Source organism: Cytobacillus sp. Bac17 (assembly GCF_024519925.1).
Classification (GTDB): domain Bacteria; phylum Bacillota; class Bacilli; order Bacillales; family Cytobacillaceae; genus Cytobacillus; species Cytobacillus pseudoceanisediminis.
On record NZ_JALJRC010000022.1, the window covers coordinates 1 to 56852 of the forward strand.

A 56852-nucleotide genomic window follows, 5' to 3' on the forward strand; every position below is an offset into this window, starting at 1 on the left:
AACCCGTGTTACCGCCGTGAAAGGGCGGTGTCTTAACCGCTTGACCAACGGGCCATTGTGAGAATTTTCTGGCGGAGAAGGAGGGATTTGAACCCTCGCGCCGCTTACGCGACCTACACCCTTAGCAGGGGCGCCTCTTCAGCCACTTGAGTACTTCCCCAAATATGGCTCCGCAGGCAGGATTCGAACCTGCGACCGTCCGGTTAACAGCCGAATGCTCTACCACTGAGCTACTGCGGAATAATAATGAACTTTATCGATAAAACAGTTAACATCTTATCGACTCTTCATATTATAAGGACGGAGGCTATAAAAGTCAAGCTTGTTTTTAGAAGAATTTATTAGCCGTTTATCCTATTTTGTCCTGCGACAATTATTAAATATAAAGTGTACTTAATCTAATGTCAATTCTTTTTTAAAACTAATTTCCCCTTGCATTTACCGCAAACATATTTCCTCGTATCAACCATTCTTTTTCTTTGATAAGTTTGACCGCATTCCTTACACATATAAACAAGAATCTTAGCAGATCTATTTGTTTTTGGATGATCAGGCAAGGCCGAACAAAATCGAGGTGCTCCCACTTTTTTCATTAGCATTCTGAAATCCTGATCACGATGTTTATATCCTTTTCCTTCTAAATGCAAATGATAATGACAAAGCTCGTGCTTAATAATTCCTTCTAATTCTCCGACCCCAAGCTGCTCATAATACTTTTTGTTTATTTCAACATGATGTGAACTCAGCATATATCTTCCGCCAGTCGACCTGAGGCGTGAATTAAAATAAGCCTGATGGCGAAAGGGCTTGCCGAAACTTTCTAAGGATATCTTTTCAACAAGTGTCTGAAGCTCCTGGTCATTCATAACAATGTTTTTCCTCTCTTATCGTAAACATGACAACCTATTATAGCATACATTATATATACCTATTATAGCTCTGAACTCGCTTTGCTGCCCTAGGGAGCGATTATCAGATTCCAATACACGGGAGGTAAATCAGATGCCTGTATGGTTTCAAAACCAAATCCAGCGTGCTTTTTATGAAAAGGACCGGTATCAGATCAAGCTGCTGAATCAGTGCTGGTTTTTCTATAGAAAGAAACACTGCTCATAAAATATGGCGAGCCTGAGATATACCAGCTAAAAGCAGCTACAGCCCTTTGAAAACCTCACAAGCATAGGCCAAATCACGCTAGAAATATTGATTTCCGGCGTGATTTGGCTTATGTCTCGAAGAACAAGCCATTTAAGCCAGCAAAACAAAGGAATGTTAATTAGTTTGGTCAAGCATAGTTAAGGCGACTCTTCCCTTGTGCTTATCAACAGAGTCAACCCAGACTGTTACTACATCCCCAACGGACACGACATCCAGCGGATGTTTGACAAATTGGCGGCTAAGTTTGGATATATGAACAAGGCCATCCTGTTTGACTCCGATATCAACGAATGCACCAAAGTCGACAACATTTCTCACTGTCCCTTGAAGCTCCATCCCTTCCTGCAGATCCTCAAGTTTCAGGACTTCTTTCTTTAGGAGTGGCTTTGGCAGCTCATCACGCGGATCCCTTTCAGGTCTCATTAAGGCATCAATAATATCTCTCAGTGTAAGTTCACCAATTTCAAGCTCCCGGGCTGTCTGGCTGATATTTATGCCTTTTAGTGCTTCCCTTAATGATTGTGTTCCAAGGTCACTGGATTTAAAGCCGAGATTAGCAAGCAATTTATTTACTACTGCATACGTTTCAGGGTGTATACCAGTCCGGTCCAGAGGTTCTTTCCCATCGATAATCCGCAGGAAGCCTATTGCCTGTTCATAGGTTTTGGCGCCAAGGCGCGGAATCTTTTTCAACTGCTTGCGGTCTGTAAATTTCCCTTCTTCTTCTCGTTTCTTGATTATATTCACAGCAACTGTTTTTGAAAGGCCAGCTACATGCTGCAGCAGCGAAGATGAAGCTGTATTTACATTGACACCCACTTGGTTTACCGCTGTCTCTACAACAAAAGAGAGTGATTCTGACAGCTTTTTCTGAGATACGTCATGCTGATATTGGCCAACCCCCACGGACTTGGGATCAATCTTAACCAATTCTGCAAGAGGATCCTGGAGGCGGCGGGCGATGGATACAGCACTCCTTTCTTCCACCTGAAAATCAGGAAACTCTTCTCTGGCAAGGTCTGAGGCAGAATATACGCTCGCCCCTGCTTCATTGACAATTAGGTAGAATATCTCCTCTTTCATGTCCTTTAAAATGTCAGCGATGAACTGCTCGGTTTCCCTTGAGGCGGTTCCATTGCCGATGGCAACCATTTCTACTTTGTAGGTGTTTAGAATATGAACTACTTTCTGTCGTGCTTGTTTCGTTTTGGAAACAGGAGGATGCGGATATATGACACCGATATCAAGTACTTTTCCAGTTTCATCTACAACTGCAAGCTTGCAGCCAGTTCTGTAGGCAGGGTCTACACCAAGTACTATCTTGCCTTTTAATGGGGGCTGAAGCAGCAGTTTTCTGAGATTTTCAGAAAAAATCATGATCGCCTGTTCTTCTGCTTTTTCAGTTAGTTCATTGCGGATTTCACGTTCAATCGAAGGCATAATCAGACGCTTGTATCCATCCTCAATAGCTTCCTTTACAATTGCCCCTGCAGGGGAGCGTTCATCCTTCACCCACTTTTTATACAAGTACTTTAAGATAAATTCGGTATTTGGCTTAATGTTAATCCTTAAAACTTCTTCTTTTTCACCCCGGTTTAATGCAAGTGTGCGGTGTGGAACAATCTTGCTCACTGGTTCCTCATACTCGTAGTACATTTCATAAACGCCTTTTTCGTCAATCTCTTTATTCTTCACAGAAGACTCAATTGTTCCCTTTTTGGCTGTTTCCATACGGATCCATTTTCTGCTTTCTGCTTCATCTGATACCCATTCTGCGATAATATCTTTCGCTCCGGCAATTGCCTCTTCCGTTGTGGTTACTTCCTTTTCATCTGATAAGAATTCTTTTGCCTTTGCAGCAGGGGGTTCATTAAGGGGAAAGGTGAGAAGCCATTCAGCAAACGGTTCAAGCCCTTTTTCCTTTGCCGCAGTTGCTTTTGTGCGGCGCTTTTGCTTATATGGCCGGTATAAGTCTTCTACCTCCTGCAGCTTCACCGCTTTTTCAATGTTGGATTTTAACTCTTCTGTCAGCTTGCCCTGCTCTTCAATTAAGCGGACTACCTCTTCTTTACGCTGATTGAGATTTTGTATGTATTGCCAGCGCTCCATGATATCCCGAATTTGAACTTCATCCAGTGCACCTGTCTGTTCCTTTCTGTAACGGGCAATGAACGGGACTGTGTTCCCTTCTTCCAATAAGCTGATTGTGTTTTTTACTTGTTTAATGGCTATTGATAATTCTCCAGCGATTAGGTTTAGTACTTGATTTTGTCTATCCAAAGTTTTTTCCAAGATCATTCCTCCATCATAGAGTCTCACTTTTCATTTTATCAAAAAGAAAAACAAAAAGCTTACCCTGTTCTAGAGTAAGCTTCCAAGTATGAAAGTAGCATCATCTGAGGTAGATGGATACTGCTTTTTTATATCTTCCGAGATAAGATCAATAGGGAGAAATGCTTTCAGCAAAGTTTTAACCCCTTGAATATTCAAGCCATCTGAGTATATCAAAAACTTAGATTCCGCTTCATACGTAAACCGCTGGGTATGAAACACCTGCGGCCTTCCTGACAGATATCCAGTTACTGGCAGAGGATATGTGAGTTTCCCAGTAGACGAATAAAGGAAAAACCGAATATTCCCTACACAGCTGTATACAAATTCCCTGGAGGCAAAATGGACTTTAAACAGTGCTACTGCTGCTCCTCTTTTCTGTAAAAGAACATCGTTGCAAAGCTTCATGAGCGTATCTACATCTTTCTCATGATGCTGCTCTACGACAGAAACAACAGCAGAAGAAGCTTCATACGCGAATTCCCCGCTTCCAAGGCCATCTGCCAGCACACATACAAAGTATTCATCAGTTGCGGTGAAGTAATATCCATCACCGCAAAAAGCTTTGCCATCTTTAGCTGTCTGGTGAGCAATCACTTCGATGTTATCTCCAACCAATTTGGTCATGAAAGGCACTCCGAGTTATTTGTTTCAGAGTGGATCGCTTCCTGAAGCTTTTTGATTGCACGGCGCTGAAGTCTCGAGACATGCATCTGGGAAATCCCCAGTTTATCTCCAGCTTCTTTTTGGCTCATATTCTCAAGATATGTGTATTGTATAATTAATTTCTCTCTCTCAGACAGGACATGCAGGACTTTATCAAGAACTAGCATTTGATTTACTTTTTCATAGCCCTCGTCTTCATTTCCGACGATATCCAGCAATGTAACTGTTCCGCCATCAGAATCAGCCTCGATTGAATGGTCAACAGAAAGCGCCTGATAGCTTTTTCCCATTTCCATTGCCTCGAGCACTTCTTCTTCTGATACACCCAGCACATCGGCTATTTCGTCCACTCTTGGAGACCTATGAAGTTCTGTTGTGAGCTCTTCAACGGTCGCTTTAATTTTTGGTCCCAATTCCTTTATGCGGCGCGGAACATGAACACTCCATGTTTTATCCCTTAAGAAGCGCTTAATTTCGCCGATAATCGTAGGAACTGCAAAGGCCTCAAACGTTTTGCCAAAAGACTCATCATAGCGGCGGATAGCCCCTAATAAGCCGATAATGCCCACCTGGACAATATCCTCATGATAAGATCTTCCCTTTGAGTACTTGCGGGCAATGGCTTCAACTAAATTCTGATATTGGAGTACCAGGGTGTTTTGAGCATCTTCATCCTGGTGAAGCTGGTAGGCTTTGATTAAAGCATTTGTTTCTTCTTTGGATTTTTGGTTAGGTTGAGATTGTTTTTGCATCCCTCTCCACCTGCTCTCCCTCTAGGTATTTGGTCATAAAGACCGTAACACCCTCTTTGTGATGAATTCTTACTTCATCCATCAATGTTTCAATCAGGTATAGACCCAAGCCTCCTTCACGCAGGAATTCCACAGAATCAGTCTGGTCGTATGGTCCAATGCCTTGTCTTGCAGATTGGAAGTCAAAACTTTTTCCGCTGTCTGCGACCATTACCTCAAGACGGTCAGTGTATAAACCGAACCCGATGACTACTTCTCCTTGCTCATTCTGCTTGTATGCGTGTTGGACTGCATTGGTGCAAGCTTCACTTGTAGCGATTTTAAGATCTTCAATTTCTTCATATGCAAATCCCATTCTGCTGGCAATCCCCGATAGCGTCAGGCGGATTACCCCAACAAATTCCGGCTTGGCCGGAATTTTCACCTCAATATAATCAAATGGCTCGTTCATTGTACTCCACCTTCAATCCCGCTGTTAATATCGATAATATCGGCTAGGCCTGTAATTTCGAAAAGTCTCTTTAAACGGTCTGATAAGCCAACAATCTGGAATTTGCCGTTATTGGCTCGGACATTTTTAAATACACCAACAAATACACCTAAGCCGGTACTATCCATATAAGAGACTTCAGATAGGTTGACCACCATTTCCACGCCTTCTTTTTCTGTTAAAGGAAAAAGCTCTTCGCGGAGTTTAGGTGCTGTATACGCATCAATTTCTCCGCTTACCATTGCTTCAATCAGCATATCATTTTCTTTTACATCTATTGTAATATTCATAACTGACCCACCTCTTTACATGTCAACTGCTTTTTACTAGTTACCCGTTTTTAAAACCCGTTAAACATTTCTTTTTAAAATAATTAAGGTAAAATCGTCCCGCAATTGAAAATGCTGAAGTTTTTCAAGTTCTTTATATACGCTATTAACAATTTCCTGTGCACTTAAATGAATGTATTTCTTGATTAATTCCAGCAATGATTCCTTTTCTATAAACCCTTCTTCTGTACGGCATTCAGTAACCCCATCTGACATTAATATAATCATATCTCCTGGATTTACTCCTTTTTCGTACTGGCGGTATTTAGTTTTTTTATCAATGCCGAGAAGCAGGCCTTTCGCTGTCAGTTCGGTAAATTCACCTGTCTCAGCCACAAAGAAAAGTCCTGGTTCATGTCCGGCAGAACCATAAGAGAACATATGGCTGTTCGTATCATATATTCCATAAAACATAGTAATGAACATTGTTAAATCTACGTTCTGTTCTACGACCCGGTTTAGATTTTCCAGGACCGTTTTAGGGTCATTGCGGTTTTCAGGCAAACTGTCCATGGCATATTTAATCATGGACATACACAAGGCTGCCGGAAGACCTTTACCAATGACATCAGCTATTGCAATGCTGATTGTGCTGTTTTCATCCTGAACAAAGTGGAAATAATCACCGTTCATATGTTTAGCAGGAACACTTATGGCACCGATATCTAAACCTTCAACAGAAGGTACCTGCGTCCCCAGCAGGGTTTGCTGGACGTTCGCAGCTATTTCCATTTCTGTCCTGAGTTCCTGCTGAATATGCTTTAAGTTCTGATGCTCCCGATAAGCAAAACCATAGCCTATCATGACTTCCAGAAGGATATCAAAAGAATGGTGAACATACTCAGGCAAGTCCGGATAAAGTTCACCCATCAGACTTTTATGAACGCTGATAATCTCTTCAGGAGAGATTTTGTGCTCGATCGACTTCCTGCTGAACTTCTGGCCTTGATACAAAGCCTGTTCAGATTGTTCTTTAATATAATTCTCAAGAATATCCCGATACTTTGATTCCATCATTTCTCGGAAATCCATACCGCTTCCCCCTAACGAAGCCACTTAGTTGCTCTTATATCTGTTCCGGTTCCAGGATTGGAGTCAATTAAGAACTCATCCATTAACCGCTTCACACCCGGCAGGCCGGCTCCTAATCCCCCTGATGTCGAGAATCCGTCTTCCATTACTTGGCGTAAATCATTGATTCCAGGGCCGCTGTCTACAGCAACTATACGCAATCCCGCTTTTCCGCCGTCGTATATTTTTTCAATACAGACTTGCCCCTGTCCGGCGTATAAATATATATTCCGGGCAAGTTCACTAATGGCTGTGGTGATTCTAGCCTGGTCAACTGTACCAAAACCAAGCTCTTTAGCAACATTCCGCCCAAGCTGGCGGGCTGCAACGATGTCCCATTCGTTTATGATTTTAACGCAGGATTGGTTTTCCATACAGTTACTCCCCCAATTCCTGTTGTAATTTCTCCAAACCTTTTTCTAAATCTAATGCAGTAAGGACATCATCTAACCCAATACCTAACTCAATAAGCGTAATTGCTACGGCAGGCTGTATCCCGGTTATGACTACTTTTGCACCCATCAGTTTGGACATATTTATTACGTCGCCGAGAACTTTTGCGATGAATGAATCAATAAAGTCAATGGATGTTAAATCAATCACGACTCCATTTGCGCTGGTCTCATGGATTTTATGGAGCAGATCCTCCTGAAACTGCAAAGCAGTCTGGTCATCCAATTCCCACTGGATGGAGACTAATAGGCAATCGTTCAGTTTTAAAATTGGGATTCTCACTCTCATTCCACTCCCTCCACATTCACAATTTTGCGGCTGGTTAACTCAAGCGCCGCTTCTACACCCTTTTTCAAGGTATTCTTTGTAGTAAACTGATTTAAATCTATTCCCAGATTTACAATGGTCTGGGCAATTTCCGGACGGATGCCTACAAGCATGCATTTCGCTCCGACAAGCCTTACAGCATCAGCAGCCTGTATGATATGATGGGCTACCATCGTATCAACAACCGGCACACCTGTTATATCAATAAGCACCACTTCTGAACGGTGTTTTACTACTCCATTTAAAAGGTTCTCCATAATCTGCTTCGCCCGCTCCGTATCAATTGTACCGACAAGAGGCATGACTGTAATTCCTTCGAATACAGGAATCAGCGGCGCAGATAGTTCCTGAAGCGCAATTTTTTGGAGGGACACAGTTCGTTCCCAAGTGGTTGAATACATATTTACCACTTCATTGACCATGGGAGTCATCCAGCTGTCAAACTCGTAAATGAATTTCATTTGATTTTCCTGGGTGACAATCCCCGTTTCCTGCATGTCCTCAAACACAATCTTTCCGAAGGTTTGGAGACCTTTTGTCACAAAACTGAGCGGCCAGCCCAACCGTACGATTTTCTCTGAGAAATCACTCAATTTTGAAGTGAATTCCTCATTTGAACTTTTTATATTTGAAATAATCAGGTCAATGAATTCCCGGCTTGTCCCGATAAATACCTGATCAGATACAACCTTCGTAACTCTTTCATCCGCATTTTCCTTTGTGGCCTCCAGCCACTCATTGAATATGGAATCTTTGTTGTTTTGTATATAATTCAATATTGTGGAATTCATTTGTTCCTCCCTATTTTAGCATATATCTATTATTAGCCTTCCAATTCCCCTTTATTGTACAGAAGATAAAAAAACCTTCCTGTTCCGTATATATCAATTAAATGATAACAGTGAATGCCAGTCAAATGATACCTATATGATGCCGAATCAATAAACTCCAATCTTTGGTTAATTCGACAATTTATTATTAAATCCCTTTTTTCCCTTCACAACTTGGCAAATTTCCATTGAATATCGAAGTGTATGCTTCATAAGAAACGGGTATATTTACAAAACCAGTCAATTTTATATAATAAACGACTTTCTGTTTTACCCTCTTTATAAGAAACTAAACCTTTTTGCTGTATAAAAAACAAAAAACGCCCTTCAAAAGAGCGTTTGTTAAAATTCGATGAGGCCTAAGCTGATTTGCACGGCTTCATCCACTTTTTCCATCATTTCGTCATCGAGATGGGTTATTTTATCGGTTAAGCGTTGTTTATCAATTGTACGAATCTGTTCTAATAAGATGACCGAATCCCTTTCAAAACCATAACGCTTCGCATCAATTTCAACGTGAGTAGGCAGCTTCGCTTTTTGAATCTGAGCTGTGATTGCTGCAACAATTACTGTGGGACTAAACCGATTCCCGATGTCGTTTTGGATGACAAGCACTGGACGGACGCCGCCTTGTTCTGAACCAACAACTGGGGATAGGTCTGCAAAATAAACGTCACCACGTTTGACAATCAAGGGATTATCCTCCGCTTACTAGACGTTCAACTGTGTGTTCTGCCTCGTATTCCGCTTGAAATGCTTCAGATGCAATCGTCAAATTTATTTTCGCCATCTCCATGTAGCCTCGTCTCATGGACTCGCGAATTTGTCTCTTTTTGCGTTCGCGCAAATACATTTTGGTTGCCTGATAAATGAATTCGCTCCGGTTAACGTTTTCCTGTTTTGCAAATCCGTCTAACTCGGTTAAAAGATGCTGCGGTAACTTTACCATTATCTCTGTTGTTGTGCTGGAATCAGACACAAACATACACCTCCACCATCACTACACACCATTTTTATATCTACCATTTTCAATATTACCATTTATAAAGCCCAATGCAAAGGGGATTCTTTAATTCTTCTGTATTATCGTCCAAAAAAATAGTATTTTATGCATGATTTCAGAAAAGCGGAAGCGCCTTGCTCACCCCCGACAAGTACAAGACGGGCCTCCCGGAAAGGCGTTCTTTGCCTTTTTGGGAGGAATGGCTTGTGACCTCGAGGGGGTAGGCGCTGAAGCTAGACAGTTAACTAACTTCAGAGTTCATCATTCTAATCTTTTCAGAAAGCCGCCGCGCTTATTCCATACCTTTTTCCGGGCGATAGCTTAGCTGGGCAGCAAATAAAGTTTTTTACGATTATAGCAGATAATTAATTCCCCCGATAATTTTACCATCTCTTTTATATATGCGCGGAACCCGGGAAGATACCATGCAGGTTACTTCATAGTTGATGGTTTCAAGTTTTTCGGCGATTTCGTCAACCGGAATCTTTTCTTCCCCCTGCTCGCCGATCAGGGTTACTTTTGTACCGACAGGCATTTCATGCGGAAGCTTAATCATGCATTGATCCATACAAACTCTTCCAACAATTGGAACCCTCAATCCCTCAGCAAGAACCTCCTGCCCCTGAAGTTTTCGTATCCAGCCATCCGCATAGCCGATCGGCAAAGTTGCAATCCATTCATCTTCTTGTGCCTCATAAGTCGCCCCATAGCTGACCTTCTCGCCTTTATGAAGCTTTTTCACATGAACAATAGAGGTATGGAGAGAAAAAGCTTCTTTCAGAGGGAAAGGAAGATCAGACTTAATTTCCATGGAAGGAGCCAGGCCGTACATACTGATCCCCATTCTGACAGCATTGAAGTGGGCTTTGGGAAATCTAAGGCCCGCCGCGCTGTTGCTGGTATGGATATACTTTGGCAAAATCTCCAGCCAGCTGGTCATTTCCTCAAATCTGCTCAGCTGCTTTTCAAAATAAGCATTCTCCAATGAATCCGCTGTGGCAAAATGCGTAAACACCCCTTCAAGCATAAAACGCTTGTCCTTTTTGATAACGCTCTCAATTCCCGCAAGCTCATCACGGCTTCGAATACCCAGGCGCCCCATGCCTGTATCAAACTTTAAATGGATATTCAGGACTTCTCCGTCTTCCACATATTCGTATGCTTGTGATAGCCACTCCTTTTGAAAAACGGTCAGGGCAATATTCTTTGCAGATGCTTCACCTGCATGCTCCGGGCGGCTCGCTCCCATTACTAAGATCGGCGCTGCAATCTTTTTATTTCTCAATGCCATCGCCTCATCCAGGGTGGCAACAGCCAGAGAGGATGCTCCCGCTTCCAGGGCCGCTTCCGCCACAGCTGCATCTCCATGCCCATACCCATTTGCCTTCACAACCGCAATGACGTTTGTCCCTTCTTCTGCATGTTTTTTCATTGACTCTACATTATATGAAATATGATCCAGATTTATCTCTGCCCAAGTGTCCCGGTACATTTTTGTTTGTTCATTCATCGATGTATTCACGTCCTTTAGCCATTGCTTCTCTACATGTCGATTATCAAACTCTGGCAGAGGGTTTGTCAAATGCTTATTTTTATCAAAAGGCTTTGAAAGATGATTTCCCATGCCGGCAGCATAAAAAAAACAGGCCCCATTTGAGACCTGCTTTTTGCCGGTGATTTATTTCACCATTTCCCCCTGTACAGTGCGGGCAATTTCGGACATTTCTTCAGGTGATAAATCATTGGATGCAATCATATAATCCACACCCTGGTAGGTCCAGGAAATGGTGTTGTCAGAAAGTGCACCAATGGTGAAGCCAAGGTCAACAGGCTCGCCCTTCACTGAAGTAACGACGGATGATGTCGGCATGACAGCGGCCTTTTCCTGCACAAGAGTGAAGGATTTTTCTCCATCGTACGTCAATACAACGCGCTTGCCATCTTCTGTTTGAACTTCCTGCTCATCAACCAGCTTTACATCAGCCATATCCATCTGCGGATATTTAACCGCGAATTCCTGATCCTCCACTTCAGCCATCACCGGCACTTCGAGCTGTGCTCCTGTCATGTTCTTCTGCATGTCAAAATCTTTCTTATCGAAGCTGGCATTAAACTTTACATTTGAAAATTCTACTGTTACAAGTGCATTTTTATCAGGATCCATAACCTTCACACTGACTGGGGATAAATCGGACTTCTTGAGCTTGATTTCCTGGACAGGAAGCATCTGATTATTTTGATAGCGTGTTTTTGTTTCAAACACATAATGATCTTTTGTAGCGGAGAACTTAGCTTCTTTATCCTCCATAATGTCCTTGACTAATGATTCATATAAATAAGCCTGGCTGCTGTTCTGCGGCCAATCGCTCTGGAAACGGAAGCTCTTGTTCAGCGCAGGAGTGAGGACAAATACACCGTCATCGTTGCGCAGAATCATTTGGCTTTGTTCCTTTTGGGCGTTTTTCAGGTTTACCCGGTAAAAGTCAGGCTCCTTATGCCATACTTCAATATCGTAGGTTTGCGGGTCAGTCCCCATCTGCAGAGTCATCTTGGCCTCTGCCTTGTATCCTTTAATGTCTTCAAGCTTATTGTTAAGATCCTTTACGACGTCTTCCTGTGATTTAGTTCCACAGGCAGACAATGCAAGAACTACCAAAAGCCCGGCAAGCAGCATGAACCACTTTTTCTTCATTCCTTCAGCCCCTTTGTCTCATTTCAGTGAGATCGGCCCAACTTCCGGCCTGTCTCTCCTATCGCATTATGAATATATGAGACAACCTTAGGGAATATGCTAGGAGGAATGACAAGCTTTTGAAATTCTTCAGCCTGCCAAATATCAAGTTTTTTCTATAACCACCTGAGCCACCGCATATTCTCTGCTATGGGAAATCGACAAGTGTATCCCATCTTTAAATGGCTTCGAAATATATGGCTTTCCCTTTTCATCCTTTTCAATTTCAATATCCTGAAAGGAAAGTTCTTCCCCAATACCAGTGCCCCACGCCTTTGAAAAGGCTTCTTTTGCCGCGAACCTCCCGGCAAGAAATTCAGCCTGTCTCTTTTCCGGCAAGCGGCGATAGCCATCCTGCTCTTTTGGTGTCAAAATCCGTTCAGGAAACCGCTCCTGCCTGGCAATAATTTTTCGTATGCGCTCCAGATCTGCAATATCAATCCCAATACCGGAAATCATCTCTCATCTTCCTTCTATTTATATTATTCGCTGCATAAAGAATACAGTAGAAGCAGTATTATGTACACATTATCCAATGAATAAGTGTTATGGCATGCTGAAAAACTGCTTTTCAGGCTATGATGTAGATACACGGTCCAACAATTCAAGCACGGAGGAGAGCCATGTTTACAAGAACGGAAAGCTTTAAGGAATTTATCCGCTACTACCCTGTTGTTTCTGCTATCATTTGTATCCATATTATCATCTATCTATTAACAGTCGTTCCCCTATTTCCAAATACACTTATTTTCGAAAAGCTTGCAGGTGTCAATTTATATATTGTTCAAGGTGAATACTGGCGGCTGCTGAGCCCAATCATACTGCACAGCGGTTTCCCCCATGTTTTATTCAACAGCTTTTCTCTTGTTCTCTTCGGCCCTGTACTGGAACGAATGCTAGGGAAAACCAGATTCATCCTCCTTTACATCACAGCTGGTGCAGCAGCAAATATTGCAACACTGCTTTTTGAACCTTTGACATATATTCATGTGGGTGCCAGTGGTGCGATCTTTGGCCTGTTCGGATACTTTGCGGCAATCATTGTATTCCGAAAAGAACTTTTATCCAGGGAAAACTCACAAATCATACTGACCATTACGATAATCGGCGTAATCATGACCTTTCTGCAGCCAAACATTAATGTTACAGCCCATTTATTCGGCCTGCTTGCAGGTTTCCTGATTGGTGCGGCATCACTTGCCAAAGGACGTACATCTTCTTCATCCGGCATAATACGGCCCGGAGGTCTTGCCGGCATCAGGCCTTCATTAAAAGGGGTGCCCGCATCAAGGCTTGTTCTCTGGGGAATCATTATCATTTTGGCTGTCCTGGGGTTTTTATCCAGATAATCCCAGCCCAAAAGCGGGAGCGCCTTGATCAGATGAACTCCGTCTAAAAACCGCCACGTCCTGGCATACGCTGAAGCCAGCACATCCTGTGCAAGTCCGGCAGGCATAAGACGAATTATGCAGGAAACCTTCCAAAGCAAGCTTTGGCCGGGCGATACATCTCTGCCGAAGCGTTCCTGATTTCTGTTGGCTTATGACCCGAGGGGCTAGGAGCTGGATGCAGACAGCCTTTCCACAGAGTTTCACACTGATCCATTTTATAGTTTCCTATACAACAAAAAAAGCGCTCATAGGCGCTTTTCCTTTTTCAAATAACTTCTGTTTAATCCAGTATAAGAATACCACTTATAAATAGCATACACTTCTCCACGGTCAAGATCAGGAACCGTTCCGCCTGTCCCCCCAATCCCTGACATGGCCACAGCTTCTATGGTAGCCAGACTGCGCCTTTTCTGAAAATAACTTTCGCTCATGGTGAGGGACTGTATTCGATTTCTTTTCATAAAGACAGTCGTCCTTATAATCCCGCGATATCTGAGAGCAAGCTGCTGAGAACTGATATCCCAGCCTGCATCCCTGTATTTGAGATACGACCATCCCAAAGAAAGGATCAGCAGCACTAAAGAAAAGTATCCCCATGGCCTGAAAAAGAGGAGCGGCACAGCCACAAAAGGCAGTGCCCACAGAAACCCTCTCCATAAATAGCGGTTAAGCGCCCTTTTTGGAGATTTAAAAAATCCGGGCTGCAGTTCATAGTGGGACAAGTGGGGCTTTAATAAACCGGCAATCCGTGTTTTTTTCACAATCGGCAGGATCATAAGGCGCGCGCTTTCATTGTCCTCAATGGAACCTCCTGCACTTTCAATATAGACAGTCGCCAGGCCAAGTGGCTGCCTAAGCAGATTTTCCCTGATCTGAATTGCCTGAATGCGATTCAGCGGAATCGTCATCTGCCTCTTTTCCAGCAGACCTCTTGTGACAATCAACTCCTTATCAGTCTTTATTAAAGTAAAATCGGCATATTTTAGCATACCGCCAATAAGAGCAATAAGCCATGCAATAAAAAAGACGATGAAGACCAGGATACTCACAAATACAATTCCGTTGGCAATAAATCCTTCGAGGCCGGCAAACACCTTTTCATACGGAAGGATCTCTTCAAATTGAAAAACAAAGGCAAAGACAGCCGAAATAACGACACCTGCCCCACCTGAAGTTGATGCCAGAAGGAGCAGCTCGCCAGGAGAAATTTTATAAATCACTTCCCGGTTCTGTAAAGCTGTTTCCATTTCGGAAGGATTCTTTTTAGCAGCTGAAAATGCCTGCTGAATGAATTCTGCATCTTTTTTAGAAATAGCCGTCAATACCGCTTCTGCCTCACCAGCTCCGCTTGAACCGGCTGTCTCCACTTTCATCTTTACAAGGCCAAATGGCCTTTGCAGCAAACCTTCCGATAAGTCTAGACTTTGAATTCTTTCAAGCGGAATATATCTCTTCTTCCTTATCAGAACACCATACTCGATTCGAAGCTCGCCTTCTTCCAGTCTATAAGTATATCTCCACCAGGTAAGGATCCCTATCATAAAAACCGCAATTATGACCCCTAAAGACAGGACAAGCTGAACAATTTCACCATTTCCTCCTCTGCTTCCAAAGACGACAAAAACAAGAAAGGGCACCAGCATTTCCTTTAGGTGTTTCAGGAAATTGGCTACCGCTGATATTGGGTGCAGCCGTTTCGGATTAGACATCATCATCTGCAGCCCTTGCCAGCAAGGAAATGAAAAAGCGCAATTCCTCCGCTTCATCCACATCCAAGGCCGGTATTTCATGAACAGTTGCAGCCGTCGAGATGGTGACAGTAGCAAGACGATATTTACGCAATATCGGCCCTTGCTTGGTATCCACATGCTGCACCCGAATCATGGGAACAAGGGTCCTTTTAATCACAAATATCCCATGTTTGAGTTCTATTTCATTTTCCCGGACCTCATACCTCCATCTTTTCCACCTTAAGGAGGGGAAAATCATAATGACTAGGTAAGCATAAGCTGAATAAAACATTAAGGAAGCCCCAATAACCCAAATAGGCCACTTAAACAGGAAAGCAGCAGCAATTGCTCCCCCTGATAACACAAAAGGAAAAACAGAGTGGATTGTGCCGGAGATTCTCCATGCAAGCAGCCCCCTTGCCGGTATCCTTTTATGCGGCTCTGTAATCATGCAGTACCCCCCGCAATTCCATAAAATTAATAGTCATTCAAAAACGCCCAGAGTCAGTTCCTCGCTAAGAACCTCATCAGCACATGTTCTTTGGATCAGCTCTTTCACTTCTATAAGTATACATGACAGAAAAAAGAAGTGTCTCCCTTTTATGAAAAAAGTGGGGGTACTACTTATATTTCAAAGCTGGATGAATCAATAAAAGTCAGATCGGGGTTCGTTCTTAAATCTTCAGAAAGCTTAAATAGTGCGCTATCCTTCATTTTCGCTTCGATCATGCAATGAATCTCAGGCACTGACCCCTTAATGTTCTGAAGAAACTCCATGAACATATCAGCATTAATATAATCGGCATGCGCTCTGAAATCTTTGTCTGATTTCGGACTGGAAATATGCATTTTCACAGGCAATTCTGAATGATCCCATGTCGCTGCGACCCTTTCCCATTGCTCCGTCCAGTTATCATTCTCAAAATTGGCAAGGTGATGGTGGTAATCAAATACAAGCGGAATCCCAAGCTTTTCACAAAGATAAAGCGTATCATCAAGGGTAAAGGTGGTATCGTCATTCTCGAGGATAATCATTTGCTGGATTCCTGAAGGTGTAAAGCCCCAATTATGGATAAATTGTTCGAGAGCCTTCTCTTTATCATCATATCCTCCGCCCACATGCAGAACACAGCGGTGAGCTGGATTCAGCCTCATGCCTTTCAGCAGGGCTTCATGCATTGCCAGTGTTTTAATGGACATATTCAATGTATCAACTTTCGGTGTATTAAGGAGCACAAAATGGTCTGGATGAAAATCCACCCGCATAGGGTGTCCATCCAGAAAGTGACCAATTTTGGATAGAGCTTCTTTAAGAGAGTGCATATACTTCCAATCAGAAAGTTCCTCATGATTGGCAAGAGGAATCAGCCGGGAGCTAAAGCGAAAAAAATGGATATCATGGGCCACATTGTGCTTTAGCAGCCTTAGGCAGTTTTCGAGATTTGATACGGCAATCCGCTCCAGTCTTGCTATAGCCGCCTCGCGGTCTTTAATGGCCGAGAATTGCTTAAACGTCATCGTTTGCGATGGTGACGCGTTTTTCAGATTCATACTCATCGCGACATACCCAAGGCGTACAATCGTCATGTCGATTCCTCCCGCATTGTTTTTCCCTTAGTATGTACGTCTGCCGCTGAGAAATTGCAGATGGACGGCCCTTATAATAGTGGGAGCAAATTAAAAAGAAAAGGAGAGCAGAATCTCTGCTCTCCTTTTTAAAGTAACCGTTTAACGATAGCTGCTGCTGCTATTTGAACGGTTATTGTGGCTTTGACGTTTTCCAGTGTGGCCTTGACGGGATTTATATGATCCTTTCTGGCCTCCTTGTCTGCCTTTTCCGTTATAGCCTCCGCGGCTGCGGTCATTCGGCTTTCTGTCGCGCTTAGATGGAAGCGGCTTTTCCTCTGTTAATTTAACAGGAGTTGTATCCGGTTCTTTTGTCAGCATCTTCAGCACGGCTTGAACCACTGTTGAAGCATCCTTTTGTGCAAGGAGCTCATCAGCTGCTTCTTTATAGCTCCCAAGATTGTTTTCCTCAATGGTTTGCATGATTTTTTCCATGACTGCTTTTTGCTGGCCTTCAAGGGCCTCATCCAGTGTTGGAGCATCCATGCGTTCCATTTTCCTCTTGGTTGTACGTTCTACGACATGCAGATACGATTTTTCGCGCGGATTAATGAATGTCATCGCAACACCTGTTTTTCCAGCACGTCCTGTACGGCCGATGCGGTGAACATAGCTTTCAGGATCCTGAGGAATATCAAAATTGTATACATGTGTGACACCGGAAATATCCAAGCCTCGCGCAGCAACATCTGTTGCAACGAGGACGTCAATGCTTCCCTCTTTGAACTTGCGAAGAACAGAAATCCTTTTAGCCTGGCTTAAGTCACCGTGGATTCCTTCAGCCATGTATCCGCGAAGATTCAAGGCTTCAGCCAGTTCATCGACACGGCGCTTTGTACGTCCGAATACGATTGCCAATTCCGGTGATTGAATATCCAGAAGTCTTGTCAGCACATCAAATTTATTCTTTTCATGCACTTCAATATAGTATTGTTCAATAGATGATACAGTCATTTCCTTTGCTTTTACGCGGACAATTTGGGGTTCCTTCATGAAGCGTTCTGCCATTCTGCGGATTGGCGCAGGCATTGTAGCAGAGAAAAGCAGGGTCTGGCGCTCTTCCGGAATTTGGGCAAGGATTGCTTCAATATCATCAATGAATCCCATGTTAAGCATTTCATCCGCTTCATCAAGAATGGCTGTATGGACATGGTCAAGACGCATTGTTTTGCGGTTTATGTGGTCCAAAATACGTCCTGGCGTTCCAACAATGATATGCGGTTTGTTCTTCAAGGCGCGGATTTGGCGATTAATATCCTGCCCTCCATAAATGGATAGGACTTTCGTTCTTTTGCCGTAGCCGATTTTATACAGTTCTTCCGATACCTGAATTGCCAGCTCGCGAGTCGGAGCAATCACAATTCCCTGAATGAAATCCTTCGTGTTGTCGATTTTATCAATCATCGGGATTCCGAATGCAGCAGTTTTTCCTGTTCCTGTCTGCGCCTGCCCGATCAGGTCTTTATTCTCTAAACTTAACGGAATGGTCTGGGCCTGAATTGGAGTGGCTTCTTCAAATCCCATTCGCTTCAGTGATTTCATTGTCGCCGGGCTGATGCCCAAGTCTTGAAACTTTGTCAATGTATTCATTCTCCTTCTAATCATAGAAAAATTTTGTCCCTGCAAACCTGCAGGCAGGAATTCTCCTGAAAATTGGCCTATGAGTCACTCTTCCGGACGATTATAAGAAAAGTTAGGGCACCCCGTAAGGAGCCTTTTAACCGGCAGTACCCGGTCTCTAGATGCTTTAACTTCTTATTTTTATAAAAAGTGCGGTTATGTTTCGTTAAGAAGAGTCCCACTCACTATGAAACCCGCTTGAGGAAAGGATGAGGGTAAATTCTATCCAAATTGTTCACGGACAATCAGGTCTCTAAAGATGAGTTCTAACAACGAGAAAGCACTCATCTATTTATGGCCATACTGAAGTATGACGTTCTCCGCAATACCTCTGTATTTAATGAAAAAAGACATTCTCCTGCTGGAGCATGTCCGGGTTCTCAAAAGAAGTTCCTGTTGGCACTTTGGTGTTTATATTACCATTTTCAAGTAAGCATTGCAAACTTGAAGGCTGGCTGAAAACCTTATCATTCCGGCTTTTTTTGAAGAAAACCAAGGATCTCCTGAAAGAGGCGTTCCCCTTCTCCGCAATGGCAGATAAGATGTTTGGAGTCCTTTATAAAAATTAATTTTTTGGCCGATGAACTTATATTATTGTATAAATATCTGGCACTTCGCGGAGGCACCACTCCATCACTTTCACCTTGCGCAATCAATGTCGGCACAGTGATCTGATTTAAGATAGGTTTGATAGAGGCCACAAGCCTGCGGAATTGAAGAGTTGCCGTAATCGGTGTCGCACTTATTTTCCGCTTATATCTGACGAACATCTCATTGTCGGCCAGGTTTCCCTTGAAGGCATCCCTTGCCATCTCTTTAATATCGAAGAAAAGCTGTTTTGGATTTACGTAATAAGCAGCTGCACTGAGCAGAACCAGCTTATCCACAGGGTAATGCACTGTTAAGTAGCTGGCGATCAGGCCGCCCATCGAAAAGCCGATTACATACACTTTCTCACAGCGGCTTATCAGCCTTTTCAGCTCTTCCTCTGCATGCTCAATCCATTTGTTATAGGCAATTCCTTTCAGCTTAAGTTCATCGCCATGACCCGGCAATGTCGGCACGGAAATCTCCCAGTCTGTATGTTCTTTCAAATACTCTGCCAAAGGTTCTACTTCAAATGGAGCTCCTGTAAAACCATGTATGCACATGCAGCCAATCATCCTCGAGTCACCGCCATTTTTTTATAATCTAAGTCAATTCTATTTTACACTTTTTCCTTTTTGCCATACTAATCAAACCTGTTAGAAGATAAAAATTATAACAAAGGAACTATATAAAAATAATTTAAACCCCTGTTTCACGTGAAACAGGGGTTTATTTCCTATAATAACAGATATATACAATAACAGAATTAACAAGGTATGAGAATTACATGTTATTTTCCAGCTGTTTTAGTCTTACCATTCTATCTGTTAAAGTGTTGTTGTTATTTTTTTCTTAGCAATTATTGAAGGGCAGAGACAACTTCTTCCAGTTTCATGCCCCGGGATGCCTTAACCAGTATAATCGTTTCCGGATCCACATGTTTCTTCAGCTCTTCGATCAGCGGCTGTTTGTCAGTAAAGGCGGCCACCCGTTCGTGAGGAAGTACCTCCTTCGCTCCCTTGGCGATATATTCGGCAAGCTTGCCGAAAGTAAATACATAATCAACCTTTTCAGGATCCACAGATTTTCCTGTGGAGTAATGGAAATCCTCCTCCTGCGGACCAAGCTCCAGCATATCGCCCAGAACAAGAATTTTCTTTTTATACCCTGGCAGGTTGGCAATCAGTTCAATCGCCGCATTCATGGATGTTGGACTCGCATTATAAGCATCATTGATGATTTTTTCTCCACTTTGGCCCTCGAGAAGTTCCATCCTCATATTCGTCAGCTTTAAGCTTGCGAAGCCTTCGTTCATCTTTTCGTACGGAACGCCAAAATGAGCTGCTGCAATCATGGCTGCCAGGGCATTTAGAACATTATGGGTGCCTAACACAGGCAGATAAAACTTCCCGCTGGACACATTAATCCCAAACGTGCTGCCGCTGTCATTCTGCTTGATATCCATCGGGTACACATCATTTTTCCCGGTTCTTCCAAAAGTTCTTAAAGTTGCCGAACCATTGTAGGATTTCAGTTTTTCATCCAAGAGAGGCTCGTCGCCGTAATAAATAACCAGGCCATTTTCCTGGAGTCCATTTACGATCTCAAGCTTAGCTTCTGCAATCCCTTCTCTGGAACCTAAATCCTGAAGGTGGGATTCGCCTATATTCGTAATAATCACAGCGTCCGGGCGGGCAAGCTTCGTAAGGAAATCGATTTCTCCCCTGCCGCTCATCCCCATTTCCAGCACCGCGATTTCCGTATCTTCCTCAAGAGCCAGAATGGTTAAGGGCAAACCGATATGATTGTTATAGTTACCTTCGGTTTTTTGAACTTTATATTGCAGGGAAAGAAGGTTTGCGGTCATATCCTTGGTGGTTGTTTTGCCGTTGCTTCCTGTAATGCCTGCGACTTTTATCTTTAATTCATCACGATAGCTTCTAGCCAATTCCTGAAGAGCCGTTAGTGTATCTTCGACGATCAGGATTGGAAGATGAAGAGGGGGATTGGGAACATCCTTTTGCCAAAATGCTGCGGCTGCCCCTTTTTCGATGGCATCTTCTACAAATCGGTGGCCGTCTGAATTTTCCCCTTTGAATGGGACGAACAAATTACCCCGCCCGATTTTTCTGGAGTCAATGCTGACGCCCTGTATGGATGTATTATGAAAAGATGAAACATCATTCTCGATCTTTATCATTTGTTCAATTTCCTGAAGTGTTTTCTTTATCATATGGCGCCTCCTGTTTCGGCATTATGAAAGGCTCATATTGCCAGTTATGTATGAACAAAAGGAACACGACAGATATGCCGTGTTTCCTTCAACAATTATATCTTTTTACATTGTGTGTTTAATGCTTTGTTTCTCAGCATGGCGTTCGATGGCCAGATTAACAAGCCTTTCGATCAGCTGAGGGTATTCTACTCCCGTATGCTTCCACAGAAGCGGGAACATGCTGAAAGGTGTAAAGCCTGGCATTGTATTGATTTCATTAATGTATAGCTTACCCTCTCTTGTTAAAAAGAAATCAGCTCTGACCAGACCTGAGCAGTCAAGGGCTTTAAATGCTTTAATGGCCATGTCTCTCAGTTCACTGTACTCAATTTCTGAGATTTCAGCAGGAATGATTAATGCTGTGTCCCCATCTTCATATTTGGCTTTATAGTCATAGAATTCAACTTTCGGGACAATCTCACCGGCAACAGAACATTCCGGATAATCATTGCCCAATACGCCAGCTTCAATTTCTCTGGCTGTAACGCCTTCTTCGATGATAATTTTACGGTCAAATTGGAAAGCTTCTTTGAATGCTTCCTCAAGCTCTGAACGGTTCATGCACTTACTGATTCCTACACTCGAACCCAGGTTGGCCGGTTTTACAAAACACGGGTACCCGAGTTCCCTTTCCACCTGGTCATAGGCTGCCTCCGTCTCATTTTCCCACTCACTGCGGATAAACCAGACATACTTCACCTGCGGCAGACCAGCCTGTGCAAAGATATTCTTCATAATGACTTTATCCATCCCTGCAGATGAAGCCAATACTCCATTTCCCACATATGGCAGGTTAAGCAGCTCAAGCAAACCTTGAACCGTGCCGTCTTCCCCGTTTGGACCATGAAGCAGCGGGAAGATTACATCAAATGGACCTTTATCCTGGGCACCCTGGAAAAGAGTAGGTGCCAAAGCTGTTGGAGGTAGTGCTTCCCCCTGGGAAAATTCCAGCTCCTTCACACTGGAAACAGGCCCTTGCAATTGAGGGCCCTTTACCCATTGACCTTCTTCAGATATATAAATAGGATGAATTTCAAATTTCGCCAAATCCAATGCTTTAATCACAGCCATTGCAGTCTGCATCGATACTTTATGCTCTGCAGATTTTCCGCCGTACAAAAGGCCAACCTTCGTTTTCATAAAAGAACCTCCAATATTCGATCATGGACTAACCGGCTTCTCATGCCGCTTTATTCCTTCATTTTTTTTCCTTAGCTGATTTATATGTTCATTCAAGCTACTCTTTATTGTAACACTTTCACATTTAAGAAAGGGAGTGATTACATGTTCAATTCCACAGGAATTTTTTTCTCCACATACGCCCATATTCCTATATGTATGAAATGGCCCTGAAAAAGGAAACTTTTCTTATCTGAAACCAGTAAAATAATTTCCTTTTCTGGCATTAAATTAAACTCCCTTTTTCCTATTATTATCTTAAGAAAACGTTCAACCGCCTACTATAGAGCAATTAACGAGAAAAACCCTTAATCCTTGGTAAATAATCAGACTTATTTTATTATTATAACAAAACCTTTATCTATTAACTTTTAACGTAAAACAGGATATAATCCTCCTAACAAAAACAACTGTATTTTTTAGGAGGACATAAAAATGAAGTTCGGTTTGCTTCCCAGAATAATTGCAGCCATTGCACTGGGTATTTTATTAGGTTCTTTTTCTCCTGAATGGCTTATTCAGCTATTTGCTACTTTTAATGGATTGTTCGGAAACTTTCTTGGTTTTGCGATTCCATTAATTATTATCGGATTTATCGCGCCAGGTATCGGGAGCATGGGAAAAGGCGCAGGGAAACTGCTGGGGATTACAACTGGTTTTGCCTATGCTTCTACGATCACTGCTGGTTTAGTCGCCTATTTTTCTGCGACGGTGTTATATCCTGTTCTTTTAAAAAACCAAAGCTTCAAAGAGTTTGAGAATCCTGAGGATGCTTTGCTTTCACCCTTTTTCCAGGTGGACATGCCTCCTGTAATGGGGGTCATGACGGCACTGCTGATTTCATTCACTCTAGGCCTCGGATTGGCTGCGATCAAAGGAAACACTCTGCAAAATGCTATGAATGATTTCCGTGATATTATTGAAAAACTGATTGAAAAAGTCATCATTCCATTGCTTCCTGTCCATATTTTTGGGATTTTCGCCAATATGACGCAGGGCGGACAGGTTGGCGCCATTATTTCTGTATTTGCCAAAGTCTTTGTCATGATTATTGCTCTTCATCTTTTATTTTTACTGCTTCAATACTCAGCGGCCGGCAGTCTTATGAAAGCCAATCCGCTTAGACTCATGAAAAATATGATGCCTGCCTACTTTACGGCACTTGGTACTCAATCATCCGCATCCACCATTCCTGTTACACTTAAGCAGGTTAAAAAGCTTGGTGCACGTGAAAAAGTCGCGGATTTCTCTGTTCCATTACTGGCAACGATTCATCTCTCCGGAAGCACGATCACCATTGTGAGCTGTGCGATCGCCGTGATGATGCTGCAGGGTCAAACGGCATCATTTGCAGAAATCCTGCCTTTCATTTTAATGCTTGGCATCACAATGATTGCAGCTCCCGGTGTCCCAGGAGGGGCTGTCATGGCCGCATTGGGTCTGCTTGAAAGCATGCTCGGATTCAATGAGACCATGCTTGCGCTTATGATCGCCCTATACCTTGCCCAGGACAGCTTTGGAACTGCATGTAATGTAACAGGTGATGGTGCTCTGACGTTGCTGTCTGATAAGGTAAGCGGCAAAGATAAGAAACTTCAGCCTCAATCTGCTGTGAAAGCCGGCTAATTGAAAAAAGATGTCCCTGCGGGGACATCTTTTTTGTGCAGTTTTTATGAATTGCAGCACTAAGTAAGCCGGCATATCGGTCACTTAGTCTAGTTTAGCAGCCTATTATATTTTATCGGTATATCGTTCACTTGGCGCAGCATCCGCTTTACATTACCAGGAAAGTGAAAAGTATATATCCGAACTTTACTTAACAATCAAAACAGGCGCTTTCACACGTTTGGCTATTTTATGGCTAACACTTCCGAGCACCATTTCCTGAAGAGTATTCAGACCCCGGCTGCCAACTACTGCAACATCAAAATCCATTTTGTTGGAAAATTCCACAATGGCTGGTCCAGGCTCTCCCTGCAGGATTTTTATTTCATATGAAATGCCCTTTTCTTTTAATAAGTTTTCTATTGGCTCTAAGCGTTTTTTTCTCACCTGGTCCACTATACTCTTATCAAAATGATGAAGGATATCTTCTTTTGAGGTCTGGCCATCAACAGCATAGACTACGGTAATTTCAGAATCAGGATTCTGTTCGGCCAGTTGAATGGCTTTAGCGGCTGCACGAATCGAATGATCGGATCCATCTGCAGCAATCAGTATTTTTTTAAACACAGAGCCTCACCCCTTACCTATTCTTATAAAAAAAATACCACAGTCGAAGCTGACTGTGGTATTCATTCCAGTTTTTTAATGGCCGGAAAATTTCGCACCAGGTTTGCGGTGAACGGCCAAACGCTCAATCAAGTTCGAGCTTGGCGCGTTTAATCCTGATAGGCGTACCAGCACACCGTTGTCACGAAGCTTTATTACAATCTTATCTATGGCAGCGACACCTGAGTCATCCCATACATGCGCCTGTGTAAAATCAATTTCAACTTCTTTTAATTCTTCATTAAAGTCGAATGCTGCTACAAGTTCATATACAGAAGCAAAGAAAACCTGGCCTGTTACAGCGTATATTTTCTTATCTCCTTCAATTCGTGATGCAACATGCACTTTCGAAATTTTAGCAACAAAGAAGATCGCACTTAGGATGATCCCCGCGAAAACTCCTTTGGATAAGTCATGAGTGAAAACAGTTGTAACAGTCGTTGTAACCATAACAATCGAATCTGTGACAGGCGTCTTAGCAAGTCCCTTAATGGATGACCAATCAAAAGTACCGATCGAAACCATGATCATAACACCGACTAATGCAGCCATCGGTATTTGAACGACAATATTCCCCAAAACTAAAATCAGAAACATAAGGAATGTGCCGGCTACCAAAGCGGACAGTCTGCCTCTTCCGCCAGATTTCACATTTATGACTGATTGTCCAATCATGGCACAGCCTGCCATTCCGCCGAATAGACCTGCCACGATATTCGCAATTCCCTGTCCGCGGCTTTCCATATTCTTATTACTGGCTGTATCGGTCATGTCATCAACTATGGATGCAGTCAGCAAGGATTCAAGCAAGCCTACGATCGCAAGGGCAATAGAGTATGGGAAAATAATCTTCAGAGTCTCAAGGTTAAATGGAACATCCGGTATAAAGAATGCCGGAAGGGCTGATGTGATAGTTCCCATGTCGCCAACTGTGCGCACATCACTCTTTGTCATGATGGCAATGATAGTAATAACAATAATAGCCACCAGAGGAGATGGCACTGCTTTAGTAAATCTCGGGAAAATATAAATAATCGCCAATGCACCGGCAACCATCGCATACATTACCCATGTAGCATCTACAAACTGTTCAAGCTGCGCCATGAAAATCAATATAGCCAGTGCGTTAACAAACCCAATCATAACCGCACGCGGAATGAATTTCATAAAGCGGGCCAGCTTAAGCACACCAAATAAGATCTGAAGAATTCCCGTCAAAATGGTCGCAGCAAATAAATACTGCAGTCCGTGATCGGCTACTAATGTAACCATTAATAACGCCATCGCACCAGTTGCAGCAGAAATCATTCCAGGCCTTCCGCCAACTATTGAAATGGTTACAGCAATACAGAAAGAAGCATACAATCCAACCATTGGATCGACACCAGCAATAATCGAGAATGCAATCGCTTCTGGAATTAGTGCCAATGCCACTACGATTCCAGCAAGAATGTCTCCCTTAACATTGCCAAACCATTGTTCTTTTTTTGATAAAACTTTCAAATAGACACCTCTTTATTAATAGATTTATAGTAATGACTTTGAACTCTCATCAAAGTCGAGCCGACAAAAACATATAGAATCATAACACATTTACTTATATTTACAAACCTTTATGTAAGCGCTAAAAACACTTAAAATCTATGTTTTTCTTTTGAAACCAACAGATTCCTATGCATATAAAAAATAATTTCCAACAAAAAAATGACCCTGGAGCAGAGTCAGTTATTATCCTATAGGCGAACAAATCTCAATATAATGTCCATCCGGATCTTGCACATATGCCACTTTCTGGCCCCAAGGCTTTTCAACAGGCTCGAGCAGGACAGGGACTCCGGCGGCCTTTAGCTTTTCAACTGCCGCTTCTACCTCTTCTGTGACAAAGCCCAGCTCAAATGTCTGCTCCTTTCTTAATCCATCCGGTATCGGAAGCCCGGTGACTTCCCGTCCTCCTTCTCTCGTATTAAAAGAAAGAATGGTGCTGCCTGTATCATACTCGATGTAAGTTCCAAATTCATTCCTAAGCTTCAGACCCAGCAATTCACCATAAAAATGCTTCGTTCTTTCCAGGCTTTCCGCATATAGAATGACATACCCCATCTTCAATTCCATTTATGGTCACCTCTTCAAATTTTCTAGTCATGATATGATTTCAATAAAGGAGGTATTTTCTCCTTTTAAAAGAATGTATAAACTTTGGAATCATTATTAATAGAGGTGCAGCTCTGAACTGGAAAGAAATCGAACATCAGATGTACACGATGTGCATGGTTGCAGACGGAGATCAGATCCTCCTCATAAAACGCCCGGATTATAAAGGCTTCCCTGGCTATCTCGCACCAGGCGGAAAAGTAGAGTTTCCCGAGAGCATTACGGACGCAGCAAAACGCGAAGTGCTTGAGGAGACCGGGCTGCACGTCAAAAATATTATTTTTAAAGGCTGGGATGAGTACGTAAACCCCCAGATGAATGTCCGCTACATGGTATTTAATTATCTGGCAGACTCCTTTGAAGGAAGACTTCTTGCGGATCCTCCTGAAGGAGAATTGCAGTGGGTTTCGAGACAAGATGCAAGGGACCTTCCCATGCAGGATTGGTTCAAGAGAAAGCTGCCGCTTTTTTTCAAAGAAGGGACTTTTGAGATCCATTCAGTTTGGGATGAAGAGCACAACACAGAAGGAACAAGCAAGACAAGGGTTTTTACTAAGATTTAATGGAGGGGTACCCGCTATGATCGAAGATACAGCCCTAAAGGTGAAGATTCGTCCCATACAGGAAGAGGATTTGCCTATTTTATGGGACTATATTTACGGAACAGACAACCCTGAGTGGAAAAGATGGGATGCTCCCTATTTTCCTCTTGAGCATAAAGACTTTGAAACATATAAACAGGAATTCCTCCAAAAGGCAGAAGAATATCTGCCTAGCAGCATGGTAATTGCAGCGTCGGAAAAAGTAATCGGCATTGTGGGATACTACTGGGAGCATCGAGATTCTAATTGGCTTGAAGCAGGAATTGTAATTCACAACCCCGAGCATTGGAATGGGGGTTATGGAACAGAGGCTCTTACTCTGTGGGTGGACTTTCTATTTTCCTCTCTTCCGCTTGCCCGGGTAGGTATTACCACCTGGTCAGGCAACAAAAGAATGATGAAAGCCGCTGAAAAGATCGGCATGCAGCTTGAAGGTAGAATGCGGAAATGCCGGATTGTTAATGGGAAGTATTATGATAGCATCCGGATGGGCATTCTGAGGGAAGAATGGGAAGAAAAGGTCATCAATAAAAAATAGGCTCGTTCTTTAACGAGCCTAAACCTTATTCGCAGTGAGCCATGCATCCTTCTAAGAGGAATTCCTTTTTATCCTGATCGATCTGCAGGATGGTCAGGCTGGTTCCATGAATGAAGGGCGGATCCCAAATGCGTTCGACAGCAGCATTGCGGCAAAGCATATACAGAGCTTTGACAGCAACTGCATGGGTAATAATCAGCACACTGCCTTCTGATGAGGTCTTTTGCAAGTCTTCCAGAAAGGAAGCAACGCGGTTTGCCACATCATAAAAGCTTTCTCCTCCTGCACTTTCATAGGACTCCGGCCGGTTCCAATAGGCATCGAACGCAGCCGGATAAAGATCCCTTATTTCACTTTCCACTCTTCCCTGCCAATCACCAAGATCTATTTCCATAAGCCTTTCATCTGTTTCGACCGGAATCTGCCTTGTTCCTCTTACAAGCTGTGCTGTATGTAAAGTCCGTTTGCTCGGTGAAGATATCATACGCTTAAATTCTATATCCTTTATTCTTTCTCCAAGCAGCTTCGCATCACGTCTGCCTTTCTCCGTTAAATCAGAGTCCAGGCGACCCTGCATTCTTTTCGCTTTGTTCCATTCCGTTTCACCATGCCGGATGATATATAAAGTCAGCATCCCTCTTTTCATGCCTTTCTTTTCAGTATATGAAAATAACTTCCTGCCAATTTCCTGATTTCTTCCGATTTATCTTCGGAAAAAACGGCTATAAAACAAGTGGATGGGCCTGCTGATTTTTCCAAGTCCACTTCTGATTCAAGGTCCTTAACCTCAAACTCTCTATTGGAGAACATCCCGTTCAGCTCGTTCAGAATGCCTTTTGAACCTACTGGAAGCGTCTCAGTATCTTTAATGGAGTTAATGATTTTAAAAAGCTCCAGGGGTGCTGCCTCCGCCTCTCTCTCAATCAGCTCCTGGCCAACCAAAGGTGAACCAATAACCGCTATCCTTGTATCATCTGTATAAATTAGGGTCTCAGCAGGAAGCGCTCCCTGCCTTTTGCCAAGTACAGATAAACCTATCGCAGATTGAAGCAGGTTAAAATTGCTTTCTGTACTGCCGGTGATTTGCAGCTCCTTTAGACCCAATTCATCAGCCCCCTTCTTAATGCCCCGTATAAGCTGATCCCAGGCATCATTTCCGCAGAAATTCTGAAGGGCAGCAGCAAATGGCTGAGCACCTGCTGACAAACATTCCATGACAGCGACACGGAAGGAATAATACGAAACAGTCTCGTAAGGAACCTGGACAGCATCCTGTTCTTTCTCGCCGATTGCTCCGCTGTTATCACTGGCTACCACAATCATTTCTTCAGAATTAAAAGGAAGGCTTAAGACATCCCTCACTGCTCAGCACCCGCTTTGGAAAGTGCCGGGCCCACAAGCTTGACAAGTCTCGGAATCGCTATATAAGCAATAACAGCATTTATCACAGAGCCTATAAAAAGAGAAGGCACAATTGCCAGGTAAAAGGCCTGGCCCATTAAAAAGGTAAATGGAAGCGGGGCTGCAAAGGCATTGCCTAACACAAAAAGAATTCCCCCCAGCCAGTGCCGGCCTCTCTGATATAAAGAACTGAAAATAAAGGCTAACAGTGCCATTTCAACAGCAATCAGGAGATGAAGCGGCCCTAAAGGCATGCCGCCCAATAACGCCGACAGCAAATGTCCGATGGCAGCAACGGCCGCACCGCCATAGCCTCCAAGCAGCACGGCTGCAAGCAAAGCAGGAAATGCATCCAGTGCCACGCTTCCGATAATGGCCGGAACTTTAATCGCTGCGCCGACTGCTGTAAGTGCAACAAGCATTGCTGCCATGCCCAATCGCATGCTTTTCATTCTTTATCCTCCTTGCGCTTTCCTTCACGGAATACATTAGCACTGCGCACATACTCCACATCTTTCTGGTTAAGACGGAAATTAACCACTCTTGCCAGGGCAAAGAAGTAATCAGATAAACGATTCAGGAATTTCAGTGCCACTGCAGAGGTTTCCGGATCCGCTTTTTTTAGTGAAACCACAAGCCGCTCCGCTCTCCGGGTTACTGTCCTGGCAATATGAATGGATGCAGATGCAGGTGCTCCCCCAGGCAGAATAAACCTTTCAAGCTTTGGCGCTTCCTCAATCAATTGATCAATCTTAGTCTCCAAATAGTCTACAGATTCCTTCGTCAATTTCAGCTCCCGCTTTTTCGAAACATTTGCAAGGTCACCGCCACAGTCAAAAAGCTCATGCTGAATCTTCTCCAGATCCTCCAGGACATCCTGAAAAATGGACGGATCCAGCTGTGTCATAGCTTGCCCTACAAAACAGTTGACTTCATCCACTGTTCCGTATGCTTCAACCCTTACATCATCCTTTTCTACCCTGCCTCCGATAATGCTTGTTTTTCCCTCATCACCAGTTCGTGTATAAAGTTTCATCAGCAATTCCCCATTTCATTTTATATTTTGACTGATGCCATACCAAATCAAATCAACTCTATCTGCAGCGGCAGCGGCATCCTGAAAGGCCCAACCTGACGCATCCCGCCACTTTCGGTCAGCTGCTTCCATTGGAACAATGCCTTTTGAAATATCAGATCCGATTAAAACGATCTTTCGATTGACAGCTGTTTTTTCCCACGCCTGCCATTTTGCCAGCATCTCCTGCCACTTGTCCCGAATCTCTTCAAACTCCAGCGCTTGGGACCATTCCTTAATCATCAGCTCGATTCCCTCATAGACGATTAGGTTTTGATCCAAATCGCCGGTCATCTCACCATGATAAGCTGAAAACCATTTATGAGGAGTATCATCCAATTGATATAATCTCTTTACCCATCGGGATTTCCCGTTAAAGGCGCCTCCTGTAATGAAGTGCATCTCTCTCCCCTCCTAAACTCTTCCCGTGTCCACCTTAGCTCATAGCCTCTTCCAAACGGAACTTGCCATTCCCAGAATTCTTTTTTCTCCGGTGCATACTTTCCAAGAAGGTATCTTATGACTCCGCCGTGTGTAATAACAGCAGCATCGCGCATATCCTTCCGGAGCAATTGATCGGTTAAATTTTGCCACCCTTTATCAACTCTTGCTGTAAATGCTGAAAAGGATTCCCCTCCGGGCACCACCCCTGAGAAAGGATCTTCCAGCCATTTTTGATAAGCCGGGGTATCTTTCAGCTCTTGATACGTCCGGCCATCCCACTCACCAAAATGCATTTCTCTCCATTCGGGACATGGTTCAATAGAATGATCCGGGAAAAGAATAGCTGCCGTCTTCATGCATCTGCCTAAATCACTTGCAAATATTCTTCTATAGTCTTGAGGCGCCGCGGCAAGCTTATCCCTATGTTCCGGACACAAAGGGGAATCTGTCCAGCCCAGATAAGCATGGGACTTATTGGCTTCTGTCAGCCCATGACGAAGTAATGCAACAGCCACAGTATCATCCATAAAAACACCTCCGTCCCTTCCACACTGGCCCCAAGTACATCCCCTGTCATTCCGCCAAACCAGGCAATGACTTTCCTTGATAAAAATGCGAATAACAATATTGAAAAAAGAACCATGATAAGAAACCCAACAATGGCCGGGTAACCTGCCAGCCCGGCAGCTGCCGCGGCGGCCAGAAGGAAGATAGGGTAAATAGATAAGGTGGTTTTCGAAGCAGCCTGCTGAAATAATGAGCCCAGCCCCTCTGTTTTGGCTGCCTTAACTTTTATCAGCAATACCCCCATTACCATCTTGCTTAAAAATGGAATCACTGCGATTAAAAAAAAGGAATATAGATTTGATAAAAGTACAATTTCATAGATAAATAGAAAACGGGTACCCAGCAATACGATGATGGACAGCACACCGAACGCCCCCACCCGGGGATCACTCATGATTTCCAGCCGCCTCTTCTGATCGCGATAGGAGAAGAACGCATCGCTCGCATCCATCCACCCATCAAGATGAATCCCGCCGGTCAGCAAAATGCCGGCCAGCCAGACGGCAAAAGCCGCAGCCAAGAGTGAAAAAGGAGTCCATTCAAGAAAAGCATAGAGAATAAATGCGTATATGCTCCCCTGAATGAGGCCGGCTATGGGGAAGGTTCTGATTGCCTTCTCCAAATGAGGCTTATCCATCGGCAGAGACATTGGAATGGGAATGCTTGTGAAAAATTGAAGGTTGATCAATAATCCTTTAAGCCATTTCATTCTGTTTTCTCCAGCTAAAGACGATTTCCTTCAATTTTCCCCAATCAAGATGCTGAATCATATTTTCCGCCAGTTCGTTGTATTTCCTATCCTTCAGGGCTTTTATTCGGACAGGCTCCTTACTTGGAATGCCTTTTTGTTTGCGCAGGGAATTAAGCCACTCACCCCTCCACTCATCATTATGGAAGATGTGGTGCATATACGTCCCTACCAGACGGCCTTCATTTCCATAGAATCCATCTTCTTCGCCATTTTGAAGCAGAAGAAGGCGATTGCCATCAAAGTCTTCTTCAAGAACTGTTTCACCTAAATGGATTTCATATCCATCCAAGATTTCCTTTACGGGAAGGTTCGTGCTTGAATGCAAACTGCCCTTCACCTGCACCGTCTTCTTGCGTTCATGAAAAATGGTATCTGCCGGTATCAAATTCAAGCCTTTTTCCTTTTCATTAGGGTTCCCGGTATCAGAACCTGCCATATCGATTAATCTCCTGCCGAGCATCTGGTATCCTCCACAAATGCCGGCAATAGAACCTCCATCGGCAGCATAGCGCACAATCCAGTCCGCCAGACCTTTTTCCTTGAAATAGCGCAAATCGCGAATCGTGCTCTTTGTGCCGGGAATGATCACCGCATCAGGTGAGCCAGCTTCCGATAGATGCCTTACCCATCTAATGTTCACGTCATCTTCATAGTAAAACGGATCAATGTCACTGAAGTTTGAAATAAATGGCGGCCGAAGCACTGCAATGTCCAGAATGCCTCCTCCAGCCCTTGGAACAGCAGCCTGAATGGATAGGGAATCCTCTGCATCGATCATATGGTCATCCAAATAAGGAAGAACCCCGAGGACAGGAATGCCCGTCCTTTCCTCGATCCAGCGGATGCCATCCTCAAACAGCGTGATATCTCCGCGGAATTTATTAATGATAATGCCCGCAACCCGCTGTCTTTCCTGTTTGGTGAAAAGCTCCAGGGTTCCGACAATGCTGGCAAAAACACCGCCCCGGTTAATATCGGCAACCAGGATGACAGGCACATCCGCTATTTCGGCTACTTTCATATTAACAAGCTCTTTATCTTTTAAATTAATTTCAACAGGGCTGCCAGCCCCCTCTATCACAAGCAGTTCGTATTGAGCATTAAGCAGACTCAGTGCCTCTCTGATGGTCTCCAGTCCCTTTTCATAAAAGGATTCCCGATAGCTTCTTCCTGATAGGGAATTGACTGCTTTTCCAAGGAGAATGACCTCCGCATTCTGTGCGGATTGAGGCTTAAGGAGAATAGGATTCATCCAGACAGCAGCTTCAGTTCTTGCCGCTTCAGCCTGAATGCCCTGTGCCCTGCCGATTTCATTTCCATCCTTTGTCACGTATGAATTATTGGACATATTCTGGGATTTAAAAGGAGCCGTACGGAAACCTTCATTGGAGAATGCCCGGCAAAGAGCCGTAGCAATCAGGCTTTTCCCGGCATCGGATGAAGTTCCCTGAATCATTATCCCTTTCATTCCGGTTCTCCTTTCATTTGTATGGGGATGCCAGCTTCAACAAGATAGGCTTCATCAGCCATATTTACTAAATTCCTGTGAAGCGTCCCAAGTATTTTTGAATATGTAATCACCAGTTCATTTTTGCCAATTGGCTCATTCAAGACTTCGTTGCTGACAACGATCAAGGCCCTGCATTTTTTGCGGATTTCTGTGATGGCCCTGAGAATATCAGATGATAGACTTTCCTGGAATTCTCTGTTCCGCCAAACATCTTCCGCTCTAAAAAGTTCATTATTCAAGAGAGTGGTCAAGCAATCGAAAAGAATAATGTCCTGATTGTTAAAGTTTCCCGAGATCTCTTCAAGTGCGGAAGGCTTCTCCCAGGTTGTCCAGCTCAAACCGCTCTTTTCTCGGTCATCCTGGTGCCTCTGAATCCGTACCTTCATCTCGGAATCGTACGCTTTTCCTGCAGCAATATACTGAAGCTTTCCTTCCGTCATTATTGCCAGCCCGGCAGCAGTCCTCTCTGCAAAGGAGCTTTTTCCGCTCCGCACTCCACCGGAGATAAAAATCAGCGATCCTTCCGCCATTGCCGCATCGCCTCCATCAGCACATCGTTGTCCTTCGGCCCTTTAATCGCAAAGCGCAGCCATCTCCCTTCCAGACCTGGGAAATTCATTGTGTGCCTCGGGATAATTCCTTTCTCAAGCAAAAATCGAAAAAGAGGCAGCTGCACATCAAGTCTCGGATCTCTCAACAAATAGAAATTAACTGAAGAAGGAGAAACCTCAAAATCCAATTGCTGATAAAATTGAACCAGCCTATCTCTCTCCTGCCGGATTAAATTCTTTGTCAGCCTGACATGCTCTTTGCTGTCCAGACACCATTCCCCTGCTTTTAAAGCGAGGGCATTTACACTCCAGTGCGGCTTTAGAGAAGCTGCTTCTTCAATTAACCTCTCACTTGCCAGCATGTATCCAAGGCGCAGGCCCGGTATCGAAAACATCTTTGTCATGGAGCGCAGCACCACAACATTCGAATCCTTTTCTATGAAAGGAACGATTGATTGATAGTCGCAGGCAAAGTCATAAAAAGCTTCATCCATAATAAGCAGGCAGCTATGGGTATGACACTTCTCAATTAATTCCTTTACAATGGAAGATGGGTAAAAAATACCTGTCGGGTTATTTGGGTTGCAGAAGAAAACAACATCAGCGGCTTTCAGCCTTTCAGATAGCGCTTCCATATTGAGATCCCAGTCGCCAGGCTCCAGCTGATGATAGGAGACTGTACAATGATTAACCTGGCAGGCCTCTTCATATTCCGAAAAGGCCGGCTGAATAATCAGCACCCTTTTTCCGGCTATCATCCGGCCAATCAGGGTGATTAGCTCGGCGCCTCCATTTCCCACCAGAATCTGTGTTTCTTTTATTCCCTCTGCAGCCGCCAATTTGCTTTTTAATAGAGAAGATTGGGGATCCGGATAATCGCTAATAAATTGGAATAGACTGCCCCATCCTTCTTTTAACTCGCGGGGAGGACCAAGTGGATTGATATTGGCACTGAAATCAATTCGCTCCTCAGGCATTGGCTTATCAATTGCTTCATATAAATATTGCGGGTTAGATCCATGTGAAGGCCAAATCAAGGAACACCCCTCCTGTCCATAATAAAAGCAAGAATAAGAAAACCGTCTTGTTCATGATCGAAATGCTTTTTATGATATGTTCTTTTTCAAGCAGCACCATTGGCTTTCCCATCGTGGCTCGGTTAGAAATTACACCCTTATAAAAATTGATTCCTCCCAGTTGAACCCCCAGGAGGGCTGCAACAGCTGCTTCGCCCCAGCCGCTATTTGGGCTCGGGTGCTTTGGTGCATCTCTTAAAAGGATCCCCCATGCTTCCTCATATGGAGAATGCTCCGGCTTTTGTGTGAGCATGATGCAAACCGATGTCAGCCGGCTCGGGATCCAGTTTGCGATATCATCCACTTTGGCAGATGCCCACCCAAAATCTATATACCTTTCATTTCTATGGCCAACCATGGAATCGCAAGTATTAATGGCCCTGTAGATAAGGGCCATTGGAGCACCGCCAATCATGGCCCAAAATAATGGAGCTGTAATGCCATCACTGGTGTTTTCAGCCACTGTCTCCACGGCAGCCCTGACAATGCCTGGTTCATCCAATCGATCTGTATCCCTGCCGACAATGTATGAAAGCTTTAATCTTGCTTCTTCCATATCTCCTTCTGCCAGAGGCTCATAGACCTCCAGTGCTGCATCTTTTAAACTCTTTTGCGCAATGGCTGTAAAGATAAGAATGCCCTCTGCCAGAATGCCGGCAACCGGGTGAATTTCATAGAAAAGCTCTATGATTAAATAAGTTATACCTCCTGCTGCCAGCAGGACTATAAATAGCATGATGATCCCTTTTAATTTTCTATAGCGGCCTTTATTAAGAACTTGTTCAAGTTTATGTATCAGGGCACCCATCCATCTGACCGGATGCGGCCAGTTTGGCGGGTCTCCTATCAGCTTATCTATTATGCAGGCAAAGGTTAGAGCGATCAGGTGATTTAAAATCATCCCTTTATCCTTCTTTGCGATTTTTTTATTGCCTCAACAGTACATTCGTAGACACCTTTTCCGATTATTTTGCCAAGAGGTGTAATGGTGCCCGCATACTCCAGGTATTCTCCCTGCTGCGTGGCCGCAATCATAATACTGTCTGTCGATGTTCCGGTCGCTATCGTCCCTGTGACTGCATCCTTTACCTTCTGATCATATAAGGCTCTTGTCTTTGCCTCGGTTGCAGTCATAATGCATTGAATAAAGGCTTCCTCTGTCAGATTGCCATTAACGAAAACCCATGTATTGATTGTACCCGGAGTCAGATGATAAGAATGGGCTTCACTTTTCGAGGCATCAACAGCATTGCCGACACCTGCTGTCACGACCACATACACAGAAAAGGTTCCATCTTCATAAAATTTACTGCTATGATCTTTAACATATACAGCGGTCATCATCCCCACGGTTTCCCCGGGTTCTAAGCCGATCTCCCGGACAAAATCCGCCATCTCCGCTCTATGATCACTGCAATCATAATTCTTGCTCACATGCCGGTTTAGAAATATGCGATTCCAGCCGGTTCCCGATCCTGTTACACCTGATGACATGGTTTTCAGCGGAAATGGGGAGCGAAGGACAAGTAAGTCTTCCTTTACCTCAAGATAGGATCGATCAATTCGGTTCACTGATTGGCTTTCTGCCTGAGAGCGTTTGGGCACCAAAACCATCTGAGGGGCCGGGACTCTTGGATGCGGCAGCTTCTCAATCTTCGTCCTATAGACCTCACGTATTCTGCCTTCTTTTAAAACCTCATTGGGAACGTGGTTAATATTGACTTCACCATTCTCAAGCAGCAGAAGGCGGTCACAGTACAGGCCGGCCAAATTCAAATCATGAAAAATGGAAATGACCGTCAGCCCGCAGTCTTTTGACCATACAGAAAGGAGATCAAGCAATTCTTTTTGATAGGACAAGTCCAGATGGTTAGTCGGTTCATCCAGCAATAATATTTCCGGCTCCTGGGCAAGGGCCTGGGCTAAAAACACCCTTTGTCTTTCGCCGCCGGATAATTGCTGAATATCATAATCCTGAAAATGGGAAATGCCTGTCTGCTCCATGACTCGATTGACCGCTTCTTCATCTTTGCCCGACCAGCTCTGGAACCACCCCTTTTGATGGGCATATCTGCCGAGGGAAACAGTTTCCTTTACCGTATAGGAAAAAGCCTGAGAGGAGTGCTGAGGCAGAACAGCAATAATTTTTGCAAGCTCTTTCGGTGTATACTGTGAAAGGTTCTTTCCTTTGATCAATATATCTCCTGACTTATGAGGCAGAATGCCGCTCAGCATCTTCAGTATCGTGGTTTTCCCGCTTCCGTTCGGACCCAGTATTCCGAAGAGCTCCCCTTTCTCCACTTCAAAGCTGATATTTTTCACAACCGGTGCACCGGCATATCCGCCAGTAACTTGCTGAACGCTTAGCATGATTAACCACTTCTTTCTGAACTAAGATATGCCTTCGGAACAGGCAAAAACCACTTGTTCCTGCAAAGAAAATCCAGGGAATCCTTCCTCCTTGAATGGGTGGACGCTTGTGCCGGACAGTTATCGAAGTTCAAAGTTTATTCTTTCTTTTAATTAAAATAATAGCAAACGCAGGTGCACCGATTATCGCTGTAATCACACCGATTGGAAGTTCGGTAGGTGCAATGATCGTCCGTGAAACCAGATCGGCAATAATAAGAAAGCCTGCACCCATCAGAATAGATAGCGGCAATAGGTGCCTATGATCCGGTCCCCATAACAGCCTGGTCAGATGAGGGATCACAAGACCGACAAATCCTATCGTTCCAGATACAGCTACAGCCGCACCAGTCAAGATAGAGCCAGCTATCAGGACCATCATCTTTCTCTTCTGAACGTCCACCCCTATATGCTGGGCCTTTTCTTCTCCGAAGCTCATGGCATTAAGCTCTTTGCTGTTCACTAAAAGAAGGATGGCACCCAGTACAAAAAACGGAATGATAATTTTAATATACGCCCACCCTCTCATGGATACACTGCCAAGAAGCCAGCCAATAATCTGTCTAAGCTCCTCTCCAGTCAGGGCAATCATCAGAGAAATCAGAGCGCCAAGAAAAGAACTGAAGATAATGCCTGTTAAAATAATCGTTTCCACTTTCATGGATCTTTCAATTTTTCTGGCAAACAGCAAAACGGCAAAAATGGTTAAAAAGGAAAATAAAATGCTGAATAACGGCAGCGTAAACATTCCTGCAAACGGAATGGATAATCCTAAGAATAATGTTAAAACAGCACCTAGTGAAGCCCCGGATGAAACCCCAATTGTATATGGATCTGCCAGCGGATTTCTTAATAAACCTTGAAAGGCGGCTCCCGCAATTGCAAGAGACGCCCCTACTAAGCCAGCCAGCAAAACGCGCGGCAGGCGAATATTCATAATGATATTTGAATGCATAGCATCCGTGTTTCCCAATGAAATAAAAGGAAATAGCTCAGCGCTTATTACTCTGATAATCGTCATGGGGTGAACAGACACTGTTCCAATTGAAATCCCCATCAGCATGGCTAAAAGCAGGAAAGCCGCTGCTGTTAGATAAGCTAAAAATTTATTATTTAAATACGTCCGGATATACTGCTTTTGCAAGTTCCTCGACTCCTTCAATAATACGAGGGCCAGAGCGGGTTACCATATCGGAATCAACATCGGCAACATGCTTATTTTTTACTGCGGTTATATCCTGCCAGCCATCCCTTTTCATTACATTGCCAGCAGCATCCTCAGTGTAATAGCCATGAGTTGTGATGATTACATCCGGATTCCGTTCGATAATCGCTTCCGGATCCATTTTCGGCCATCCTTCTTCGGAAATGATATTTTCTGCATTGATGGCACTTAGCATTTCATCCATAAATGTTTTTGTACCTGCTGTATAGATTTCAGGAGCAGGTGAAACTTCCACGAAAACCGATTTGCGGTCTTCTTCTTTTATGCCCTGAGCTTTTGTTTTGATTTCCTCGAGCTTGCTCTTCATATCTGAAACAAGCTGCTCTGCTTTATCCTTCTCTCCCGCTGCGGTTCCAACCATTTCAATGGATTCAAAAACCTGATCAAAGCTCTTTGCATCATTGACAACAAGGACGGTCACACCTGCATCCCTTAATTGCTGAAGGCCAGCTTCGGAATTATGTGCGCTTGACGCGTGAGCAAGGACAAGATCCGGTTTTAAAGAAATAATTTTCTCGACATTAAATTCCATGCCGCCAATCTTTTCTTTTTCTGTGGCTTCGGGCGGGTAGTTATCAAAATCGGAGACTCCGACAACTTCTTCGCCAAGCCCCAATTCAAAAACAATTTCGGTGTTGCTTGGAATCATGGAAACGATTCTTTCGGGCTTGGATTCGATGACGATTTCATTATCAAGAGCATCCTTTATCGTAACAGGAAAAGCAGCCTCTTCCCCGCCAGTATTCTGCCCTTCCTCAACCTTTTTCTCTTCTTTAGGCTGTTCAGCACTCTCGCCGCAGCCTGCTAGCACTCCTGCAGCCAGAAGCATCGTTAATAAAAATGCATAAAACTTTCTCATACTCAGCAATCCTCCTAGAACTTTCGACAAAATTCGGGTGGTGTCTAACACCATCTTAAAAAAATAAAAGGCTGGTTCTCATAATATTTTTTAGCTTACAAACCTAGCGCGTTGATTTCCGCTGCAATCAACTCAGTGGCAGAAACTAAGTTAGCCACCCATAGACTTTTAGAAACAACCAAATAAAAAACATCCCCTCGGACGGCGAGGAGATGTTGGCATGGTCATTTATCAATTAGTGCAGAAAGGATGGCCGGACCAAACACCTCCCTATCCTCGTAGGTTTATGGGTGCTTAAGAATCAGGCAGGTCTCCTGGCTCATGGTCAATGCGTTCTGCTCCTTCCCATACATTCCTGTACAGTGGATTTACAGACAGCTTCCATTTACAGTGGCGGGACCGCGCTGGAATTTCACCAGCTTCCCTATTAAGTCTTCAAAAGAGCCTGTTTTAAAACCCTTTTGAGAAGACACCTGTTCTATGCTGATATAAAATTTTCTATCTCCGATTATACACCATCACGCAGAAAAAGTAAGAGAATTTTGCTGAATGTTGTAAAAAAGTTCAGAATTCTAGCGCGAGTATATTTTCCATTCCCTTGTTTTCTTATCAAACACAATCTTCGCCTCACATGGCTCTTTCACAATGGCCTCATACTCGTCATACATATCATCCATATTCGCAAAGTCGCCAATAATCCAAATAGGAATTTCTATCCGGACCCGATTCTGTTCGATATCCTTAATGGAAAGTACCGCTCCCTCTTTCATAAGAGACTTTAAGGAAAGCAGGACATCTCTGGTGATAGGAGGATACGTCTTTTTCTTTTTTATGCCAAGGAGCGTTTTTTCGACTTTCATCTGTCCCATTTTACCGGGGATTACTTCCCCAAGCATGCGGTAAAAATCGTTCAGATCGCGATAATATGTACGGTTAAACCAGCCATCATCATGGGCCAGGTACACATAGCGATTGCTCAGATAATTGTAAAAAGGCGGCTTAAGATGTTCCTTGACATGGCCGAGATAAAGAAGCTCAGCAATTGTCTGGCCGGGAAGCTCATTCACCGCTTCCTCTTCCTCGAAATCAATCCAGCAAAAATCGCCATAGCCATATACATCATCCTCAACCAGCCTGCCCAGCTTGTCCCTTGACACATAATCGAACATCGTGTGGGTATTAAAGTCCCCATGTTCAAAACGATGCTTTAACAACAGCAGATTGTTAATAGAATCGGAATGAGTTTGGGCAAACTCTGCAAACTCAATTCCATAAGTCATCACATACTGATCCTGTTCATTAAGATGGATGTAGATGAGATCACGAATAGCATGATTCCTTCTTTTCAATGACGAAACCTCCGAACCGTTACCCAAAGTGGTGTTTTCAAAGAAAAGCACTGAGCTAGACAGATAAGAATAGCGCAAGCGCCTTCACAAATTAGTAAAAAGACAGCTTCTTTTTGAAACTGCCTGTTAAACATCCAGTATTTTATTCTCTTATTGTAGCAAAAATAACTGAAAATATCTTTGCCGATGAGAAAAAATTTTAAATTGCAGCCTGCCCGGTTTTTTGGAAATACAGGAAACCATCATGCTGATTCATTCGTCTAACTACATGCAGAGAAAAATGTATTCTGTTCTCCATTGTAAGGTTTATTTTTCTTTGTTAGGATAAAAATGTAAAAAGGTACAGAAACCAGGTGTATACAAATGAACAAGAATAATAGATTCTCAGACCGGTTCGATTGGACGTTATGCTTTCTGCTGCTGCTATTTTTCCTCATCAGCTGCATCGCTATTTACAGCGGACAATCCTCCAATCAATATGAAGGGAATTTTGTCGTCTCACAAATAAAAAATTATGTTGTCGGAGCTATCATTGTGGCAATTGTCATGTATTTTGACAGCGAGCAAATCAGAAGGCTTACTTGGCTGCTGTACGGTTTAGGCATCCTATTGCTTGTCGGGTTATTCATTGCACCGGAAAGCATTGCACCAGAGCGCAAAGGGGCTACATTGTGGTATATCATTCCTGGACTTGGTTCTGTGCAGCCCTCAGAGTTTGTTAAGGTATTCCTTATCATTGCCCTCAGCAAAATCATCGCTGACCACCATCTGAAATATCAGGCAAAGACTGCAGGCACGGACTTTTTCCTTCTAATCAAATTAGGGGCTGCCACATTGCCTCCATTAGGATTGATTATTATTGAAGACCTGGGTACCGCCCTTGTCATCATTGCCATATTAACTGGAATCATCCTGGTTTCCGGGATCACCTGGAAAATCCTTGTTCCGATTTATGGAATCCTTGGCGCTTTCGCGGGAACGGTGCTCTATCTGGTCATCATAGCACCGGAGATTTTAGAGAAGTACCTTGGGATAGACCCCTATCAGTTCAGCCGAATTTATTCCTGGCTTGACCCGGTTAATCACAAGCAGGGAGCCGGAATGCAGCTGTACAACTCCATGCTCGCAATCGGCTCAGGATTAATATCCGGAAAAGGGTTTACTGACAGACAGGTGTATGTGCCTGATGCCCATACTGATTTTATTTTTAGCGTCATTGGCGAGGAGTACGGCTTTTTTGGTGCAAGTGTAGTAATCAGCCTTTTCTTTCTGCTCATCTATCACTTAACTAAAACCGGCTTGGAGACGACCGACCCTTTTAATACCTATATTTGCGTCGGGGTCATCAGTATGATCACCTTCCATGTATTTCAAAATATCGGTATGACTATTCAGGTACTGCCAATCACCGGCATTCCGCTGCCGTTTATCAGCTACGGCGGAAGCTCGCTTATGGGAAACATGATGGCGATGGGCCTGATTTTCAGCATCCGCTACCATCACAGAACTTATATGTTTTCAACGGATTCAAATTATGTTGCAAAATAATTCCAACGGCGTATAATAACATTAATATATTTAGTGTCTATGATGAAGAGAGTAGCAAAGGGCCCTTTCCTAAAAGCGAGACAGGGACGGTGCAAGCCTGTCGGGAAATCCTTTCGTGAAGCGCACTTCGGAGATGCATAGCTGAAAGAAAAGTAGGCTATGCCGGGTAAGGAGTCCCGTTACCAAACCCCTTTAGGAAATGCGTTCAAACATATTTTGAAACGTCCTTTCAAAAGAGGTCCTTTGGACAATCAGAGTGGTACCGCGGGTAGACTTCAGCTCGTCTCTATTTTTATATAGAGGCGGGCTTTTTTATTTTCCAGGAGGTGTTAATATGATCAATTTCAAAGCTATTTTCACAGCTCAGCTGGCTTCAGTGCTGAATGGGCAGCTTTCTGACGAAGCAATTGCGGACTTAATCGAAACGCCAAAGAATCCGGCACATGGCGATCTTGCTTTTCCCTGTTTTACACTTGCAAAAGCATTCAGGAAGTCACCTGCCTCTATTGCTGACGAGACAGCGTGCCTGATTCAGGGACCGCATATCGAAAAAGCAGAGGCTGCTGGTCCTTACATTAATATCTTCTTTTCCAAAGAGTCAGCCGGTGCAGTCATAATGGAAAAAATTTTGAACGAAGGAAAAGAATATGGACAGAAGAATGATGGCGCAGGCAAAACAGCCGTGCTTGATTTCTCTTCGCCAAACATCGCAAAGCCCTTCTCCATGGGCCATTTGCGGTCTACGGTCATTGGAAACGCCCTCGGCAGCCTGGCCGAAAAATGCGGTTATACAGCGGTCAGAATCAACCACTTAGGCGATTGGGGCACACAATTCGGCAAGCTGATCACCGCTTATACAAAGTGGGGCAGCCCGGATAAAGTGAAGGAAAATCCCATAAAGGAACTGCTTAGCCTATATATACGCTTCCATGAAGAAGCAGAAGCTAACCCAGCCCTTGAAGATGAAGCGCGTTCCTGGTTCAAAGAGCTTGAAAACGGAAATGAGCAAGCTCAGGCACTCTGGAGCTGGTTTAGAGAAGAATCATTGAAAGAATTCCAGCGGGTTTATGATATGCTTGGCATTCATTTCGACTCATACAATGGTGAAGCTTTTTATAATGATAAAATGGAACCCGTCATAGAGGAACTCATGGCAAAAGACCTGCTGGCTGAGTCTGATGGCGCAGAGGTGGTTCAACTGCCTGATGAAGACCTTCCTCCATGCCTGATAAAAAAATCCGACGGAGCGACTCTGTATGCAACACGGGATCTCGCTGCAGCTTTTTATAGAAAAGAAACCTATCAGTTTGATCATTCCCTATACATTGTCGGTCAGGAACAGAGCATCCATTTCAGGCAGGTTAAAAGCGTTATTAAAAAGATGGGTTATGAGTGGGCGGATAATATGAGACATGTCCCTTTTGGCCTCTATTTAAAAGATGGAAAAAAGATGTCTACCCGAAAAGGCAGAGTCATCCTTCTTGAGGAGGTCCTGAATGAAGCAATCCTTCTGGCAAAGACCAATATCGAAGCTAAAAATCCCGGCTTGGAAAACAAAGATGAAGTCGCTGAAGCAGTCGGCATCGGGGCTATTCTGTTCCATGATCTGAAAAATGACCGCATGAATAATATTGAATTTTCACTTGAAGATATGCTGACATTTGAAGGAGAAACAGGACCCTATCTGCAATACACCAATGCCCGGGCCTATTCTCTTCTCCGCAAGGCAGACAATATTCCATCTGCCGAAAATGGGCTATCTGATTCTTACAGCTGGGAAATTATCAAGCTGCTCTATCAGTATCCTGAAAAAATCAGACAATCTTATATGCAGCTTTCCCCTTCTGTCCTGGCTAAATATTTGATTGATGTGGCTCAAGCCTTCAATAAATATTACGGACAGGTAAGAATATTAGAAAAGGATAACAGCATCAAATCAAGACTTGCCCTTGTCAAAGCAGTCACAATTGTTCTTTCCGACGGGATGCAGACACTCGGCATGAAGGTGCCCCGGCAAATGTAAAAGGAGAGGCCATTATGGTCTCTCCTTTTTTGCCTTTGTGCGGGCATTTGCTTTATGCATTTTCACAAGGCTTCTTACTAAAAAGCCGCCGACAAAAATGGCCATCAGCACTAAGCCGGTATAATTCAAATGTATTAATTTCAGAATCACACTTGCCACTGTAGCCATATATAAGGCTCCGAGCATATAGGTGATTTCTTCGTTTTCAAAATAGGAGGTAAGCTTCGCTCCAAATTGTGACCCTATCAGGCCTCCTGTTACGAGTGAAATGCCAATCCAATAATCAATGCTGACAGTGGAAGCGTAGGATAGAAAGCCTGCAGATACGATTAACATGATAGCAAACAAGCTGGTTCCTACTGCTTTCTTCGGCATCATCCCTAAATAGGCAACCGATAAAGGCACCATAATAAAGCCGCCGCCCACACCTAATGTCGTAGAAACAAATCCTGCAAAAAATCCAATCAGAACCATTTTCACAATGGATGGAGAATGTTCAGATGACGGAGAGGCATTGGCTGATTTTTTCCCTCTTTTTAACATGCCCAAAGCAAAATAAGACAGCAGAATGATATAAAACAAAGGAACTGCCCACGCATCCCAGCCCTTTTCCTCAAGAAACAGCACGAAGGGATGGGCGGCCTGAGTAGCTGCCATGCCGCTTAGTCCAAGAATCAGCCCTTGCTTAAGCCATATATTCTTCATCCTGATATGAGCGAAGATGCCTGAAAGAGAGGTACCAATTGAAAAAAGCAAACTCGTTGTGATTGCTTCTACCGGAGAAAAGCCAAACAGCATGAGTGTCGGAGTAAGAATGAATCCCCCGCCTACCCCAAAAAAACCAGAGAGCACACTAATAAGCGCTCCGAGCGTAATAAATAAGAGATATTCCATTAAAAAATCCTCACTAACCTGTATGTCTTGCCAATTAAGCGGTACTATATCACTTTACCATAATCAGCCATGGTTATACTGTGGATTTTGAATTTGCTTATTTATAATTATTATAAATAGGTATTGATTTTAATTTGATATTTGTTATAATAAATATATAAATGACTTAGGGGGAATATAAAAATGGAAAAATTACATGCAGCATTAAATGTACAAATCGCAAACTGGAGTGTTCTTTATACTAAATTGCACCGCTACCACTGGTTTGTAAAAGGCCCGCTTTTCTTTACCCTTCATGAAAAGTTCGAAGAATTATATAATGAAGCAGCTGAAGTTGTGGATGAGGCAGCCGAACGCCTGCTAGCCATCGGCGGCTCACCGGCAGCGACACTTAAGGAGTTCTTAAGCATCACTACTCTTGAAGAGTCTAATGGGGAAAAGAAAGCAGAAGATATGGTTGCCGCTCTTGCTTCCGATTATAGACATATTAAAGAACAATTAATTTCTTTAGCACAGCTTGCTGAGGAGCAGGAAGATCAAGTGACAGGCGACTTTGCCATCGGTCTTATGGAAAAATTGGATACGCATATTTGGATGTTAAATGCCTACTTAGGAGAATAATCGATAATTAAGAAAGAGTCAGTGAGAAAAATCACTGGCTCTTATTTTTGTGCAGAAAAAATCTTCCCCTAAAGACTTACTGAGATGTTATGATTGACCTGATTGCCTGATATCATCTTCAGAAGGGAGTATCCATAATGGGAAACTTAAAATATTCATTATTCATTTTTCTTGGCGCATGCAGTTATGGCATTCTGGCATCCATTGTGAAACTCGGACTCCAGGCCGGCCACTCTGTTCCTGAATTGACCGGAAGCCAATATTTATTTGGGCTCCTTTTGCTGTTGCTTTCTTTCCCATTTATCAAAAAAACAAAAATCACCCTTAAACAAACAGCAGCTTTGTTATTGACCGGTGCTTCCCTAAGTTTAACAGGCATTCTGTATGGAATGAGCCTTGATCGGAATCCGGCCTCCATCGCTGTTGTTCTCTTATTTCAGTTCACCTGGATAGGAATTCTTTTAGAAGCTCTATATGAAAGAAAGATGCCCAGCAAAGCAAAAATCATTTCTTCGATTTTGCTAATTATAGGGACTGTATTTGCAAGCAACCTGATTAATTCCGGGTCACATCCTATTCAAGCTGAGGGACTGATCTATGGCTTATTATCTGCGGTAACATTTGCCGTATTCATTTTTGCAAGCGGCAAGGCAGGTAAAGGAATTCCAACCATCCAGATGAGCATCTTCATCACGTTTGGCGGACTTCTTCTGGTTGCAGCTTTTTCAGGCCCCGTTTTAATAAGCGGTGGCATCCAGCTTGAGGGCCTATGGAAATTCGGGCTGCTGATGGCATTGTTCGGGGCTATTTTCCCAATTGTATTTTTTGCAATCGGCTCACCTCATTTAGATTCAGGTCTTGCCACAATTGTAGGTTCTGCCGAACTCCCGGCCGCTGTTGCTGCTGCCATGCTGATTCTTGGCGAAAGAATTTCAGAAGCACAGACTTTCGGAATCGTGCTGATCCTGATCGGAATCAGCATTCCGCAGTTCACATTAAAAAAAGCAGCAAAGAATCGTTTTAGCACGTAACGTGTTTTTACGGATAAAATTTTTCAGGAGACTTTGGAATCCATTCCAAAGTCTTTTTTCTTTAAAGGCTGTTGCATGAGTTCGGACTCTCTCCTGCGGATCTTCTTCTCCTGTCTGAAGTTGCACCGGGTTCGGACTCTCTTGACCAGAATTCACCTCCTACTGTCCGAAGTAGCGCAGGGTTCTTTTCGATATTGTCCTTCATAACGGACTATTTTTATTTTCCCAAGCTTTTTCTCTTCACAAAAACTTGCAATTTAAGTAAACTATTAATACCTATAAAACCAATGAGAAAGGTCGGAAAATAATTGGCAAATATACCTGTTTCTATTCCCCGCCCGCTCGTAAGAACTAATCAATGGTCGATCGTATTAAGTGTTTTAGCTTCGTGGCTAACCGGTGAAGCATGGATTCTTGCCATACCCCTCCTTGCAGGTATAATGGGCCTATTGTTCGGCTACAATCCCATTATGCGTGCAGCAAAACTTTTTCTAAGAAAAAATCCTGCTGATTACATTCCTGAAGACTGGGAGCAGCAGCAATTTAATCAAGTGATTGCCGTTGCATGCCTGGCGCTGGGCCTGATCAGCTTTCTTCTGGGCTGGACAGCTGCAGGATATGTTTTTACAGCTATGGTAGCTCTATCAGCATTTGTCGCCATTCTTGGATTTTGCATAGGCTGTTTTATCCGCTTTCAGCTCAATCAATATAAATACCGAAAATCTTATAAAGCTTAAGGCAGCCAACACGGCTGTCTTTTTCATTTCCTTTTCCACCCAGCTAGTTTCAAAGGACTTTTTAAGGGGTACATATTTCATAAGTAGAACATTCTGAGGTGAAAAAATGAAAACTGCCAGTAAGTTTCTTTTAACAAAAGAAGATATGATTAACCCCGAGATTGTGCCTGAGTGGGTTATTCAGGAATATAAAACATTTCATGATACAGTTACAGATAAAACCTTCCCGTGCTATTTTGGAATGACTGCTGAAATGCGCGGCGAATTGAGATATGCCTATATTACACAGGAAGATTGGTCTAACCTGCCGGGAGCCCTCGAATCCTTTATCGAGCTTTTTGACGCACCAAAACTCATTCGCCATGGCCTGTTTGTATTTGTGGAGCCGGAGACAGATGAAAAACCGCTTGAACATTACAGAGAATATTTCTGGAATATTCTGCAGTATTTGCATAAGGTTGATACAAAGCCTTGGCCTAAGGATTATCCGACAGATCCTGACCACCACTTATGGGCGTTTTCTTTTGCTGAGGAACCATTCTTTGTGTTTGGAAATGCGCCTGCCTACAAGCAGAGAAAGACGAGGGATTTAGGCAATAGCCTTGTACTCGGCTTCCAGCCGCGCCGCATTTTTGAAGGCCTTGAAGGCACCTCTAAAGGCGGCATCATGTCCAGGGAAAAAGTAAGGGAACGGGTTGAAAAATGGGATGGCCTCCCTACCCATCCAAACATCAGCCATTATGGCGATCCCGAACACCGTGAGTGGAAACAATACTTTATCGGTGATGACATTAAACCAATCGAAGGGAAATGCCCTTTTCATCATAAATAATTTTGAAAGCTCAGCGCCTAGCGCACGAATTATCTTCGAGGACCGTCGATCCACTAATTCTTCCTGAAAAGCAAAAAACTGCATAGATAAATAAGGAACCGTTCTCAGTAAACGGTTCCTTATTTATGAGTTATATATTGATTAATGCGACTGCCAATTGCGGACAGTACTTCTCTTCCAGCTGCCTGACTTTGAAGCTGGTCGACAAGGACAGCGGCGTAAACGGTGTTTCCTTTATGGGTAAATATGGCGCAATCATGCTCTATTCCGGGTAGTTCTCCTGTTTTGCTGGCAACCTTGACTTTTTCCGTGTCCATTGTGTTTGCAAGTTTGTTCTTATACTGCTGTTTTTCCAATATATCCAGTGCTTTTTCTGTAAATTTCCCGGATAAAAGCGAATTCTCTGCCAATGCCTTCATGCCATACACCATATCCCTGGCAGTCGTGGTGTTGTCCATGCCGTTTTTCAATGCCTCAAAGTCCATCATCTTTCTGTTTAATTCCGTGCAATTAAACCCCAAACTTTTGATAAACTGATTGATTTTCTCTATTCCCAGCCTCTCAATGATGAGATTGGTCGCAGTATTATCAGATACAATGACCATGAGCGTCATTAAGTCTATAACCTTCATCTTCAGACCCTTGCTCATGGCCTGCAATACCCCGGCTCCGCCAACCCGGGCAGCATCCTTCACTTCTGCTTCCTCATCGAGATCAAGCAGGGCATTCTCCGCCTGTGAAAGCCCCGCGAGTAAAATGGGAACCTTAATTAAGCTTGCGGAAGAGATAACATCATCGGCATTTGTTTCGATAACACCATCCTCTGTATGGATGTATACGGCCACACGTCCTTCACAGCAGCTGGCCAAATCAAGAATTTCTGCTTTGATAGTAAGAAAGTTCATGTTATTTCGCAGCGGCTACTTGCGGCCGGTTATGGTCGCCCGTTACCTTTTCATTATATAAATGGCAGGCCACAAAATGATCCTTCTCAATCTCCTGCCACTCAGGCTTCATGGAAGCACAAGCCTCCATCGCATAAGGACAGCGCGTGCGGAATACGCAGCCGCTTGGAGGATTCATTGGACTTGGGAGTTCCCCTTCCAAAATGATTCTTTCCCGATGATCCTCAACATCAGGGTCAGGGATGGGAATCGCCGAAAGTAAGGCCTGCGTATAAGGGTGAAGCGGATTTTTATATAAGTTTTCGCTTGTGGTTAATTCCACTAAATTCCCCAAATACATAACGCCAATTCTGTCGCTGATATGTTTGACCATCGAGAGATCATGGGCGATAAATAAGTAGGTCAGGCCTTTTTTCTTTTGGAGCCCCTTAAGCAGGTTGACTACCTGGGCTTGTACCGATACATCCAGTGCGGAGATCGGCTCATCAGCAATAATGAATTCCGGATCCAGCGCTAATGCACGGGCAATCCCAATTCTTTGCCTTTGTCCGCCGCTGAATTCATGCGGGTAGCGGTTGGCATGATCGCGGTTAAGTCCCACATCCTCCAGAAGCTGATAGACCCGCTCAAGCCGTTCCTTCTTGTTCGGATATAACCCATGCACTTCCATGGGCTCCGAAATAATCTCCTGGACGGTTGACCGCGGATTCAACGAAGCATATGGATCCTGAAAGATCATCTGCATCTTCCTGTGAAAAGCAAACCTTTCTTTTTCAGTCATGGTATGGACATTCTTTCCGTCATAAAGGACATCGCCTTCTGTACGGTTATATAAACCAATAATTGTACGCCCTGCGGTTGACTTTCCGCAGCCGGATTCGCCGACAATCCCGAAGGTTTCTCCTTGTTTGATATGAAAGGAGACATCATCAACGGCCTTCAGAGTCTGTCCTTTCCCCATTGAAAAATGCTTCTTCAAATTATTGACCTTTAACAGTGCTTCTTTTGACATATTTATTCCCCCGTCTCTTGCCAGTAACGTCTAGCTGCACATAATTCCTTTTCATAGATGGTGTCTTTCAAGTCGATAATTTCGATGGTTTTACCGGTATTAGGAGAATGAAGCAGCTTCCCATCACCATAATAGATGCCAACATGATGGAGTTTGCCTTTTCCTTCTTCATAAGCAAAAAATAATAAGTCCCCGGGTTCAATGGCGTCAAGTTCAACCGGATCCCCTGCTTCCGCCTGATCATGGGCATCACGGGGGATGATAAATCCATTTGCTTTGCACATAGAATAGCTGAATCCTGAGCAGTCATACCCAAAGCTGCTCATGCCGCCCCATAGATATGGCAGGCCTATAAATTGTTCCCCCGCATCGATGATGTCTTTTCCGCTGCCTTTCCGTATAGCCCCGATTGTTTCATACACCTGCACATCTTCAGGTTTTAGATATCCTGCTCCTTCAGGTGTCTGCACCTGAATCCACTCAGCTTCTTCTCTTAACACCGGGAGTATGGTTTGATAGCTTAGTATAAGTTCCGGCTCTCTGTCATTAGAATAGAGGGTTGCCTTTTTCTTCTGAATGACCGCAGCCTTTCTGCTACCAAGCTTCCAATCTTCATTTTTAGTCAGCTGGGCCTTCGGCACCCATCCGGGATATCCTCTCTCGTCCTTAGAAGAAGGCTGGCCCGGGACAACAACATGAACCCACCCATCCTTCTCCTCCAATACAATCACTTCTTCTCCGTACAGAACTTGTGATTGAACAAGATTCCCTTCGCAAAGTTCAAGCCGGGGCTCATATGTGAGCTTTCCAAGCCAGGAATCCAGATTAACTGGATTGGTGATCGCTTCAAAGTCAATTTCTCTTGATGAATCGCTTGATGTCCACAAGGTTGCTACAGGAACCGATACCAGCCATTTTTGCTGAATTGCCAAAACAAATTCCTCCTTTTCATGATTTATCAGGAAGTCAGTTCCTGCTTGTTCACTATTAACGATACATTCCTGATGCCCAGACCATGTTCCGACGGCAGGGTGATTTTACGGCCGGAATAATGGATTCCGCCTTCCACAATTTCTTTTGCCATCATCAATGGAGCGTCAAAGTCAAAACGGGTTATATTCTTTTTGCTTGCGGCAAAATGGGCTGCTGCCGTAATGCCGATCTTGGTTTCAATCATGCTGCCCACCATGCACTCCATCCCGCAGACTTCAGCGAGCTGATTGATGATCTGCGCCTGATAAATGCCGCCTGATTTCATCAGCTTAATATTGATTAAATCAGCACTTCGCGTTTTAATGACTTCAAATGCCTGCTTCGGGGAAAAGACACTTTCGTCTGCCATAATCGGTGTATCAACCGCATCGGTAACCTGCTTAAGGCCCTCTATATCCCAGGCCTTCACAGGCTGTTCGACAAGCTCAATATTCAAGTCCAAAGCTTCCATTTTTCGGATGGCATGGATAGCATCCTTTGATTTCCAGCCCTGATTGGCATCCAGGCGGATTTTAATCTTTGATCCGACACGTGTGCGGATTTCTCTAATTCTCTCAATATCTGTTAAAATATCATCCTTGCCTACCTTCACCTTAAGGACATTAAAGCCCTGCTGAACATAGGAAACAGCATCTTCTCCCATTTCCTCCGGGCCATTGACGCTTACCGTATAATCCGTTTCCACCTCATTTTTATGTCCTCCTAAAAATTGGTAAAGGGGCAGTTTGCACTGCTGTGCAAGACAATCATACAATGCCATATCCACCGCAGCCTTTGCACTTGAATTTCCTATTAAAGCTGACTGAATTCCCTGGAAGATATCCTCATAGTTTAGAAGACTCTTATTGACCAGCATCGGCTTTAATACATGATGAATGGCGGATTCGATGCTTGAAAGGCTGTCTCCTGTGATCACCACAGTTGGAGGGGCCTCCCCCCAGCCGGCAATACCGTTATCGCAAGTTACTTTTACAACAATCGTTTCTGCTGTCTCAACCGTTCTCAAAGCTGTTTTAAATGGTTTTTTCAGTGGTACCGCAGCTCTAAATGTTTCGATCGTGTTTATTTTCATCTATACCACCCTTTTACTTAACGCCGCTTTCGATTATCAGCTTTTTACCGGCAGCATCCAATTCTGCCATTACACCTAAAGGCACAGAAATATGCGGAGAGCAATGGCCGATATTAAAGCCTTTTACAGCCGGCTTATTCACCCTTTTTATATAAGTATCCAGTACTTCATCCAGTTCTAAGGAAAGTTCTCTTTCAGGGACGCAATTATTAAAGTCCCCGATGATAAAGCCGGCCGCATCCTCAAGCTTCCCGGCCATATGCAGCTGGTTTAGCATGCGGTCGACCGCACGGGGCTCTTCATTGATGTCTTCAATAAGAACAAGCTTATCTTTTGTATCTATTTCATAGGGTGTCCCTATCGTACTGGCCAGGAGAGACAAATTTCCGCCCGTTAAGACTCCCGAAGCCCTGCCGCTTACCATTGTCTCCAGATTTGAAATCCCTTCTGGATAGTCAAGCGTTACAGGCTCAAATAACTGGTTAAAATATTGCTTTGATAGCGGATCCGCATCCTCCTTGCCAATATCGGATGCCAGCATCGGGCCATGGAAGGTGACTAATCCCGTCTGCTGGCGGATTGCGGTGTGCAGGAATGTAATATCACTGTAGCCCCAGAAAATTTTCGGGTTTTCTTTAATCAGGCTGTATTCAATTTGGGACGCAATTCTCCCTGTGCCATAGCCGCCGCCTGCGCAAATGATGGCTTTGACTTCCTTATCCAAAAACATTTTATGTAAATCTGCCAGCCGGTCCTCGTCATTTCCGGCAAGGTATCCATATTGATCAGTCACATGATCGCCCATTTTTACTTTTACGCCAAGCTCATCCAAAAAGGCCAGGGATCGCTTCAGGTTTTCCTGATTGGGCGGACTTGCCGGTGCTATAATTCCAATCGCATCGCCTTTTTCCAGGCGCTGAGGTTTCATTGCCATGCTGCCACATCCTTTTAGTTGTTTATTAGCATTATATGCTCCTTCAGCAAAAGCATTGTTTGGGAAATGAAATAATTGTCGAGGATATAAGCTAAAATTCGAGAAAATGTATTATTTTTCGGGAAATAATTTGAAAAGCGCAGAGCGGCGACAAGCTTAAGACAAGCGCTAGGCAGAAGGCGTTTTTTGCCTTCAGAAGTGATTGCCCGAAAAATGAAGGCGACTGCTTAGGGAGCCGCATTTAGCCAAGCTTCAGACCTTGAGCCGATGGCGCTCGGAGCTAGACAGTTATCAAAGTTCAAAGATCCAAATTCTCAAAAGTTTATATTTCGAAAAAAAGGGATGTTCGCACGAACACCCCTTTTTTCAAATCAAGCAGAAGAAGCATTACTTCTTATCTGCCCATTTAAGCTCCATGTATCCAACCGGATGGCGGACGATTCCTGAAACAGCATCATTATAAAGATAAACCTGGTTGTAGAAATGGATAGGGATAATCGGCATTTCTTCAAATAAGATTTTTTCTGCTTCATACATTAGTTCAAAGCGTTTGGCTTCATCAGCTTCATTCTTTGCATCTTTAATCAGCTGATCGTATTTCTCATTGCTCCAGCCGGTGCGGTTCATGGAATGACCTGTCTGGAAGTTTTCAAGGAAGTTGATAGGATCTGCGTAGTCAGCAAGGAATGAGCTTCGTGATAATTGGAATTTAAGCGCTTTTTGTTCTTCAGCGAATACATTCCATTCCATGTTGGCAAGCTTTACTTCCACGCCAAGGTTTTCTTTGAACATTTGCTGAAGTGCTTCAGCTATTTTCTTGTGTGTATCATCCGTGCTGTATGTTAAGGTAACTTCTGGAAGCTTATCATATCCTTCTTCTTCCATGCCTTTTTCAAGTAATGCCTTCGCTTCTTCTGCATTTGTTTTTACAAGATCTCCCGACACTTCACGGAAATCTTTTCCTGAAGGATCAGTAAAACCATATGAAACAAATCCATATGCTGGCTTTTCGCCATTCTTTGTGACGAAATCAACAATTTGCTGCTGGTCCACTGCCATCGCAAATGCTTTACGGATGTTTAGATTTTGGAATGGCTCCATGTTTACATTAAATCGATAAAAATAATCTCCAGCCTGGTCTTCAACTTTTGCTTCTCCCAGCAGCTGCTCGCTTAGCTCAGAAGGTACATCCGATACATCCAGTTCTCCCGATTGATACATTTGATATTCTGTATTTGTATCATCAATGATTGCCCAGTGAATTTTATCAAGCTTTACAGTCTCAGCATCCCAATATTGATCGTTTTTCTCCATCACAAAATGGCTGTCATGCTCCCATTCCGTTAAGTTAAAAGGACCATTTCCGACAAAAGATTCAGCTTCAGCAAACCACTTCGGGTTTTCTGTTGCAACTTTTTCGTTAATTGGGAAAAATGCAGGGTTAGTGATTACACTTAAGAAGTAAGCTTGCGGACTAACTAAAGTAACTTCAAATGTTTTGTCATCAACTGCTTTTACTTTTACATCATCAGCTGATCCTTCCCCATTGTTATAAGCTTCTCCGCCTTCAATGAAGTAACCAAGGAAAGCGGCTGAAGAACCTGTATCAGGATTTAAAAGGCGCTTCCATGCAAATTCGAAGTCACCTGCAGTTACAGGATCACCATTTGACCATTTTGCATCCTCACGGATATGAAAGGTATAAACCTTTCCATCTTCTGAGATATCCCATTTTTCAGCAATTGCTGCTTCTGGTTCATGATCTTGCCCCAGACGGGTCAAACCTTCCATCAAGTTATTCAGTGCGCTCCAGGAAACAGAGTCAAAGCCGATAGGAGGATCAAACGAAGTCGGCTCCTGGCCATTGTTCAAATAAAGCACTTTTTCAGCACTTTCTTCTTCTTTCTTGCCATCATCCTTGCTGTCTGTTTCTTTGCCGGCATTTTCATTTGCCGTACAGGCTGCCATGACAAACAGCAATACACCTGCCAGCAGCAGTGATAAAAACTTTTTCATTCTTTTTCCCCCTCTTAAAATATATTTCTTTATCTATCAGCTGCCTGTTTGACAGCTGATAGAATCATAACTTTCACTGTGCTGATCCAGCACTGTGAAAGGAAAAACCTATTTTACGGATGCAAGCATTTTCTGTGCCCGTTCATCCTGGAGCCAGCAATCTACATGATGATCACGGCTTATATGAGTTTTATATGGATAAACCCGGTCACATACTTCCATTGCGAAGCCGCATCGGGCAGCAAACGGGCAGCCGGCCGGCGGAGCGAATAAATCCGGCGGGGATCCGCCAATGGGAACTAGATCGGCTCCGTCAAGATCAAGACGCGGAACTGAATTCAGCAGGCCTTTCGTATAGGGATGCTGTGGATTGTAGAAGATTTCCCTTCGTTCTCCGGCTTCCACTATTTTTCCTGCGTACATGACGGCAATGCGGTCCGCTACTTGAGCGACAACGCCAAGGTCATGGGTAATGATGATAATGGATACTCCAGTTTTCTTCTGGATATCTTTAAACAAATCCAATATTTGTGCTTGTATGGTCACATCAAGTGCGGTTGTAGGTTCATCGGCAATTAGCACTTCGGGCGCACAGACAAGGGCCATGGCAATCACAATCCGCTGCCTCATCCCTCCGCTGAACTGGTGGGGATAATGCTTCAATCTTTCGGACGGATTTGGAATCCCAACTAAATTAAGCATTTCCAGGGCCTTTTTACGGGCATCCTGCCGGGAAATGGGTTCATGCTGCATAATTCCTTCTATAATTTGCTCCCCAATGGTAATAGTAGGGTTCAAAGCCGTCATTGGATCCTGAAAGATCATCGAAATGTCTGCACCGCGAATATTCCGCATTTCAGACTCTTTTAATTTGGTCAGATCCTTCCCTTTAAAAAGGACAGCGC

At 43.7% G+C, this 56852-nt stretch carries 60 protein-coding genes, 2 tRNA genes, 1 riboswitch and 1 other annotated feature (1 of these 64 running past the window's edge); of the genes, 12 read left to right on the forward strand and 50 right to left on the reverse strand.

From position 1 onward, the window contains the following. Positions 1–69 precede the first annotated feature (69 nt). The 3 genes from NR125_RS20905 to NR125_RS20915 form a co-directional block, all read right to left on the reverse strand. Positions 70–160 (reverse strand) — tRNA-Ser (locus tag NR125_RS20905). Positions 161–165: 5 nt separating this feature from the next. After that, positions 166–240, reverse strand: a tRNA-Asn gene (locus NR125_RS20910). Positions 241–404: 164 nt separating this feature from the next. Beyond that, a complete protein-coding gene (locus NR125_RS20915) occupies positions 405–866 on the reverse strand; it encodes a SprT family protein (protein WP_192908033.1) in 462 nt (153 codons plus the stop codon). Positions 867–1002: 136 nt separating this feature from the next. On the opposite strand from NR125_RS20915, the gene cmpA reads away from it, so the two are divergent. Beyond that, positions 1003–1116: a cortex morphogenetic protein CmpA gene (gene cmpA, locus NR125_RS20920; protein WP_009336300.1), complete on the forward strand. Its 114-nt coding sequence runs from the start codon at positions 1003–1005 to the stop codon at positions 1114–1116. Positions 1117–1272: 156 nt separating this feature from the next. Here the strand turns inward: cmpA and NR125_RS20925 are convergent, their stop codons facing one another. The 14 genes from NR125_RS20925 to acpS all read right to left on the reverse strand — a co-directional run bounded on the left by NR125_RS20925 (position 1273) and on the right by acpS (position 12600). Then, on the reverse strand, positions 1273–3456 hold the full coding sequence (locus NR125_RS20925; RefSeq protein ID WP_251157263.1) for a Tex family protein: 2184 nt from the start codon (positions 3454–3456) through the stop codon (positions 1273–1275). Positions 3457–3519: 63 nt separating this feature from the next. Continuing rightward, complete coding sequence (locus tag NR125_RS20930) at positions 3520–4116, reverse strand: PP2C family serine/threonine-protein phosphatase (protein ID WP_009336302.1); 597 nt, start codon at positions 4114–4116, stop codon at positions 3520–3522. Next, positions 4113–4907 (reverse strand): RNA polymerase sigma factor SigB, encoded by a 795-nt coding sequence (gene sigB, locus NR125_RS20935; RefSeq protein ID WP_009336303.1) that lies wholly within the window; start codon positions 4905–4907, stop codon positions 4113–4115. Before sigB ends, NR125_RS20930 begins: the two co-directional genes overlap by 4 nt. Beyond that, entirely contained in the window at positions 4885–5358 is a 474-nt protein-coding gene (rsbW, locus tag NR125_RS20940) for an anti-sigma B factor RsbW (RefSeq protein WP_009336304.1), read from the reverse strand. Before rsbW ends, sigB begins: the two co-directional genes overlap by 23 nt. Then, positions 5355–5687 carry an anti-sigma factor antagonist gene (locus NR125_RS20945; protein ID WP_009336305.1) on the reverse strand — a complete coding sequence of 111 codons (333 nt, stop codon included), beginning with the start codon at positions 5685–5687 and terminating at the stop codon, positions 5355–5357. Before NR125_RS20945 ends, rsbW begins: the two co-directional genes overlap by 4 nt. A 60-nt stretch (positions 5688–5747) precedes the next feature. Beyond that, complete coding sequence (locus tag NR125_RS20950; protein ID WP_019381250.1) at positions 5748–6758, reverse strand: PP2C family protein-serine/threonine phosphatase; 1011 nt, start codon at positions 6756–6758, stop codon at positions 5748–5750. An 11-nt stretch (positions 6759–6769) separates the two neighbouring features. Further along, positions 6770–7171, reverse strand: a complete 402-nt coding sequence (locus NR125_RS20955; protein ID WP_009336308.1) for an anti-sigma regulatory factor — start codon at positions 7169–7171, stop codon at positions 6770–6772. A gap of 4 nt (positions 7172–7175) precedes the next feature. Further along, positions 7176–7538: an STAS domain-containing protein gene (locus NR125_RS20960; protein ID WP_009336309.1), complete on the reverse strand. Its 363-nt coding sequence runs from the start codon at positions 7536–7538 to the stop codon at positions 7176–7178. Then, positions 7535–8368, reverse strand: a complete 834-nt coding sequence (locus NR125_RS20965; RefSeq protein WP_009336310.1) for an RsbT co-antagonist protein RsbRA — start codon at positions 8366–8368, stop codon at positions 7535–7537. The genes NR125_RS20960 and NR125_RS20965 overlap by 4 nt, the downstream gene beginning before the upstream one ends. A 381-nt stretch (positions 8369–8749) precedes the next feature. Further along, positions 8750–9100 carry a type II toxin-antitoxin system endoribonuclease NdoA gene (gene ndoA / locus NR125_RS20970; protein WP_009336311.1) on the reverse strand — a complete coding sequence of 117 codons (351 nt, stop codon included), beginning with the start codon at positions 9098–9100 and terminating at the stop codon, positions 8750–8752. A 4-nt stretch (positions 9101–9104) separates the two neighbouring features. Further along, entirely contained in the window at positions 9105–9386 is a 282-nt protein-coding gene (locus NR125_RS20975; RefSeq protein WP_026041666.1) for a CopG family ribbon-helix-helix protein, read from the reverse strand. Between the two features lie 376 nt (positions 9387–9762). Further along, positions 9763–11034: an alanine racemase gene (gene alr / locus NR125_RS20980; protein WP_009336313.1), complete on the reverse strand. Its 1272-nt coding sequence runs from the start codon at positions 11032–11034 to the stop codon at positions 9763–9765. 54 nt (positions 11035–11088) lie between these two features. Then, complete coding sequence (locus NR125_RS20985) at positions 11089–12102, reverse strand: LolA family protein (protein ID WP_019381248.1); 1014 nt, start codon at positions 12100–12102, stop codon at positions 11089–11091. A 144-nt stretch (positions 12103–12246) separates the two neighbouring features. Further along, a complete protein-coding gene (acpS, locus tag NR125_RS20990) occupies positions 12247–12600 on the reverse strand; it encodes a holo-ACP synthase (protein WP_009336315.1) in 354 nt (117 codons plus the stop codon). A gap of 164 nt (positions 12601–12764) precedes the next feature. Here acpS and NR125_RS20995 point away from each other — a divergent pair, with 164 nt between their 5' ends. Continuing rightward, entirely contained in the window at positions 12765–13490 is a 726-nt protein-coding gene (locus NR125_RS20995) for a rhomboid family intramembrane serine protease (RefSeq protein WP_256816089.1), read from the forward strand. Between the two features lie 287 nt (positions 13491–13777). Here the strand turns inward: NR125_RS20995 and NR125_RS21000 are convergent, their stop codons facing one another. The 4 genes from NR125_RS21000 to cshA form a co-directional block, all read right to left on the reverse strand. Beyond that, complete coding sequence (locus NR125_RS21000; RefSeq protein WP_306219880.1) at positions 13778–15247, reverse strand: PH domain-containing protein; 1470 nt, start codon at positions 15245–15247, stop codon at positions 13778–13780. Next, positions 15234–15713 (reverse strand): PH domain-containing protein, encoded by a 480-nt coding sequence (locus NR125_RS21005; protein ID WP_019381244.1) that lies wholly within the window; start codon positions 15711–15713, stop codon positions 15234–15236. Before NR125_RS21005 ends, NR125_RS21000 begins: the two co-directional genes overlap by 14 nt. Before the next feature lie 173 nt (positions 15714–15886). Next, on the reverse strand, positions 15887–16849 hold the full coding sequence (uvsE, locus tag NR125_RS21010; RefSeq protein ID WP_256816090.1) for a UV DNA damage repair endonuclease UvsE: 963 nt from the start codon (positions 16847–16849) through the stop codon (positions 15887–15889). A 141-nt stretch (positions 16850–16990) separates the two neighbouring features. Then, positions 16991–18469 carry a degradosome RNA helicase CshA gene (gene cshA / locus NR125_RS21015; protein WP_256816091.1) on the reverse strand — a complete coding sequence of 493 codons (1479 nt, stop codon included), beginning with the start codon at positions 18467–18469 and terminating at the stop codon, positions 16991–16993. 333 nt (positions 18470–18802) lie between these two features. Here cshA and NR125_RS21020 point away from each other — a divergent pair, with 333 nt between their 5' ends. Further along, complete coding sequence (locus NR125_RS21020) at positions 18803–18967, forward strand: hypothetical protein (protein ID WP_256816092.1); 165 nt, start codon at positions 18803–18805, stop codon at positions 18965–18967. Between the two features lie 8 nt (positions 18968–18975). Here NR125_RS21020 and NR125_RS21025 read toward each other — a convergent pair whose 3' ends face one another. From NR125_RS21025 to NR125_RS21035, 3 genes are all read right to left on the reverse strand, one after another. After that, positions 18976–19671, reverse strand: coding sequence for an alpha/beta hydrolase (locus tag NR125_RS21025; RefSeq protein ID WP_009336321.1), 696 nt, complete (start codon positions 19669–19671; stop codon positions 18976–18978). 284 nt (positions 19672–19955) lie between these two features. Further along, positions 19956–21329, reverse strand: coding sequence for a UDP-N-acetylmuramoyl-tripeptide--D-alanyl-D-alanine ligase (locus NR125_RS21030; RefSeq protein WP_256816093.1), 1374 nt, complete (start codon positions 21327–21329; stop codon positions 19956–19958). Between the two features lie 105 nt (positions 21330–21434). Further along, the gene (locus tag NR125_RS21035) at positions 21435–22511 is read right to left on the reverse strand and encodes a D-alanine--D-alanine ligase (RefSeq protein ID WP_256816094.1); all 1077 of its coding nucleotides are present in this window, start codon (positions 22509–22511) and stop codon (positions 21435–21437) included. A 474-nt stretch (positions 22512–22985) separates the two neighbouring features. Between NR125_RS21035 and NR125_RS21040 the strand changes: the two genes are divergently transcribed. After that, positions 22986–24176 carry a dicarboxylate/amino acid:cation symporter gene (locus NR125_RS21040; protein WP_251157258.1) on the forward strand — a complete coding sequence of 397 codons (1191 nt, stop codon included), beginning with the start codon at positions 22986–22988 and terminating at the stop codon, positions 24174–24176. Between the two features lie 186 nt (positions 24177–24362). Here NR125_RS21040 and NR125_RS21045 read toward each other — a convergent pair whose 3' ends face one another. From NR125_RS21045 to NR125_RS21055, 3 genes are all read right to left on the reverse strand, one after another. Further along, positions 24363–24782, reverse strand: coding sequence for a universal stress protein (locus tag NR125_RS21045; RefSeq protein WP_009336325.1), 420 nt, complete (start codon positions 24780–24782; stop codon positions 24363–24365). A gap of 75 nt (positions 24783–24857) precedes the next feature. Then, positions 24858–26324, reverse strand: coding sequence for a SulP family inorganic anion transporter (locus NR125_RS21050; RefSeq protein WP_256816095.1), 1467 nt, complete (start codon positions 26322–26324; stop codon positions 24858–24860). A 225-nt stretch (positions 26325–26549) separates the two neighbouring features. Further along, positions 26550–26933: a VOC family protein gene (locus NR125_RS21055; protein ID WP_019381237.1), complete on the reverse strand. Its 384-nt coding sequence runs from the start codon at positions 26931–26933 to the stop codon at positions 26550–26552. A 140-nt stretch (positions 26934–27073) separates the two neighbouring features. Between NR125_RS21055 and NR125_RS21060 the strand changes: the two genes are divergently transcribed. Together NR125_RS21060 and NR125_RS21065 are read left to right on the forward strand one after the other, a co-directional pair. Next, positions 27074–27535, forward strand: coding sequence for an 8-oxo-dGTP diphosphatase (locus NR125_RS21060; protein WP_175502116.1), 462 nt, complete (start codon positions 27074–27076; stop codon positions 27533–27535). Between the two features lie 16 nt (positions 27536–27551). Then, the gene (locus NR125_RS21065; RefSeq protein WP_071155120.1) at positions 27552–28112 is read left to right on the forward strand and encodes a GNAT family N-acetyltransferase; all 561 of its coding nucleotides are present in this window, start codon (positions 27552–27554) and stop codon (positions 28110–28112) included. Between the two features lie 25 nt (positions 28113–28137). Here the strand turns inward: NR125_RS21065 and NR125_RS21070 are convergent, their stop codons facing one another. From NR125_RS21070 to NR125_RS21140, 15 genes are all read right to left on the reverse strand, one after another. Then, positions 28138–28758, reverse strand: coding sequence for a histidine phosphatase family protein (locus tag NR125_RS21070; RefSeq protein ID WP_009336330.1), 621 nt, complete (start codon positions 28756–28758; stop codon positions 28138–28140). After that, positions 28755–29474: an ATP-binding protein gene (locus NR125_RS21075; protein ID WP_217027376.1), complete on the reverse strand. Its 720-nt coding sequence runs from the start codon at positions 29472–29474 to the stop codon at positions 28755–28757. The genes NR125_RS21070 and NR125_RS21075 overlap by 4 nt, the downstream gene beginning before the upstream one ends. Further along, complete coding sequence (locus NR125_RS21080; protein ID WP_256816096.1) at positions 29471–29965, reverse strand: ECF transporter S component; 495 nt, start codon at positions 29963–29965, stop codon at positions 29471–29473. Before NR125_RS21080 ends, NR125_RS21075 begins: the two co-directional genes overlap by 4 nt. Next, positions 29962–30549 (reverse strand): cob(I)yrinic acid a,c-diamide adenosyltransferase, encoded by a 588-nt coding sequence (locus NR125_RS21085; RefSeq protein WP_009336333.1) that lies wholly within the window; start codon positions 30547–30549, stop codon positions 29962–29964. Before NR125_RS21085 ends, NR125_RS21080 begins: the two co-directional genes overlap by 4 nt. 15 nt (positions 30550–30564) lie before the next feature. Further along, positions 30565–30990, reverse strand: coding sequence for a bifunctional adenosylcobinamide kinase/adenosylcobinamide-phosphate guanylyltransferase (locus tag NR125_RS21090; protein ID WP_009336334.1), 426 nt, complete (start codon positions 30988–30990; stop codon positions 30565–30567). Then, positions 30942–31559 carry a histidine phosphatase family protein gene (locus NR125_RS21095; protein ID WP_009336335.1) on the reverse strand — a complete coding sequence of 206 codons (618 nt, stop codon included), beginning with the start codon at positions 31557–31559 and terminating at the stop codon, positions 30942–30944. The genes NR125_RS21090 and NR125_RS21095 overlap by 49 nt, the downstream gene beginning before the upstream one ends. Continuing rightward, entirely contained in the window at positions 31517–32308 is a 792-nt protein-coding gene (gene cobS / locus NR125_RS21100; RefSeq protein WP_009336336.1) for an adenosylcobinamide-GDP ribazoletransferase, read from the reverse strand. The genes NR125_RS21095 and cobS overlap by 43 nt, the downstream gene beginning before the upstream one ends. Further along, the gene (locus NR125_RS21105) at positions 32295–33818 is read right to left on the reverse strand and encodes a cobyric acid synthase (RefSeq protein ID WP_256816097.1); all 1524 of its coding nucleotides are present in this window, start codon (positions 33816–33818) and stop codon (positions 32295–32297) included. Before NR125_RS21105 ends, cobS begins: the two co-directional genes overlap by 14 nt. Next, positions 33815–34390, reverse strand: coding sequence for a bifunctional adenosylcobinamide kinase/adenosylcobinamide-phosphate guanylyltransferase (locus tag NR125_RS21110; protein ID WP_256816098.1), 576 nt, complete (start codon positions 34388–34390; stop codon positions 33815–33817). Before NR125_RS21110 ends, NR125_RS21105 begins: the two co-directional genes overlap by 4 nt. Continuing rightward, positions 34372–35448 (reverse strand): threonine-phosphate decarboxylase CobD, encoded by a 1077-nt coding sequence (cobD, locus tag NR125_RS21115; RefSeq protein WP_256816099.1) that lies wholly within the window; start codon positions 35446–35448, stop codon positions 34372–34374. Before cobD ends, NR125_RS21110 begins: the two co-directional genes overlap by 19 nt. Continuing rightward, positions 35423–36388: an adenosylcobinamide-phosphate synthase CbiB gene (gene cbiB, locus NR125_RS21120; protein ID WP_009336340.1), complete on the reverse strand. Its 966-nt coding sequence runs from the start codon at positions 36386–36388 to the stop codon at positions 35423–35425. Before cbiB ends, cobD begins: the two co-directional genes overlap by 26 nt. Continuing rightward, positions 36385–37857 (reverse strand): adenosylcobinamide amidohydrolase, encoded by a 1473-nt coding sequence (locus NR125_RS21125; protein ID WP_256816100.1) that lies wholly within the window; start codon positions 37855–37857, stop codon positions 36385–36387. Before NR125_RS21125 ends, cbiB begins: the two co-directional genes overlap by 4 nt. A 130-nt stretch (positions 37858–37987) precedes the next feature. Beyond that, entirely contained in the window at positions 37988–39040 is a 1053-nt protein-coding gene (locus tag NR125_RS21130; protein ID WP_256816101.1) for a FecCD family ABC transporter permease, read from the reverse strand. Next, positions 39006–39980, reverse strand: a complete 975-nt coding sequence (locus NR125_RS21135) for an ABC transporter substrate-binding protein (RefSeq protein ID WP_256816102.1) — start codon at positions 39978–39980, stop codon at positions 39006–39008. The genes NR125_RS21130 and NR125_RS21135 overlap by 35 nt, the downstream gene beginning before the upstream one ends. A 287-nt stretch (positions 39981–40267) precedes the next feature. Continuing rightward, a riboswitch (cobalamin riboswitch) is annotated at positions 40268–40472 on the reverse strand. Between the two features lie 80 nt (positions 40473–40552). After that, complete coding sequence (locus NR125_RS21140) at positions 40553–41329, reverse strand: hypothetical protein (protein WP_256816103.1); 777 nt, start codon at positions 41327–41329, stop codon at positions 40553–40555. A 363-nt stretch (positions 41330–41692) separates the two neighbouring features. Here NR125_RS21140 and NR125_RS21145 point away from each other — a divergent pair, with 363 nt between their 5' ends. Both NR125_RS21145 and argS read left to right on the forward strand, forming a co-directional pair. After that, positions 41693–42877 (forward strand): FtsW/RodA/SpoVE family cell cycle protein, encoded by a 1185-nt coding sequence (locus tag NR125_RS21145; RefSeq protein ID WP_019381226.1) that lies wholly within the window; start codon positions 41693–41695, stop codon positions 42875–42877. A 30-nt stretch (positions 42878–42907) separates the two neighbouring features. Then, positions 42908–43168, forward strand: a binding site (T-box leader). 46 nt (positions 43169–43214) lie between these two features. Then, positions 43215–44900 (forward strand): arginine--tRNA ligase, encoded by a 1686-nt coding sequence (gene argS, locus NR125_RS21150; protein WP_256816109.1) that lies wholly within the window; start codon positions 43215–43217, stop codon positions 44898–44900. 12 nt (positions 44901–44912) lie between these two features. Here argS and NR125_RS21155 read toward each other — a convergent pair whose 3' ends face one another. Then, positions 44913–45794 carry a sulfite exporter TauE/SafE family protein gene (locus tag NR125_RS21155; protein WP_251157240.1) on the reverse strand — a complete coding sequence of 294 codons (882 nt, stop codon included), beginning with the start codon at positions 45792–45794 and terminating at the stop codon, positions 44913–44915. Between the two features lie 183 nt (positions 45795–45977). On the opposite strand from NR125_RS21155, the gene NR125_RS21160 reads away from it, so the two are divergent. The 4 genes from NR125_RS21160 (at position 45978) to NR125_RS21175 (ending at position 49015) form a co-directional block, all read left to right on the forward strand. Then, positions 45978–46415, forward strand: coding sequence for a Dps family protein (locus NR125_RS21160; protein WP_009336349.1), 438 nt, complete (start codon positions 45978–45980; stop codon positions 46413–46415). A 137-nt stretch (positions 46416–46552) separates the two neighbouring features. Then, positions 46553–47446, forward strand: a complete 894-nt coding sequence (locus tag NR125_RS21165) for an EamA family transporter (RefSeq protein WP_217027360.1) — start codon at positions 46553–46555, stop codon at positions 47444–47446. Between the two features lie 308 nt (positions 47447–47754). Further along, positions 47755–48183 (forward strand): DUF4395 domain-containing protein, encoded by a 429-nt coding sequence (locus NR125_RS21170; RefSeq protein ID WP_009336352.1) that lies wholly within the window; start codon positions 47755–47757, stop codon positions 48181–48183. 106 nt (positions 48184–48289) lie between these two features. Beyond that, entirely contained in the window at positions 48290–49015 is a 726-nt protein-coding gene (locus NR125_RS21175; protein WP_251157238.1) for a YqcI/YcgG family protein, read from the forward strand. A gap of 119 nt (positions 49016–49134) precedes the next feature. Here NR125_RS21175 and NR125_RS21180 read toward each other — a convergent pair whose 3' ends face one another. The 7 genes from NR125_RS21180 to NR125_RS21210 all read right to left on the reverse strand — a co-directional run. After that, the gene (locus NR125_RS21180; protein ID WP_019381221.1) at positions 49135–49920 is read right to left on the reverse strand and encodes a serine hydrolase; all 786 of its coding nucleotides are present in this window, start codon (positions 49918–49920) and stop codon (positions 49135–49137) included. Position 49921: 1 nt separating this feature from the next. Beyond that, positions 49922–50932 (reverse strand): ABC transporter ATP-binding protein, encoded by a 1011-nt coding sequence (locus NR125_RS21185; protein ID WP_019381220.1) that lies wholly within the window; start codon positions 50930–50932, stop codon positions 49922–49924. 2 nt (positions 50933–50934) lie between these two features. Next, positions 50935–51864: a C40 family peptidase gene (locus tag NR125_RS21190; RefSeq protein ID WP_009336356.1), complete on the reverse strand. Its 930-nt coding sequence runs from the start codon at positions 51862–51864 to the stop codon at positions 50935–50937. A 26-nt stretch (positions 51865–51890) separates the two neighbouring features. Next, positions 51891–52997 carry a dipeptide epimerase gene (locus NR125_RS21195; RefSeq protein ID WP_019381219.1) on the reverse strand — a complete coding sequence of 369 codons (1107 nt, stop codon included), beginning with the start codon at positions 52995–52997 and terminating at the stop codon, positions 51891–51893. A 13-nt stretch (positions 52998–53010) separates the two neighbouring features. Beyond that, the gene (locus NR125_RS21200; RefSeq protein ID WP_251157237.1) at positions 53011–53931 is read right to left on the reverse strand and encodes a S66 peptidase family protein; all 921 of its coding nucleotides are present in this window, start codon (positions 53929–53931) and stop codon (positions 53011–53013) included. Between the two features lie 387 nt (positions 53932–54318). Then, complete coding sequence (locus NR125_RS21205) at positions 54319–55947, reverse strand: peptide ABC transporter substrate-binding protein (protein ID WP_019381217.1); 1629 nt, start codon at positions 55945–55947, stop codon at positions 54319–54321. 108 nt (positions 55948–56055) lie between these two features. Beyond that, positions 56056–56852 carry the 3' portion of an ABC transporter ATP-binding protein gene (locus NR125_RS21210; RefSeq protein ID WP_009336361.1) on the reverse strand. 202 nt of this gene lie beyond the right edge of the window, so the window shows 797 of its 999 coding nt (coding positions 203–999); its start codon lies beyond the right edge, outside the window; it ends in the stop codon at positions 56056–56058.

Bases quoted from the DNA above. Each gene is read 5' to 3' on its own strand.
- NR125_RS21060 (WP_175502116.1), top strand. From the start codon at position 27,074: ATGTACACGATGTGCATGGTTGCAGACGGAGATCAGATCCTCCTCATA.
- NR125_RS21020 (WP_256816092.1), top strand. From the start codon at position 18,803: ATGGCCATACTGAAGTATGACGTTCTCCGCAATACCTCTGTATTTAAT.
- cbiB (WP_009336340.1), bottom strand. From the start codon at position 36,388: ATGATTTTAAATCACCTGATCGCTCTAACCTTTGCCTGCATAATAGAT.
- NR125_RS21030 (WP_256816093.1), bottom strand. From the start codon at position 21,329: ATGATAAAGAAAACACTTCAGGAAATTGAACAAATGATAAAGATCGAG.
- NR125_RS20950 (WP_019381250.1), bottom strand. From the start codon at position 6,758: ATGGATTTCCGAGAAATGATGGAATCAAAGTATCGGGATATTCTTGAG.
- NR125_RS21135 (WP_256816102.1), bottom strand. From the start codon at position 39,980: ATGAGAAAGTTTTATGCATTTTTATTAACGATGCTTCTGGCTGCAGGA.
- NR125_RS21110 (WP_256816098.1), bottom strand. From the start codon at position 34,390: ATGGCGGAAGGATCGCTGATTTTTATCTCCGGTGGAGTGCGGAGCGGA.
- NR125_RS21000 (WP_306219880.1), bottom strand. From the start codon at position 15,247: ATGATGATGTCTAATCCGAAACGGCTGCACCCAATATCAGCGGTAGCC.
- NR125_RS21125 (WP_256816100.1), bottom strand. From the start codon at position 37,857: ATGCTAAGCGTTCAGCAAGTTACTGGCGGATATGCCGGTGCACCGGTT.
- NR125_RS20995 (WP_256816089.1), top strand. From the start codon at position 12,765: ATGTTTACAAGAACGGAAAGCTTTAAGGAATTTATCCGCTACTACCCT.
- NR125_RS21065 (WP_071155120.1), top strand. From the start codon at position 27,552: ATGATCGAAGATACAGCCCTAAAGGTGAAGATTCGTCCCATACAGGAA.
- NR125_RS21105 (WP_256816097.1), bottom strand. From the start codon at position 33,818: ATGAAAGGGATAATGATTCAGGGAACTTCATCCGATGCCGGGAAAAGC.
- NR125_RS20955 (WP_009336308.1), bottom strand. From the start codon at position 7,171: ATGGAAAACCAATCCTGCGTTAAAATCATAAACGAATGGGACATCGTT.
- NR125_RS20985 (WP_019381248.1), bottom strand. From the start codon at position 12,102: ATGAAGAAAAAGTGGTTCATGCTGCTTGCCGGGCTTTTGGTAGTTCTT.
- rsbW (WP_009336304.1), bottom strand. From the start codon at position 5,358: ATGAACGAGCCATTTGATTATATTGAGGTGAAAATTCCGGCCAAGCCG.
- NR125_RS21200 (WP_251157237.1), bottom strand. From the start codon at position 53,931: ATGGCAATGAAACCTCAGCGCCTGGAAAAAGGCGATGCGATTGGAATT.
- NR125_RS21090 (WP_009336334.1), bottom strand. From the start codon at position 30,990: ATGCACTTCATTACAGGAGGCGCCTTTAACGGGAAATCCCGATGGGTA.
- NR125_RS20960 (WP_009336309.1), bottom strand. From the start codon at position 7,538: ATGAGAGTGAGAATCCCAATTTTAAAACTGAACGATTGCCTATTAGTC.
- cmpA (WP_009336300.1), top strand. From the start codon at position 1,003: ATGCCTGTATGGTTTCAAAACCAAATCCAGCGTGCTTTTTATGAAAAG.
- NR125_RS21040 (WP_251157258.1), top strand. From the start codon at position 22,986: ATGAAGTTCGGTTTGCTTCCCAGAATAATTGCAGCCATTGCACTGGGT.
- NR125_RS20945 (WP_009336305.1), bottom strand. From the start codon at position 5,687: ATGAATATTACAATAGATGTAAAAGAAAATGATATGCTGATTGAAGCA.
- uvsE (WP_256816090.1), bottom strand. From the start codon at position 16,849: ATGACGATTGTACGCCTTGGGTATGTCGCGATGAGTATGAATCTGAAA.
- NR125_RS21160 (WP_009336349.1), top strand. From the start codon at position 45,978: ATGGAAAAATTACATGCAGCATTAAATGTACAAATCGCAAACTGGAGT.
- NR125_RS20925 (WP_251157263.1), bottom strand. From the start codon at position 3,456: ATGATCTTGGAAAAAACTTTGGATAGACAAAATCAAGTACTAAACCTA.
- NR125_RS21005 (WP_019381244.1), bottom strand. From the start codon at position 15,713: ATGATTACAGAGCCGCATAAAAGGATACCGGCAAGGGGGCTGCTTGCA.
- NR125_RS21195 (WP_019381219.1), bottom strand. From the start codon at position 52,997: ATGAAAATAAACACGATCGAAACATTTAGAGCTGCGGTACCACTGAAA.
- NR125_RS21035 (WP_256816094.1), bottom strand. From the start codon at position 22,511: ATGAAAACGAAGGTTGGCCTTTTGTACGGCGGAAAATCTGCAGAGCAT.
- NR125_RS21095 (WP_009336335.1), bottom strand. From the start codon at position 31,559: ATGGATGATACTGTGGCTGTTGCATTACTTCGTCATGGGCTGACAGAA.
- NR125_RS21205 (WP_019381217.1), bottom strand. From the start codon at position 55,947: ATGAAAAAGTTTTTATCACTGCTGCTGGCAGGTGTATTGCTGTTTGTC.
- NR125_RS21085 (WP_009336333.1), bottom strand. From the start codon at position 30,549: ATGAAACTTTATACACGAACTGGTGATGAGGGAAAAACAAGCATTATC.
- NR125_RS20915 (WP_192908033.1), bottom strand. From the start codon at position 866: ATGAATGACCAGGAGCTTCAGACACTTGTTGAAAAGATATCCTTAGAA.
- NR125_RS21145 (WP_019381226.1), top strand. From the start codon at position 41,693: ATGAACAAGAATAATAGATTCTCAGACCGGTTCGATTGGACGTTATGC.
- NR125_RS20965 (WP_009336310.1), bottom strand. From the start codon at position 8,368: ATGAATTCCACAATATTGAATTATATACAAAACAACAAAGATTCCATA.
- alr (WP_009336313.1), bottom strand. From the start codon at position 11,034: ATGGGAAATCATCTTTCAAAGCCTTTTGATAAAAATAAGCATTTGACA.
- NR125_RS20930 (WP_009336302.1), bottom strand. From the start codon at position 4,116: ATGACCAAATTGGTTGGAGATAACATCGAAGTGATTGCTCACCAGACA.
- NR125_RS21055 (WP_019381237.1), bottom strand. From the start codon at position 26,933: ATGGAATTGAAGATGGGGTATGTCATTCTATATGCGGAAAGCCTGGAA.
- NR125_RS21070 (WP_009336330.1), bottom strand. From the start codon at position 28,758: ATGAAAAGAGGGATGCTGACTTTATATATCATCCGGCATGGTGAAACG.
- NR125_RS21155 (WP_251157240.1), bottom strand. From the start codon at position 45,794: ATGGAATATCTCTTATTTATTACGCTCGGAGCGCTTATTAGTGTGCTC.
- cobS (WP_009336336.1), bottom strand. From the start codon at position 32,308: ATGAAATGGCTTAAAGGATTATTGATCAACCTTCAATTTTTCACAAGC.
- acpS (WP_009336315.1), bottom strand. From the start codon at position 12,600: ATGATTTCCGGTATTGGGATTGATATTGCAGATCTGGAGCGCATACGA.
- sigB (WP_009336303.1), bottom strand. From the start codon at position 4,907: ATGCAAAAACAATCTCAACCTAACCAAAAATCCAAAGAAGAAACAAAT.
- NR125_RS21165 (WP_217027360.1), top strand. From the start codon at position 46,553: ATGGGAAACTTAAAATATTCATTATTCATTTTTCTTGGCGCATGCAGT.
- NR125_RS21175 (WP_251157238.1), top strand. From the start codon at position 48,290: ATGAAAACTGCCAGTAAGTTTCTTTTAACAAAAGAAGATATGATTAAC.
- NR125_RS21025 (WP_009336321.1), bottom strand. From the start codon at position 19,671: ATGATTGGCTGCATGTGCATACATGGTTTTACAGGAGCTCCATTTGAA.
- NR125_RS21180 (WP_019381221.1), bottom strand. From the start codon at position 49,920: ATGAACTTTCTTACTATCAAAGCAGAAATTCTTGATTTGGCCAGCTGC.
- NR125_RS21185 (WP_019381220.1), bottom strand. From the start codon at position 50,932: ATGTCAAAAGAAGCACTGTTAAAGGTCAATAATTTGAAGAAGCATTTT.
- NR125_RS21080 (WP_256816096.1), bottom strand. From the start codon at position 29,965: ATGAAAAGCATGCGATTGGGCATGGCAGCAATGCTTGTTGCACTTACA.